The 47182-nt window shown below is 67.8% G+C and carries 40 protein-coding genes (1 of these 40 cut by a window edge); 15 read left to right on the top strand and 25 right to left on the bottom strand.

Annotated elements, in window-relative coordinates; genetic code table 11:
* A protein-coding gene (locus tag OC373_RS13375; RefSeq protein WP_261997846.1) for a hypothetical protein crosses the window boundary here: on the top strand, positions 1-54 show its final stretch. The gene continues 651 nt to the left of window position 1, outside the view; only the last 54 of its 705 coding nucleotides appear in the window; the start codon falls outside the window, past its left edge; it ends in the stop codon at positions 52-54.
* A 15-nt stretch (positions 55-69) separates the two neighbouring features.
* Here the strand turns inward: OC373_RS13375 and OC373_RS13370 are convergent, their stop codons facing one another.
* Both OC373_RS13370 and OC373_RS13365 read right to left on the bottom strand, forming a co-directional pair.
* Positions 70-2487, bottom strand: a complete 2418-nt coding sequence (locus tag OC373_RS13370; protein ID WP_070426443.1) for a DPP IV N-terminal domain-containing protein — start codon at positions 2485-2487, stop codon at positions 70-72.
* 170 nt (positions 2488-2657) lie between these two features.
* Positions 2658-3017 carry a DUF1428 domain-containing protein gene (locus tag OC373_RS13365; RefSeq protein ID WP_070426444.1) on the bottom strand — a complete coding sequence of 120 codons (360 nt, stop codon included), beginning with the start codon at positions 3015-3017 and terminating at the stop codon, positions 2658-2660.
* Between the two features lie 672 nt (positions 3018-3689).
* Between OC373_RS13365 and OC373_RS13360 the strand changes: the two genes are divergently transcribed.
* Both OC373_RS13360 and OC373_RS13355 read left to right on the top strand, forming a co-directional pair.
* Positions 3690-4262 carry an Ax21 family protein gene (locus OC373_RS13360; protein ID WP_019185563.1) on the top strand — a complete coding sequence of 191 codons (573 nt, stop codon included), beginning with the start codon at positions 3690-3692 and terminating at the stop codon, positions 4260-4262.
* A gap of 132 nt (positions 4263-4394) precedes the next feature.
* A complete protein-coding gene (locus tag OC373_RS13355) occupies positions 4395-4820 on the top strand; it encodes an NUDIX domain-containing protein (RefSeq protein WP_070426445.1) in 426 nt (141 codons plus the stop codon).
* 18 nt (positions 4821-4838) lie between these two features.
* On the opposite strand, the gene OC373_RS13350 is transcribed toward OC373_RS13355, so the two are convergent.
* The 6 genes from OC373_RS13350 to OC373_RS13325 are packed head-to-tail and all read right to left on the bottom strand — an operon-like array spanning position 4839 to position 13701.
* Positions 4839-5942, bottom strand: a complete 1104-nt coding sequence (locus OC373_RS13350; protein WP_261997845.1) for a sugar kinase — start codon at positions 5940-5942, stop codon at positions 4839-4841.
* Positions 5939-7120, bottom strand: coding sequence for a GDSL-type esterase/lipase family protein (locus OC373_RS13345; RefSeq protein WP_261997844.1), 1182 nt, complete (start codon positions 7118-7120; stop codon positions 5939-5941). Before OC373_RS13345 ends, OC373_RS13350 begins: the two co-directional genes overlap by 4 nt.
* 30 nt (positions 7121-7150) lie before the next feature.
* Complete coding sequence (locus OC373_RS13340) at positions 7151-7906, bottom strand: glucose 1-dehydrogenase (protein WP_261997843.1); 756 nt, start codon at positions 7904-7906, stop codon at positions 7151-7153.
* A 43-nt stretch (positions 7907-7949) separates the two neighbouring features.
* Positions 7950-9242, bottom strand: a complete 1293-nt coding sequence (locus OC373_RS13335; protein ID WP_261997842.1) for an MFS transporter — start codon at positions 9240-9242, stop codon at positions 7950-7952.
* The gene (locus OC373_RS13330) at positions 9239-11479 is read right to left on the bottom strand and encodes an oligoalginate lyase (protein ID WP_261997841.1); all 2241 of its coding nucleotides are present in this window, start codon (positions 11477-11479) and stop codon (positions 9239-9241) included. The genes OC373_RS13335 and OC373_RS13330 overlap by 4 nt, the downstream gene beginning before the upstream one ends.
* On the bottom strand, positions 11476-13701 hold the full coding sequence (locus OC373_RS13325; RefSeq protein WP_261997840.1) for a polysaccharide lyase 6 family protein: 2226 nt from the start codon (positions 13699-13701) through the stop codon (positions 11476-11478). The genes OC373_RS13330 and OC373_RS13325 overlap by 4 nt, the downstream gene beginning before the upstream one ends.
* 281 nt (positions 13702-13982) lie before the next feature.
* Here OC373_RS13325 and OC373_RS13320 point away from each other — a divergent pair, with 281 nt between their 5' ends.
* Positions 13983-16874, top strand: a complete 2892-nt coding sequence (locus OC373_RS13320; RefSeq protein WP_070426451.1) for a TonB-dependent receptor — start codon at positions 13983-13985, stop codon at positions 16872-16874.
* A gap of 90 nt (positions 16875-16964) precedes the next feature.
* Entirely contained in the window at positions 16965-17708 is a 744-nt protein-coding gene (locus tag OC373_RS13315) for a FadR/GntR family transcriptional regulator (RefSeq protein ID WP_070426452.1), read from the top strand.
* A gap of 21 nt (positions 17709-17729) precedes the next feature.
* On the opposite strand, the gene OC373_RS13310 is transcribed toward OC373_RS13315, so the two are convergent.
* Positions 17730-18119: a DUF6165 family protein gene (locus OC373_RS13310; RefSeq protein ID WP_070426453.1), complete on the bottom strand. Its 390-nt coding sequence runs from the start codon at positions 18117-18119 to the stop codon at positions 17730-17732.
* A gap of 235 nt (positions 18120-18354) precedes the next feature.
* Between OC373_RS13310 and OC373_RS13305 the strand changes: the two genes are divergently transcribed.
* Positions 18355-18993: a TorF family putative porin gene (locus tag OC373_RS13305; RefSeq protein WP_070427509.1), complete on the top strand. Its 639-nt coding sequence runs from the start codon at positions 18355-18357 to the stop codon at positions 18991-18993.
* 87 nt (positions 18994-19080) lie between these two features.
* Here the strand turns inward: OC373_RS13305 and OC373_RS13300 are convergent, their stop codons facing one another.
* Complete coding sequence (locus OC373_RS13300; protein ID WP_019185575.1) at positions 19081-20256, bottom strand: MFS transporter; 1176 nt, start codon at positions 20254-20256, stop codon at positions 19081-19083.
* A gap of 159 nt (positions 20257-20415) precedes the next feature.
* Positions 20416-20886 (bottom strand): DUF1456 family protein, encoded by a 471-nt coding sequence (locus OC373_RS13295; RefSeq protein WP_046274114.1) that lies wholly within the window; start codon positions 20884-20886, stop codon positions 20416-20418.
* A 190-nt stretch (positions 20887-21076) separates the two neighbouring features.
* On the opposite strand from OC373_RS13295, the gene OC373_RS13290 reads away from it, so the two are divergent.
* Positions 21077-21529, top strand: coding sequence for a hypothetical protein (locus tag OC373_RS13290; RefSeq protein WP_152663802.1), 453 nt, complete (start codon positions 21077-21079; stop codon positions 21527-21529).
* 97 nt (positions 21530-21626) lie between these two features.
* Complete coding sequence (locus OC373_RS13285) at positions 21627-22376, top strand: SDR family NAD(P)-dependent oxidoreductase (protein WP_019185578.1); 750 nt, start codon at positions 21627-21629, stop codon at positions 22374-22376.
* Between the two features lie 74 nt (positions 22377-22450).
* Here the strand turns inward: OC373_RS13285 and OC373_RS13280 are convergent, their stop codons facing one another.
* From OC373_RS13280 to radC, 4 genes are all read right to left on the bottom strand, one after another.
* Positions 22451-22807 (bottom strand): VOC family protein, encoded by a 357-nt coding sequence (locus OC373_RS13280; RefSeq protein WP_261997839.1) that lies wholly within the window; start codon positions 22805-22807, stop codon positions 22451-22453.
* Between the two features lie 115 nt (positions 22808-22922).
* Positions 22923-23783, bottom strand: a complete 861-nt coding sequence (locus OC373_RS13275) for an SPOR domain-containing protein (RefSeq protein ID WP_261997838.1) — start codon at positions 23781-23783, stop codon at positions 22923-22925.
* 18 nt (positions 23784-23801) lie between these two features.
* Entirely contained in the window at positions 23802-25490 is a 1689-nt protein-coding gene (argS, locus tag OC373_RS13270; RefSeq protein ID WP_019183971.1) for an arginine--tRNA ligase, read from the bottom strand.
* A gap of 101 nt (positions 25491-25591) precedes the next feature.
* Positions 25592-26281, bottom strand: coding sequence for a DNA repair protein RadC (gene radC / locus OC373_RS13265; RefSeq protein ID WP_261997837.1), 690 nt, complete (start codon positions 26279-26281; stop codon positions 25592-25594).
* A gap of 195 nt (positions 26282-26476) precedes the next feature.
* Between radC and coaBC the strand changes: the two genes are divergently transcribed.
* Genes coaBC through OC373_RS13250 form a run of 3 tightly spaced genes read left to right on the top strand, consistent with a single transcriptional unit; the run spans position 26477 to position 30561 of the window.
* Entirely contained in the window at positions 26477-27736 is a 1260-nt protein-coding gene (coaBC, locus tag OC373_RS13260; RefSeq protein ID WP_261997836.1) for a bifunctional phosphopantothenoylcysteine decarboxylase/phosphopantothenate--cysteine ligase CoaBC, read from the top strand.
* Positions 27733-28206, top strand: a complete 474-nt coding sequence (gene dut / locus OC373_RS13255) for a dUTP diphosphatase (RefSeq protein WP_046272982.1) — start codon at positions 27733-27735, stop codon at positions 28204-28206. Before coaBC ends, dut begins: the two co-directional genes overlap by 4 nt.
* A gap of 12 nt (positions 28207-28218) precedes the next feature.
* Positions 28219-30561 (top strand): phosphomannomutase/phosphoglucomutase, encoded by a 2343-nt coding sequence (locus tag OC373_RS13250; protein WP_083279841.1) that lies wholly within the window; start codon positions 28219-28221, stop codon positions 30559-30561.
* Between the two features lie 100 nt (positions 30562-30661).
* Here OC373_RS13250 and OC373_RS13245 read toward each other — a convergent pair whose 3' ends face one another.
* The 8 genes from OC373_RS13245 to pyrE all read right to left on the bottom strand — a co-directional run bounded on the left by OC373_RS13245 (position 30662) and on the right by pyrE (position 40162).
* A complete protein-coding gene (locus OC373_RS13245; RefSeq protein WP_019183966.1) occupies positions 30662-31381 on the bottom strand; it encodes a response regulator transcription factor in 720 nt (239 codons plus the stop codon).
* Positions 31362-34022, bottom strand: a complete 2661-nt coding sequence (locus OC373_RS13240; RefSeq protein ID WP_070426459.1) for a sensor histidine kinase KdpD — start codon at positions 34020-34022, stop codon at positions 31362-31364. Before OC373_RS13240 ends, OC373_RS13245 begins: the two co-directional genes overlap by 20 nt.
* Positions 34023-34059: 37 nt before the next feature.
* The gene (kdpC, locus tag OC373_RS13235) at positions 34060-34704 is read right to left on the bottom strand and encodes a potassium-transporting ATPase subunit KdpC (protein WP_070426460.1); all 645 of its coding nucleotides are present in this window, start codon (positions 34702-34704) and stop codon (positions 34060-34062) included.
* A complete protein-coding gene (gene kdpB, locus OC373_RS13230) occupies positions 34701-36752 on the bottom strand; it encodes a potassium-transporting ATPase subunit KdpB (protein WP_261997835.1) in 2052 nt (683 codons plus the stop codon). The genes kdpC and kdpB overlap by 4 nt, the downstream gene beginning before the upstream one ends.
* Positions 36753-36763: 11 nt before the next feature.
* Positions 36764-38482 (bottom strand): potassium-transporting ATPase subunit KdpA, encoded by a 1719-nt coding sequence (gene kdpA, locus OC373_RS13225; protein WP_070426462.1) that lies wholly within the window; start codon positions 38480-38482, stop codon positions 36764-36766.
* A 12-nt stretch (positions 38483-38494) separates the two neighbouring features.
* The gene (locus OC373_RS13220; RefSeq protein ID WP_019183961.1) at positions 38495-38587 is read right to left on the bottom strand and encodes a potassium-transporting ATPase subunit F; all 93 of its coding nucleotides are present in this window, start codon (positions 38585-38587) and stop codon (positions 38495-38497) included.
* 234 nt (positions 38588-38821) lie between these two features.
* Positions 38822-39484, bottom strand: a complete 663-nt coding sequence (locus OC373_RS13215) for a hypothetical protein (RefSeq protein ID WP_070426463.1) — start codon at positions 39482-39484, stop codon at positions 38822-38824.
* 18 nt (positions 39485-39502) lie between these two features.
* The gene (pyrE, locus tag OC373_RS13210; protein ID WP_046272987.1) at positions 39503-40162 is read right to left on the bottom strand and encodes an orotate phosphoribosyltransferase; all 660 of its coding nucleotides are present in this window, start codon (positions 40160-40162) and stop codon (positions 39503-39505) included.
* Positions 40163-40369: 207 nt separating this feature from the next.
* Between pyrE and OC373_RS13205 the strand changes: the two genes are divergently transcribed.
* The 3 genes from OC373_RS13205 (at position 40370) to OC373_RS13195 (ending at position 42771) form a co-directional block, all read left to right on the top strand.
* Positions 40370-41170 (top strand): exodeoxyribonuclease III, encoded by an 801-nt coding sequence (locus tag OC373_RS13205; protein WP_019183958.1) that lies wholly within the window; start codon positions 40370-40372, stop codon positions 41168-41170.
* Entirely contained in the window at positions 41167-42462 is a 1296-nt protein-coding gene (locus OC373_RS13200) for an MFS transporter (protein ID WP_019183957.1), read from the top strand. Before OC373_RS13205 ends, OC373_RS13200 begins: the two co-directional genes overlap by 4 nt.
* Positions 42463-42543: 81 nt before the next feature.
* Positions 42544-42771 carry a hypothetical protein gene (locus OC373_RS13195; RefSeq protein WP_070426465.1) on the top strand — a complete coding sequence of 76 codons (228 nt, stop codon included), beginning with the start codon at positions 42544-42546 and terminating at the stop codon, positions 42769-42771.
* 66 nt (positions 42772-42837) lie between these two features.
* On the opposite strand, the gene OC373_RS13190 is transcribed toward OC373_RS13195, so the two are convergent.
* Together OC373_RS13190 and OC373_RS13185 are read right to left on the bottom strand one after the other, a co-directional pair.
* The gene (locus tag OC373_RS13190; protein ID WP_070427511.1) at positions 42838-43965 is read right to left on the bottom strand and encodes an anhydro-N-acetylmuramic acid kinase; all 1128 of its coding nucleotides are present in this window, start codon (positions 43963-43965) and stop codon (positions 42838-42840) included.
* Between the two features lie 66 nt (positions 43966-44031).
* Entirely contained in the window at positions 44032-45495 is a 1464-nt protein-coding gene (locus tag OC373_RS13185) for a peptidoglycan DD-metalloendopeptidase family protein (RefSeq protein WP_261997834.1), read from the bottom strand.
* Positions 45496-45663: 168 nt separating this feature from the next.
* On the opposite strand from OC373_RS13185, the gene tyrS reads away from it, so the two are divergent.
* Positions 45664-46875, top strand: a complete 1212-nt coding sequence (tyrS, locus tag OC373_RS13180; RefSeq protein ID WP_070426466.1) for a tyrosine--tRNA ligase — start codon at positions 45664-45666, stop codon at positions 46873-46875.
* Positions 46876-47182: the final 307 nt, after the last annotated feature.

Genomic DNA, 47182 nt, shown 5'->3' with positions numbered 1-47182 from the left:
TGTTTTTTTGGCATGGGGGGCGGAACGGAGGATGCCGCCGATACCCATCGCTGAGCGAGGCGCGTCACCTCACGGCGAGGTGGCCGCCCCGATCCGGTAGGGCGGCGGCGTCGCGCCCATCAGATGCGTGACGAAGTAATCCCACATCCGGCGCATGTAGTAATCGTCGTTGCGGAACAGTTCGTGGTCCTGGTTGGGCAGGTAGAGCAGGTCGTAGTCCTTGTTGGCCAGCGTGAGGGCGCGCGCCAACTGCAGGGTCAACGCCGGCATCGCGTTCTCATCCAGGTCGCCGTAGACCAGCATCAGCCGACCCTGCAGGCGATCGGCCAGTGCATCGTTGGCCAGCGGCTGGAACAGCGCTGGCACTGCATCCGCTGCTGGGCGCACGGCGGTGCCGTCTGCATAGACCGGCTGGCCGCCGACCAGGCGGTCCATGCCGTGGATCGCGCCGCCGTACATGCCCTGGAAGCTGTGGCTGCCGGCCGAAGCCACGCCGACTTTGTAGAAGGTCGGATGACGCAGCAGCGCACGCGCCGCACTGTAGCCGCCGAAGGAATGCCCATAGATGCCGACCCGCGTCAGGTCCATGCCCGGATAACGTACGGCAAGCGCGCCGATCGCCGCGACGTGATCGTCCAGCTGCAGATCGGCCGCGCTCAGGAAGCTGGCATCGTGGAAAGCCTTTGAACGTCCGGGTGTGCCGCGCGCATCGATGCTCACCACCACGAAGCCGAGCTGGGCCAGGCTGGAGCGCGCGACGGGGTTCATCGTCGCGGTGGCGTCGACGAAGCCCACCGGGGTATTGGTGATGTGCGGTCCGCCGTACATGGCATCGATGACCGGATGCCGTCCATCCTCGCGGTAGCCAGGCGGCAGATAGACCGTGGCCTGCAGTTCGGTGCGTCCATCGGCGGCCAGGACACTCACCCGCTGTGGTGGCGTCCAGCCGGCGGCGCGCACGGCGCGGTCGTCGCCGCGCTCCAGTTCCAGCACGACCCGGCCATCGGCCGTTGAGCGCAGCACGCTGACTGGCGGCTGGTCCACCCGCGAGTAGCCATCGACAACGTACGCCGCCGAGGGCGACAACAGGTGGGAGGGACGCCCGCCCATGAGCACACCGGTTCCGCCTTCGATCGCATGATCGGCCGCTTCAGGTGTGAGGAGGACCGGCGCGCCACCATCCAGCGACACGCGGTACAGGCGTCGTTGATACGGATCACCCGGCTCGCGCCCGCCCGCAGTGAACAGCACCTGGCGACGCACCTCATCGACGCCGACCACATCGCGCACCAGCCATGCGCCCTTGGTGAGCTGGCGGACCACACGTCCATCGCGTCGATCGACCAGGTACAGATGGCCCCACCCATCGCGCTGCGAGAACCAGACGATGCCGTCGTCGTGCTGCAGGACGTGCACCGCCGGCCGGTTGTAGGGATAGCTGTTGAGCTGCACGCGGGTATCGCTGCGCTCCTCCTGCACGGTACGCACGCTGCCGGTACTGACATCCACCTCGACCAGACGCAGCCGTGCTGGGTGGTCATAGCGCGCGATCGCCGTATAGACCTTGCCGGCATCGGCCGACCAGCCCAGCACGCCGGCTTCGGTCAATGCATGCCAGCCCTCGGGAACGGGGATGCTGCGTGTGGCGCCATCCACCTCGCTGACGAACCACGCATCGCGGACCTGCTCGACGTCGCCCAGCAGGCCCAGCCGTACTTCGTGCACGACCGGGCGGAAGCCGGTGGCCGGCGCGGTGGCCAGGTAGGGATAGGGCAGGACGCGGCGTTCGTCGTAGCGCACGCCGAACAGGCGCTGGCTGTCCGGAGACCAGGTCACCGCGAACGGTGGTATCTGCATCCGGCCTTCCCGGCGCGGAATGCCGCGCAATGCAAAATCGGGCAGTACCCCATAACCGTACGAAGGCTCACCATCAAGAGTGAGCGCCCGTCGTTCGCCGTCGGCGCCGCGCCGCAGCCACAGATTGTCCTGCTCGACCCGCACGCTGTGCCGACCGTCAGGCGCAGGCAGGTCGCGCGGATCGGCGGCAGGCGATGACTGCACCTTGCACGGCATCGGCAGCGTGCATGCCGCCACCCGCTGTGCGTCCACGCGCAAGGTAATCCGTAGTCCATCGTCGCCGCTGGCGACGCGGTCCACCTGCTGCATGACGTTGCCCGGATCAGCGACCCCGGCAGCCTGCAGCGCCGTACGCATCACGTCGTCGTCAAACAGCGCCGCGCGCGTGGAGCCCACCGGATCGACCAACACGTAGCCGGTGCGGCCATCGTCCTCCTGGCGGGCATACCAGAAGCGGCCGTCCTGCAGCCAGCGCGGCGCGACGCTGGCATTGCGGACCTTGCCGCGCAGCTGCTGGTCGAGCACGCGCTCGGCGCGCTGGTACTGCACCAGGCCCGGCGCCTCGGCCCCGGCCGGTGGGCTGGTGATCGCGGTGACCGCCACGCCGAGAAAGAGCAGACAGTGAAACATCCCCGAACGTGGTGCGGCCATGCGTATCGCTCCCTGATGACGGTCGCCCGGCAGGCGGCATCGTCATCATGGCGCGCGCTCCTGCCAGCCTGGAGCACCGAGCATGCCGGTGCTCCAGCGCGCACTCAAGCGGCGCTGCGGCAGCGTGTGCGCCCCTCGGGGCCCCCCGCTTACTGTGTCAGTTCCACCACCGGCACGAAGCCACCGTAGATCATCCGCTTGCCGTCGAACGGCATCGGATTGTTCTCCGGGTTCATCCGCGGGTCCTCCATCATCTTCTGCATGCCGGCATCGCGGGTGGCTTTGTCCGGCCATTCGATCCACGAGAACAGCACGGTTTCATCGTCCTTGGCCGCCACCGCGCGATGGAAGTCGGTCTGCTTGCCATGCGGGACATCGTCGCCCCAGCACTCCACCACGCGCAGCGCGCCATGCTCGATGCAGATCGCATCGCCCATGTGCGCGTGTTCCAGGAATTTCGCTTTGTTCGCGGTCGGCACGGCAAGTACAAAACCATCGATGTAGGCCATGGCAGAGCTCCAGATGACGCGCCGGGATGGGCGTCTTCAAGACATACGACGAACCGGGGGACGGAATCTCGACACTGCGCCCGGTGGCCTTTGCGGCCAGTGAAGTTGTCCAGACGGGTCATGGAGTGAACAAATTCAGCATCCGATACGTCCTTTAGGGCTGCCTTTGGGACAAATGTCAGAAAAGTCTGAGTCATTGAGGGGAACATCCTGATAGTCCAGCTGACGCATTCAGCTCATGATGGCCTTGCCGGGCAGGACGCCCCACGGCGCCCTGCGGTCCAACGCCCCACGGCACGGACCTCGGTGCATCCAGGAGGATGGACGCGTTAGCCGATAACTCCCCAAGAGCGGCTTCCCCAGCGCGTGACGCCCCGAAAGGGCACCGTCGTGACCAGAATCCTTTCCCGCCCCGTCCACCTGCGCGCCGCGCCTTCCCCTTTGCATGACGCCCCCGCGTGATCCCCGCGGCAACGGGCGCTCACGCCGTCCTCGCCTGGAAAAAGTCACGCGCGTATGCCAGAGCGCGTCTGAACGCCGCCCCAAAATTCACTTTTGTGGACGCGGTCAACTTCAGGGCGGGTTGTGTCGAATAACGGAGAATTTACATTCCCGATGCAGTCCGGCCTCCATGCCGGGTGCAAGTAGTCCAAGACATAAAGGTGTACCCCCATGAAGACTTCGTTGATTGCTCTGGCCCTGGCCGCCGCCCTCCCGTTCACCGCTTCGGCGGCTGAAGGCCTGTCCTACAACTACGCTGAAGCCGACTACGTCAAGACCGACGCAGATGGCGGCAAGGCCGATGGTTGGGGCGTGAAGGGTTCCTACGCCTTCCACCCGAACTTCCACGCCTTCGGTGAGTACAACCAGCAGAAGACCGACATCGGCGACTTCAAGATCGACCAGTGGCGCGTGGGCGTTGGCTACAACCAGGAAATCGGTAACAGCACCGACTTCGTGGGCCGCGTCGCCTACAACAAGTTCGACCCGAAGGAAGGCCAGGACTTCAACGGCTACAGCGCTGAAGCCGGTATCCGTACCGCCTTTGGCCAGCATGCCGAAGTCTATGCCATGGCCGGCTACGAGGATTACAGCAAGAAGCACGGCGTCAATCCGGATGGCCAGTTCTACGGCCGCCTGGGTGGCCAGGTGAAGTTGAACCAGAACTGGGGCATCAACGGCGACATCAAGATGGATCGCCATGGCGACAAGGAATGGTCGGTCGGCCCGCGCTTCAGCTGGTAATCCCAGCGTGACCGCATCGCCACGCGCCTGACCGGCGTGGCAGGAAAGGCCCGGCATTGCCGGGCCTTTTTCGTGGGCGCGATCCAGGCACGGGCCCCGAGGGATAATGAAGCACCGCCATGGAGATGCCCGATGCCCCCGTCCTCTGATCTGCAGCACCCCCGCCTCGGCTGCGGTGCCGTCATCCAGCGCGCCGATGGCGCGATCCTGCTGGTCCAGCGCGGGCGTCAGCCTGAGCAGGGGCATTGGGGCCTGCCGGGCGGCAAGGTGGACTGGATGGAGAAGGTCGAAGATGCCGTGGTGCGCGAGGTGCAGGAGGAAACCGGGCTGCGTGTCGCAGTGACGCGTTTGCTGTGCGTGGTCGACCACTTCGAGCCGGCACTGGGGCAGCATTGGGTCGCCCCGGTGTATCTGGTGCGTGCGCTCGACGCCACCATCGCATCGGTGAAAGAGCCCGAGGCGTTGCTCGGGCTGGGCTGGTTCATGACGGATGCGCTGCCGGCGCCGCTCACGCTTTCTGCGCGGAAGGCCCTGGAACACCTCTCGATCGCGACTTGAGCTGCACCGTGGCGGCGCTCAGCGCCGCGCCGCCGCCCCATCGCCGCGCGCCACGGCCTCCACTTCAGCCAGGCTGGTGACAGCGCAATCGCCCGGCGTGGACATCGCCAGCGCGCCATGCGCGGCGCCCAGGTCCACCGCTGCCTGCTCGCCCTTGCCGCCGAGCAGGGCATGCACCACGCCGGCCACGAAGGCGTCGCCACCGCCGACACGGTCGAGCAGGTCTACTTCGCGTGCGGCGGAGACATACAGTTGCGACCGGGTGCGCAGCGCGCCGGCCCAGCCGTGGCGGGCGGCGTTGGCGGCGTCGCGCAGCGTGAACGCCACCGCCTGCAGCGCCGGGAACTGCGTCATCGCGCGCTCGGCGGCTGCCTCGGCCGGACCGACATCCATCGGCGTGTGGCGGCGACCGAGATCGCTCAGGTCCATGCCCAGGCATGCGGCGAACGAATACTCATCGCCGATCAGCAGATCGCATTCGGCGGCGATGGCGCAGTTGGTGTGCCGCGCGGCCTCCGGGTCCGGATGGCTGTTCCAGAGGCTGGCGCGGTAGTTGAGATCGTAGGACACCGCCACGCCGTGCCGGCGCGCAGCACGCACCGCCGCAATCGCCGTCGCCGCGCTGTGCTCGGACAGGGCGGCGAAGATCCCACCGGTATGCAGCCAGCGCACGCCGTGCTGGCCGAACAGCGCGTCCCAGTCGAAGGCCTCCGGCTGCAGTTGCGAGGCCGCCGAGTACGCGCGGTCGGAAATGCCCAGCGGCGCACGCGCCCCGAAACCACGCTCGGTGAAGTTCAGGCCCATGCGGGTGTTGCGGCCGATGCCATCGTAGTCGCGCCAGAGGATCTGGCTGGCATCCACGCCACCGGCCTGGATCAGCTGCTGGGCGAGCAGGCCGAGCTCGTTGCGCGGCAGGGCGGTGAGCACCCCGGTGCGGTGTTCGAACGTGCTGCACAGGCCGCGTGCGACGTTGTATTCGCCGCCGCCTTCCCACACGGTGAACTGGCGCGCGCTGCGGATCCTTCCCTCGCCGGGATCGAAGCGCAGCATCACCTCGCCCAGCGCCAGTGCGTCCCAGCGCTGGCCGTTGTCAGGCGCAACGACGAAGCTCTGGGCCGTCATCGCACCGGGCACCCGAGCAGGGCCAGATCGATGCCGTCGGCCATGCGCCGGTAGCCTTCATCGTTGGGATGCAGGTGATCGCGGGTGATGTCCTCGGGCAGGTTCTCCGGGTTGGCCGGATCGCGCAGGATCCGGTCGAAGTCGATCAGGCCATCGAAGCCGCTGCGGCCACCGCGCATCCAGGCGTTGAGGGTGGTGCGGGTGGCGGCCGCGATCGGCTCGTAGCGGTCCGAACCACCGAACGGCGTGATCGTGGCGGCGATCGGGCGGATGCCGTTGCTGTGCAGGCGTTCGGCGATCTGCCGGTAGCCCAGCACCATGTCCTCGGCGTTGCGGCCGGGCACGGGTGGGGTGCCGCCATCATGGCGGATGTCGTTGATGCCTTCGAACAGGATCACGCGGTCCACGTTCGGCAGCGCGATCACGTCGCGGTCCAGCCGCGCCAGCGCGCTGTGGCTGCGGCCATGGTCCATCACCTTGTTGCCGCTGATGCCGGCGTTGACCACCACCACCTGGTCCGGGCAGGCCTGCTGCAGGCGGGCGGACAGCAGTGCGGGCCAGTCGCCGTTGCTGCCGCGGGTGGCGGTGGCCCCTTCGGTGATGGAGTCGCCCAGGGCCACCACGACGATCGGCTTGCGGGTGCGTTCGGCCAGCACGGCCGAGACCACGTTCTGCCGGTAGGCGAGTTTGACCGCATCGCCGACCGTGGCCGCGCGGCCCTCGGCAATGCGCAGCGCGGTACGCCGGACGGCCGGGCGGGTGGCATCCGGGAAGTACACGGTGAGCGAGACGTCGGCCAGCGCCGGTGCGGTGATCGCGACCGGGTCGCTGAGCAGGGCGGCGCCGACCGGCACCACCACCTCGCCACGTCCATTGAACGTGACCGGCCTGGCCGCGGTGGCGGTGCCGGTGAGATGGGCCGAGGCACTGCCGATATGCAGCGGCGCCTGGCCGAGTTCATTGCTGATGCGGAAGCGCAGCGCCCTGGCCGAACTGGCCAGGCGCATGTCCTGGCGCACGGTCTGGCTCGCGAACTGCACCGGGGCCTCGGGGGTGCCATCAAGACGGTCCGGGGCCGGCGAGGCGGTCCAGGCCGGCACCCAGACCTGGGCCTGGGCGGGCAGCGCCGCAGCGCTGGTAGCGAGTGCAAGAGAGAATGCAGTGATCCAGCGCAGCATGGCGGCCCTCCCAGGCGGTCAGCGGGTCAATCAGGAGAAGTAGGTGCCGCCGTTGACGTCGACGTTGGCACCGGTGATGAAACCGGCGGCGTCGGAGGCCAGGTACACCGCGGTATCGGCGGCTTCCTGCGGACGGCCCTGGCGGCGCAGCGGCGTATTGCCGGCCACGGCAGTGCGTACTTCCGGCTTGGTGAATTCATCATGGAAGCGGGTGGCGATCATGCCGCAGCACAGCGCGTTGACGCGGATGCCGCGCGGGCCCAGTTCCTTGGCCATGGCGCGGGTGAAGGTCATCACCGCGGCCTTGGCGGTGGCGTAGATCGCCGCGCCCGGGCCACCGCCATCGCGGCCGGCCTGCGAGGCGAAGTTCACGATCGCGCCGCCTTCGGGCATGTGCGGCACCACCGCATGCGTGGTCAGGTAGACCGAGCTCATGTTGAGGTCCATCACCTTGTGGAAGAAGGCCTCGTCGATCTCGGCCAGCGGACGGCGCTGGACCATGCCACCGGCGACGTTCACCAGCACGTCGATCTGCGGGCCGAACGCGGCCTGGGTCGCGGCGACCATCGCCGCCACCGCCTTGGCATCGGTGACATCGGCGCGATGCACGATCGCGGTGCCGCCGGCGGCTTCGACCTGCTTGAGGGTCTCCTGCGCGCTGGCGTCGTCGTTGGCGTAGTTGATGCACACCTTGGCACCGGCCGCAGCCAGCTTGAGCGAGATCTCGCGGCCGATGTCACGGCCGCCACCGGTGACGATCGCCACCTTGTCCTTGAATTGGGTCATGAAACACTCCTGTGATGCGTTGGGGGAAAGGGAAGAAGGGAACTCAGCGGCGCTCGACCGGGCCGTGGATTTTTTCCACGCGACCGGTGACCAGCCACAGCGCCAGCAGGGAGGCCGGCACCAGGGCCGCCACCAGGATGAAGATCGGTGCGTAGGAGTCGTGGGTCATCGCCGGCACCAGCCAGGTGGTGATCAGCGTGCCGGCCACCGCGGCCATGCCGCCCAGGCCAGCCACCGAGCCGACCGATTTGCCGCTGAAGATGTCGCCCGGCAGGGTCTGGATGTTGCCGATCGCGATCTGGAAGCCGAGCAGCACGAAAGCGATGGTGATCACCGCCCAGACCGGATCGGTGGCCAGCACCGCACCGATCAGCGCCGGGGCCATGATCGCGCCGCCCAGGGTGATCACCACCTTGCGGGCTTTATCCACGCTCCAGCCGGCACCGATCAGACGGCCGGACAACCAGCCGCCGCCGAGGCTGCCGATCATCGCGCCCACGTAGGGCACCCAGGCGAAGATGCCGATCTGCTTGATGTCGAAACCGAAGGTATCGGCGAGGTAGATCGGCAGCCACGACACGAACAGCCACCAGATCGGGTCCAGGAAGAACCGCGAGATCAGGATGCCCCAGGTCTGGCGGTGGCCCAGCAGCTGGCGCACGTTCGGTACGTACTCGGCCACCGGCACGGCCGGCTGCTCGGTTGGCGCATCCAGGATCAGTGCACGCTCGGCCGCGCTTACCCACGGGTGCTTGTCCGGGCCGGCGCGGTAGATGATCAGCCACGGCAGCAGCCAGATGAAACCGATCGCACCGATCAGGGTGAAGGTCCCGCGCCAGCCCAGCCACAGGAACAGCATGGCGATCAGCGGCGCGGAGATGATCGCGCCGATCGAGGCGCCGGCGTTGAACACGCCCTGCGCCAGTGCGCGTTCCCGCGCCGGGAACCACTCGGCATTGGCCTTCACCGCGCCCGGCCATGCACCAGCTTCGCTGATGCCGAGCATGGCGCGCACGATGCTGAAGGACAGGATGGAGTGGGTGACCGAGTGCAGCGCGATCGAAATCGACCACACCGCGATCGAGAGCGCAAAGCCCAGGCGCGTACCGATGATGTCGAACAGGCGCCCGAACACGAACTGGCCGGCGGCGTAGAACAGCATGAACACCGTGACCAGCAGCGCGTAGTCTTCCTTGGTCGCGCCGACATCCTGCGAAATCTGCGGCCACATCACCGCCAGCGCGTTGCGGTCGATGTAGTTGATCACCGTGGCGACGGCGATCAGCGCCACGATCAGCCAACGGACATAGGTGCGGGCCTGCGTGGTGACCTTCATTTGCTGTCCTTGCCGGCGCCGGTGCCGGTATCGAAGCGCTTCCAGCCGCCGTCCCAGCGCCAGCTGTGCCCATCGCCACTCACTTCATGCGATCCGCCCTGGGTGGGGTCGTCGGCGATGCCCAGCGCCAGCCGCTTGCCGCCGGCCAGGTCGAGCACCAGCACATCCGCATCCTTGCCGCGGTAGTGGGTGAGGCGATCGATGCGGCTGTTGGCGCCGCGCACGGTCTCGGCGGTGCCGTCGTACTGGCCGTGCGGTTCGAGCACACCGTAGAACGTGGTGGCGGCCTGGCCATCCACGCGCTGCAGCAGCATCGGCTCGCGGCGCAGGTTGAACGATGGATCATTCGCGCCGCTCTCGCCGATCAGGGCGCGCGAGGGTGCGGTGCTGGCGAACCGGTAGGTGTAGAAGCGACCGTCCAGCAGCCAGGTCAGGCTGCGCGCATCGCGGGTCGGCTCGCTGGCCGCATCGACCCACACATGCTGGTAGCCGTTGGCCTTGCCCAGTACGGGACGCGCGGCGACGGCGGACTGGGTCTTGAAGCCGACGTCCATGATGTGGCCATTGAAATGCAGCGGCAGGTCATAGCGCGCGGCCTTGCTGCCGGTGACGCGCAGCAGGTCCAGCACCACCGGCTCGCCCAGCGATGGGTGCGAGAGCAGCGCCTGGGTGCGGGTGAAGCTGACCCCGTCGTAGGCGCCTTCCATCCGCGCGGAGGCGATCTGGGTATCGTCGCTGACCGCGAACAGCAGCGGCGTCGGCGCCAGCGGCTGGCCCTTCTTCCAGTCGCCACCGAAGTGGCTCTGCTCGTTCACCACCAGCGTGTTGTGCGCGATGGTCTGGCGGGCCCAGCTGTTGTTTTCCGGCAGGTAGATGCCACCGGCCTTGGCCTCGATGTTGAGGAAACGCGCGGCACCGTAATCGGTGACCACGCGCTGGCCGTTGTCGTAGAACAACCAGTTGAGCTTGTCGAAGTGGCCGTGGCCCATGCCCTGCTTGGTGTTCTTCATCACCAGCGCCTGGCCGTTCTCGCCGCCCATGCGCAGGATCGCCAGGCCGCCCTCGGTGCCATCCGGGCCATCGCGCAGCAGGGTGGGCACGAACGCAAACGGCTTGGCCTTGTTCTCCGCCAGCGCCTGGGCCACCTGCAGGCCTTCCGGCGAGAGCAGCACGCGCTTCTGCATCCTGGCCACCGACAGCAGGCGGGCATCGCCGGTCTGCGCGTAGGCGATGTCGATGCCGGCCACCAGTTCCTCGGTGTCCAGGCCTTTGTCGAGGATGGCGTCGTTGATCGGGATGAAGTAGCCGCCGTAGCTGCTCTGCACCAGCGCATCGACCGCCTTGAGCAGCACGCCGTCGCGGCGCTTGAAGATGCCGCGTTGCGGTTCGTTGCGCTCGATGGCATTGGCGAACAGGATGAACGGGGCCAGCGCATAGCGCTGGTAGTACGGGCCTTCTTCGTAATAGCCGTCCGGCGAGAACAACTGGTCGACCTGCTTGAGGAAGCCGGCGCTGCCATCGCGTTTGCTGCCCTGCAACGCCTTGTCGACGTAGCTGGCATCACGCAGCACGTAGCCGGTCATGCCCACGGCCGCCACGGCCCAGGTGGCGTGGTTGTGGATCTTGTCGAAGTTCTCCGGCGTGCCGGAGAGGAAATCGGCCATCGCGCGGAATACGTTGTCGTCGATGGTCGTGCGATCCGCGTCACTGAGCGTGTCGCGGATCGCGTCGTAGCCCTGCGCCGCGCTGACCAGCCACACCGAATCGTTGAGGGTCTGCCAGAACAGCCGGCCGGGAATCTGGCCGCGGCCCTGCGGGTGCGCGCCCAGCCCCGGATAGAGCTTGGCGTAGCCCAGCAGCAGGTCGCGGGCGAAGGTGGCGTAGGCCTTGTCGCCGGTCAGGCGGTACAGCGCGCCGGCGGCCTGGATGGCCTGGTAATTGCGCTTGTGCTGTTCGTGCGTGTAACCGCCGCCCTTGTCCTTGGGCACCGGCACGTCGATGCCGGCCTTCATCATCGCGCGCACGCGCTGTTCGGCGCGCTGCTGTTCCTTGGCGAACAGTGGCGAGCGCGCACCCTCGGCACGCATCTGCGTCCACTGCGCAGCGGTGACCAGCACCGGTGCGGTGGCGGACGCCGCGGGCGCCTGCCGGGCGGCGGGTGCGGCCTGTGCGGCGGGCAACGCAGCCCCGCCAAGCGTGGCGGCAAGCAGCAGCATCAGGGGCGGGGCGTGATTCATGGCAGGGCCTCAACAGGGGTATCGGACAGCAACGGCGCGGTGGCCGTCAGCGGGTTGTCGCCCATGCGCAGGGTCGGTTCCCCGACGCGATGGCTGAAACGGACGCGGCCGCTGCGGTCGAAGCGGTTGTCGCGGATGCTGGCGAACTGCACGCCATGCAGGCGCAGGCTGGTGTCATCGGCGACGCCCACCTGCTCGAACTGGTTGCCGTGCACCTGCAGGGCCGGGCCGAAGGTGCTCTCGTCGGTGCCACCGCGATACAGGTTCAGGACCGGCCCACCGATGCGGCGGAAGCGGGAGTTCAGCAGATCCACCTGCTCGGCGTTGTAAGTGCCCAGATCATCGGTCTCGGCGGCCGCGGCGATCACGCTGCCGGTGATGTCCTCTACCGTGACGTTCGAGAGCGCGATCCGCGCGGCCAGGCTGCCCTTGCCGGTGGCGATCACATCGAAGGCCTTGTTGGCGGTCAGCCCGTGCACGTGGCTGTCTTCCAGCAGGAGCGTGTAGTTGAACGCCTGGCTGCCCGGCGGCACGCGGATCACCGCATTGCCGGCCGCATCCGGTGCGAGCGCACCGTCGATGTCCAGTCGCGCCAGTCGCAGCGAACCGCCCGCACTGATCTCGAACAGGCTGGGCCGCGAGAACTGCACGCTGGCCTGGCCACGCGCGGGACCTGCCACGCTCAAGGGATGGTCCACCGCGAGCACCTGGCTCACGGTGTAGCGGCCACGCTGCAACTGCAGCCGGTCGCCCGGGGCGCTGGCAGCCACGGCGGCGGTGAGGGTGTCCTCGCCCGGTGCGACCGTGCGTACCGCGCCGCTGTCCAGGGCGGTGGTGGTCAGGGTCTTGGGGTACCAGTCCACGCCGACCTGGTCGCGGGCGATCGGGGCAAGATCGCGCGGGGCGCCGGCATCGAGCGCCGTAGTGGGATAAAGCAGGCCGTTGGGCGCGCGCTGCAGGGTCAGGGACTGGCCGCTGACACCGCCGGGGAAGCCGGGCGATACGGCCGGGCTCTGCACGTTGCCGGCGAACGTGATGCCGGACAGATCGCCCTGCGTGCGCAGCAGCTCGCGTTTGCCATCGCCGATGAAGAGGTTGCCGGCGATGCGGCTGTTCACCGGCATCGCGTTGCGCTCCTCATCCAGCCCCGCGCCCAGCAGCACGGTGCCGACCTGGATGAAGCTGTTGCGTTCGATCACCGCGTGATCGATCTGCTCGTAGCGGTTCAACGGCGCGTCGTGGGTACCGGCCATCACGCTCAAGGCCGCGGCGAAGTTGTCGCCGGCAATGCCTTCAAAGTAATTGTCGCGCACGGTCTGGTGGCGGTTGATCACGCGCACCCCGCCGGTATGCGCCTTGCCATGGCCGAGGAACACATTGCGTTCGACCCGATTGCCGTGGCCGTGACGCAGCACCAGCGAGCCGCGCGAGTCCTGGAAGACGTTGCCCCGGTAGATGTTGCCGCCGGACTTGTTGGAGACGATCTCCACCTCGCCATCGCACTGCTCGAACCAGTTGTTCTCCACCACGGTGCGCGAGTCCGACTGCGAATCATGGCTGGTGCCGATGCGCATCGTCTCGCCGCCGTTGGAACCGAGGTTGGGGCGCGGGCCGAACCAGTTGTGGTCGATGCGGTGCTGGTTGTCCAGGCCGCTGGTGGCGTTGCGCACCACCACCAGGGTGGTCCCTGCATTGGTCTTGCCGACCAGCTGGTTGTGGTCGAAGCGGTTGTGCTGGCCATACAGCGCCACCCAGTGATCGGACTGCTGGCGGTCCGGTTTGTTGTAGCGGTCGATCACGATCCCGGTCACCCGGCTGCGGTTGGCCCACTCATTGGCCGACCGCCGGAACGAGACCACTTCGCCACCGGGCGCCCAGCCATCGCGGAAGACCAGGTTGGACACCTCCAGATGCTCCCCGGCCAGACGCAACTGGGATTGGCCGCTGAGAATCACCTTGCCGGGGGTCTGGGCCGTCAATCTAATTGGTTGACCAATTTTCCCGGTTCCCCGGAAAAGCAGGTCCATGTCACGCCAGACGCCGTCGGCCAGGATCACCGTATCGCCGGGGGCAAGCGCGCGGGTGGCGTTGGCATAGGCAGCGGCGTCGCGCACCAGGTAATCGGCGGCCGTGGCCGGGAATACGGCCAACGACAGGCTCAACAGCAAGGCGTTGGCCATGGGACGCAGCACCATCGGTGCATGCGAGTGTTGCAAAGTCACGGGGTTACCCTCCCAGATGAACCGTGGCGACTGACGCGAACCACGATCCTAACAGGTTGCCGGGCGCGAGCGTCAACCACAATCGCATACCACTTTAGGTGCATGTGGTCTGCGGTTTGCGCATTTTTCTGCTGCGTCCGCACATTAATTCAGTGCAAAGTGGTCTGGACAGTGGTGCGGGGTAGACTTTAGTACCAATTCATTGACATTGGTTCATCAGTCGTGAATCTTCCGGATCGAATCCGTGTAATCGGACGATCCATCCTGGGAGGGAGATCACGATGTTGCATGACCGCCGTACGGCCTCGCCACGAGGCCTCCGCCACACCGCGCTGCACAGCGCGCTGTTCTATGCCCTGTGCGCCACCGCGGCCCTGCCGCTGGCCCACGCACAGGACGCCGATGCACCGGCCTCGCCGCCGGGGCAAGCCACCACGCTGGATCAGGTCCAGGTGACCGGCATCCGCGGCACCATCCAGACCTCGATCGACAAGAAGCGCGAGGAGACCGTGGTCTCCGACGTACTGGCGGCCGACGACATCGGCGACCTGCCGGCGCTGTCCATCGGTGAAGCGATCGAAACCATCACCGGCGCCTCCACCCACCGCGAAAAAGGCGGTGCGTCGGAAATTTCCATCCGCGGCCTGGGCCCGTTCCTGGGCTCGTCCACCTTCAATGGCCGCGAGGCCACCAACGGCAGCGGCGACCGCTCGGTGAACTTCAACCAGTTCCCGTCCGAGCTGATCAACACCGTGGCGATCTACAAGACCCAGCGTGCCGACTTCGTCGAAGGCGGTGTGGCCGGCACGATCAACATGGAGACGGTCAAACCGCTGGAGTACGGCAAACGCACGTTCCAGCTCGATGGTCGCGGCACCTGGCAGGATTACGACGATCGCCTCAAGGACAAGGACGGCGTCGGCTGGCGCGGTACCGCCAGTTACATCGATCAGTTCGACATGGGCAACGCCGGCAAGCTCGGTGTCTCCATCGGCGTACAGGCGCTGGAAGGCAGCAACCCGGAAGAGATGTTCTCCAGCAGCTCCACCTGGGTGGCCTGCGATGGCCGTGAAGTGGTCGGCGCGACGCGCAACTGCACCCAGGTCAACGGCAACCAGGTCGCCAATGGCGTGCCGTACTACTTGGTGCCCAGCAGCCGCATCTATCGCCAGTTCATCGAACACGACAAGCGCGATTCGCAGTTCGCCGCGCTGCAGTGGCGCCCCAGCGACCTGGTGGAAGTGAATCTGGACTACCAGCACTCCAAGCGCGATTACACCGAAGACCGCTCGGATCTGTCGCTGTCTTCGATGATGCGCAACCTCAACAACCGCGTGGTCACCGATGATGGCGCGCTGCTGCACCACACCGGCAGTACCACGGTCGATTCCACCGGCAATTTCCTGGAGCGCCAGGAGGAATACACCGGCGGCGGGCTGAACGTGATCTTCCGGCCGAGCCCGGCGTGGACGCTGTCCACCGATCTGTCCTATTCCAATACCGAGCGCGATCAGATCGAACGCAGCACCCGCCTGCGCGCCGGCCGCACCGACGTCAACGGCCGGCCGGTCGGCGGCATCAAGAACACCCGCTATGTCGATTACACCTACGATTACAGCGGCGATGTGCCGAGCATCACCCTGGATCCGGCGTTCGATGTGAACAATCCGGACAACTTCACCGACTCGGCCCTGGTGCGTCGTCGCCAGCAGCACCGCGAGCACACCATCCGTGCTGGCCGCTTCGATGCCACCTTCACCCCGGAAAGCGGCTTCTTTACCGCCATCAAGGGCGGCCTGCGCCGCTCCGAGGCGACCTACACCGATTACACCGACACGGTGGATGTGACCACCACGAACGTCGCGGCGATCCGCGCGGCCAACCTCGCCTGCCGCCAGGCGTTCCCGCAGGACGACTTCCTGGCCAATGCCAGCGGCAACACCATCGACCAGTGGGCCAGCTTCGACAGCCGCTGCCTGTTCAAGGCGTTCACCGGCGTCGACGATACCGGCCTGAGCGCGGACCTGCGCAACCCGGCCAACAACGATGTCACCGAGAAAACCAGCGCGCTGTACCTGATGGGCGACTACAGCGCCGAATGGTTCGGCCTGCCGGTGACCGGCAATATCGGCGTGCGTGGTGTGCGCACCGAAGTGCGCTCGGTCGGCCTGCGCAGCGGTCTGGATGTGATCAACAATCCCGACGGTACCGTGACCCTGGAACCCACCGGCGATTTCACCTCGCAGGTGCTCAAATCCAGCAATACCGAATGGCTGCCCAGCTTCAACGCCGCCTTCGAACTGCGCCCGGACCTGCTGCTGCGCGTCGGTGCGTATCGGGCGATGTCGCGCCCGGACCTGGCCGCTGAAGGCTTTGGCCGCACTTTCAACCTGGGTGAGGTGGATACCGAGTTCAACAGCGTGGGCGATGCGCTGCGCAGCATCACGGCCACCGGCAACCCGCGCGCCAAGCCCTTGATGTCGTGGAATGGCGATCTCTCGCTGGAGTGGTATGCCAACGAAGACACCATGTTGTCCGGTGCGCTGTACTACAAGCAGTTCAACGGCGGTTCGATGCCGGTGATCGTCAACGAAACCTTCGATATCGATGGCCAAAGCGTGACCGTGCCGGTGGAGCAGCTGGCCACCAGCGACCAGAAGAGCGATCTGTTCGGCGTGGAGTTCACCGCCTCGCACAGCTTCTCCTACCTGCCGGGGATCTTCTCCGGGCTGGGCGTGAAGGCCAGCTACAACTACGCCGATTCCAACTTCAAGACCGAAGACCTGCGCCTGGGCGAATCCACCGACCCGGCTACCGGCGTGGTGACCCCGGGCATCGTCGAGCCGGCCAACATCTTCGGCCTGTCCAAGCATGTCGCCTCGGCGCAGGTGTACTGGGGCCTGGGCAAGCTCGACCTGCAGGCGATCTACAAGTACCGCTCCGACTATTACCAGCAGTTCGTCGGCGACCCGTCGCAGAACCGCTATGTGCGGGACAATGGCTCGCTGGACTTCCGTGCCACCTACAAGGTGAACAAGCACCTGTCGCTGTCGCTGTCGGCCAGCAACCTCACCGATGAGCCGCGGGTATCGGATATGCCCATCCTCGGCAGCTTCCGCGAGTACACCACGTACGGGCGGCGGTATTATCTGGGGGTGCGCTACCGCTTCTGAGGTCAGTGGCGCGGTTTTTCCGACCGCGCCGCTCTCTGAAGGCGCGGTCGCGTGTCGGTCCCCAGCCACCTGTCAGCCAGGCCTTTGATGATGTCCGAACCCCGTCTGTACCAGTCCATTGCCGCCGAAATCGTCTCGCTGATCGAGAAGGGCGAATTCCCGCCGGGCTCGCGCCTGCCGGGCGAACGCGACCTGGCCGAACGCCTGGGCGTGAGCCGGGTGACGGTGCGCGAGGCGGAAATCGCGCTGGAAGCGCAGGGCCTGATCACCATCAAGACCGGCTCGGGCGTTTACGTGAAGGCCAAACCGTCACAGGCGCCGGGCGCACTGCCCGATGTCTCGGCGTTCGACCTGACCGCCGCCCGCGCGGTGATCGAGGCCGAGGCTGCGGCGATGGCCGCCAGCCGCATCACCGATGCCGAACTGGAGGACCTGGCCGGCCTGATCGCGGCCATGGTCGACCCCAATTCGGGCGAAGCGGCGGCCAGCGAGGCCGACCGCCAGTTCCACCTCTCGATCGCGCGGATCGCCGGCAACCCGGTGGTGGAGCACTGCGTGCAGCTGATCTGGCGGATGCGCAACGAACTGCCGCGGGTCAAGCAGGTGTATGCCAACGTCTGCCACAACGACGATGACACCCGCGACGAGGAACACACCCGGATTCTGGACGCCCTGCGCCAGCGTGATCCGGCAGCGGCACGGTTGGCCATGCGCAACCACTTCCAGCGTCTGTTCGAATCGATGCTGGAAGCCACCGAGAACGAAGCGCTGGCCGAAATCCGCCGGCGTACCCAGCAGGACCGCGAACGCTTCATGGCCGCGACCGGGCACTGAGCCCGGCGCATACCGGCGCGATTATTCGCCCTGGTACTGCTTCTCTTCGACCAGCTGCGAGCCGGCGATGCGGTTGATCTCGTTCTTCACCTTGACCCGCTCGCCATTGGTGCCATAGACGCCGCGCGCCAGCTGGATGAAGGCATCGTCGAAGACCTGCGCTGCTTCCTTGTCGCGCAGCTGGTCCTGGATCTCCCACATGCGCTCGTTGATCGCCTTGAGCTGGGTCTTCAGTGCCTCCAGCCCGGGCTGGGCGCCGACCTGCTGCTGCCACAGCGGCCACAGGCCCTCGAGTTCCTTGCGGACGTTGGCGTTCTTGCCGGCATCGGTGATGCGTTCGGCCTTGATTTCCAGGATGGTGATCTTGTCGATCAGCTCGCCAATCGATACCGGGGTCAGGATCGCGTCCACGCCATTACTCGCAACAGGTCAGAGTGGGCATGATACCGCGCACCTCCCGGCGCCACCCTGACGCAGGATTTACAGAAACGTTGCGCCGATCGGGTGGCCACGCCATGGCGGCTTTACGCCGGTCCTGAGGACACTGTCGCTCTCGACGGCGCGGCCGTCATCTGGAGCGGGACACGTGGTGGGTAACTATTCGAAACAGCGCCTGCGCTGCGGCGTGGTGCTGGTGGGGCTGGTCATGAGCGGTGCGGCCGCGGCCGCTGTGGAGGGAAACGCGACGCTGACTTCGGACTATGTCTGGCGTGGCAGTTCGCAGAGCGACGGCGATCCGGCCGTGCAGGCCGGCGTGAAGCTCAGCGCGGCCAGTGGCTGGTACGCCTCGGCCTGGGGCTCGGGGGTCTCGTTCCGGCCGGACAACGGCGCGCGCAGCGAGTTTGATCTTGTCGCCGGCTGGAGCGGGGCGGTGACGCCGGACTGGAGCGTGGACGTCAATCTGACCCGCTACGTCTATCCGTCCGCCACGGTCGATCTGGACTGGACCGAGCTCAATGGCACCGTCACCTGGCGGCAGCGCGCCTGGCTGCAGGTCGGCGTCTCCGACAACGCGTTGGCCGGCGGCCATGGCGGCACCTACGCCCAGCTCGGTGCGCGCCTGCCGCTGGGCGAGCAGTGGCGTGTCGAGGGCGCGGTAGGCCACTACTGGCTGGACAGCGCGCAGGCCGATGACTACCTGCATGGCCAGCTCAGCGCCATCTGGAAGGTGCACGGCCCGTGGGAGCTGCGCCTCACCGCGCACGACACCGATGGTGCGGCCAAACGCCTGTTCCCCGGCAACGCAGGCTCGCGCGTCGAGTTCGCGGTACAAACTGCCTTCTGACGGAGCGCCCACCCACCCCGCGCGGTAGAGCCGACCGTTGGTCGGCTGCCCCAGGCGGCGCGCAATGCAGCCGACCAACGGTCGGCTCTACCGGCGTACTACCGCCACTGTCCACACCGCGATCGCCACCATCGCGACGCCGGCACCGGTCACGCACACGCCGGTCCAGCCGAAGCGATCAAAGACCTGCGCCGAGACCAGTGAGCCCAGCGAGCCGCCGATGAAATAGCCGGTCATGTAGCCAGCATTGAGCCGGTTGCGGGCGTCCGGACGCAGCGCATAGACCACGTTCTGGTTGCTCACGTGCAGCAGCTGCGCGGCCAGGTCGAGCACGATCACGCCCAGCACCAGTGCGATCAGCGAGTGCGTGGAAAAGCCCAGCGGCAGCCACGATGCCGCCAGCAGCACCAGCGCCACGGTGGTCGCCAGCGCCGCCTTGCCCCGGTCGGCCATGCGCCCGGCCACGCCCGCGGCCAGCGTGCCGGCCGCACCGACCAGCCCGAACAGGCCGATCGTCGCATCGCTGTAGCCATACGGTTCGGCGGCGAGCAGGAACGCCAGTGGCGTCCAGAAGATCGCGAACATCGCAAAGCTCAGCGCACCCAGCACGGTGCGCAGGCGGAACACCGGTTCCTGCGCGAACAGCGTGCCGATCGAGCGCAGCAGCTGCAGATAACCCAGCCCGGCGGTCTGATGGAAGCGCGGCAGATGCCGATAGAGCATGCCCGTGGTCAGCACCAGCGCGGCCGCGGCGATCCAGTACACGGTGCGCCAGTCGCCCAGCGAGGACAGTGCCCCGGCCACGGTGCGTGCCAGCAGGATGCCGAGCAGCAGCCCGCTCATCACCGTGCCCACGACCTGGCCGCGTTCTTCGGGTCGCGCCAGCGTGGCCGCGAACGGCACCAGCACCTGCGCCACCACCGAGAACAGGCCGGTCAGCGCGGTGCCCACCAGCAGCCACACGAACTGATGGCTGAGCGCGCTCAGCACCAGCCCCGCCGCGGACAGCAGCGACATCACCACGATCAACCGGCGGCGCTCGAACAGATCGCCCAACGGCACCAGCAGGATCAGGCCCGCCGCATAGCTCAGCTGGGCCACGGTCACCACCGTGCCGGCCCGCGCGAAGGACACGCCGAACTGGCCGGCGATGGTATGCAGCAGCGGCTGCGCGTAGTAGTTGCTGGCCACGGCCACGCCGGTGGCGAAGGCCATCAACAGGACCTGCCAACGGCTGAGTGGCGAGGGCGCGTCGTTGCTCATGACGGGCTCCGGGAAAGAAGGGGCGCCAGTGTCCGCCTGATGGGTGAAAGGGGGAAATGAAACGTCTTCATCCCATGCATCTGAAATCCAGATGGCTCACCCACGCCAGGCAGTGGAGGCGCGTGGCCCCTGCATCGGAGCCACGCATCAACGACGTCTTCAGGCGCCGCGCACGCGCAGGGTCAGGCCCTTGAGGAAATTGCGCAGCATCTGGTCACCGCAGGCGCGGTAGTTCTTGTGGTCCGGCTGACGGAACAGCGCGGACAGTTCCGGCTTGGAGACCGAGAAACCCGCCGCGTCGAACACTTCGTGCATGTCCACGTCCTTCAGCTGGAAGGCGACGCGCAGCTTCTTCAGCACCAGGTTGTTGGTGATGCGCTTTTCCACCGGGCGCGCCGGCTGGCTCTCGTCGCGGCCACGGAAATGCACGATCAGGCCATCCAGGAAATGCGCCAGGGTGCGGTCGTCGCAGGGCACGAAGCCTTCTTCGTCTTCCTTGCGCAGCCAGCCGGCCACATCGGCCTTGTCGACCACGAAGGCCGGATCGGCCAGGGCACAGGTGTCGGCGATCATGCCGTCGCTGAGGTCGAGCATGTAGCGGATGCTGCGCAGTACATCGTTGTTGATCATGGGACGTCCAATACCGCCGGCGCGGCTGCGCGGCTGGCGGTCATTTTACCCCGTGCCGGGCGCGCGGCCGGCTGCGACCGGTGGTCGCTGTCATCTGGTTGCCACGAAAGTGACGCACAGTGCCGCGATCAGGCATCGACAGGCAGTGGAGCAGGCAATGCGCAGGTGGCAGGTTCTCGGGTGTGTGGGCATGTTGCTGGCGGCCCCGGCGTGGGCGCAGGCCCCCTATGTGGCGCTGGAGCAGCGGCTGGATCCGCAGGCGCTGGCCGACGTCGGGCTGACCCCGGCCCAGCTGCAGGCCCTGAACCGCCTGCTGCGCCAGGCCCAGGCCGATGCCCCCGCCCCGGTGGCCGTCGCGGCGGCACCTGCCGCAGGCCCGGGTGTGCCGACGCCGGCCCCGATGTTCCCCGGGCTGGACGACGGCCCCATCAACGCCAAGGTCACCGGCCAGGTGGACGGCTGGGCCCCCGGCACGGTGTTCACCCTGGACAACGGCCAGCAGTGGCAGGTACTCAAGGGCGAGATGAAGCTCAAGACCGCCCGCAGCAACCCCGGGATCGTCGTGGTGCCCGGCATCGCCGGGCGCTGGTTCCTGCAGGTGGATGAAGACCTGCCCAAGGCGCGGGTGTTCCGCATCCGCTGACGGGACGACCCGTGGCACCGGTCAGCCGGGTGGCGCCCGGCGCCACACCGGGCGCGCATCGGTGCGAAAATGGTCGGGATCTTCACGGAGTACCTCGATGACCCGTACCGCTCTGATTACTGGCGCCACGTCCGGCTTTGGCGCTGCCGCTGTCCACCGTTTCGCCCAGGCCGGCTGGCGCGTGATCGCCACCGGGCGCCGTGCCGAGCGCCTGCAGCCGCTGGTCGACGCCTACGGCCCCGAGCGCGTGCATGCCGCGGTGTTCGACGTGCGCGACAGCGTGGCGATGGAAGCGGCCCTGGCTGCCCTGCCGGCCGGCTTCGCCGACATCGACCTGCTGGTCAACAACGCCGGCCTGGCCCAGGGCACCGCCCCGGCCCAGAGCGCCTCGCTGGAAGACTGGCGCACCATGATCGACACCAACGTCACCGCCCTGGTGACGCTGACCCATCGCCTGTTGCCGCAGCTGGTCGCGCGCAAGGGCGCGATCATCAACATCAGCTCCGTTGCCGGCGTCTACCCGTACCCGGGCGGCAATGCCTACGGCGGCACCAAGGCCTTCGTCAGCCAGTTCTCGCTGGGCCTGCGCTCGGACCTGCACGGCAGCGGCGTGCGCGTGACCACGATCGAGCCGGGCATGGCCGAAACCGAGTTCACCGTGGTCCGCACCCATGGTGACCAGGCCGCCTCGGACAAGCTCTACACCGGTGCCAACCCGATGACCGCCGACGACATCGCCGAGCAGATCTTCTGGGTCGCCTCGCTGCCGGCGCACCTGAACATCAATCGCCTCGAAGTGATGCCGGTCAGCCAGTCGTTCGCCGGCTTCCAGGTCGCGCGCGACTGATCCAAGGGCACCGCTGGCCAACTCCTCGGCCGCACGCCCGAAACCGGTAGAGCCGACCAACGGTCGGCTCTACCTCAGGCGGCCGTCCACACCGCCAACTCATACCCATCCGGATCGCGGAAATGAAACCGCCGCCCCCCCGGAAAATCGAACGCCGCCTGGCAGATGTCCGCGCCGGCCGCTTCCAGCCGCTGCTGCGTGGCTACCAGGTCATCGGCATACAGAATCACCAACGGCCCACCGGCGCGCACTGGCGCGTCGGTGGTGAACCCACCGCGCAGGCGGCCATCGTAGAACTCGGTATAGCCCGGGCCGTAATCGGTGAACGACCAGCCGAACACGCTGCCGTAGAACGCCTTGCTGCGCGCGATGTCAGCCACGTTGAATTCAATGTTGTCGATCCGGCGATCGTTGCCGTGTGCGGTGCTCATGGAGGCGTCTCGCTGAAAGGTAGCCCCGTAGAGCCGACCGTTGGTCGGCTGCCCTGGGCGGTAAAAAAAAACGCCAGGCAATACCCGGCGTTCCTGTATATGTCGCGGCGCGCGGCTACTGCGCCTTGATCGCCATCGCCTGAAGCCCCGTCCCATCCAGCTTCTGCTTGGCTTCGGCCAGTTCACCGGCGCTGCCATACGGCCCCATGCGCACGCGGTACACCGTCTTGCCGTTGATCTGTGCAGATTCCACCCGTGCGGCCAGGCCAATCATCGCCAGTTTGGCCTTGGTCGCTTCGGCGTCGCCGGAGGCACCGAACGCACCGGCCTGCAGGATGTAGCGCACGTTACTGGCTGCCGGCTCAGCCGCCCCGGCAGCCGGCGTCGCCGTCGGCGTCGGTGCAGCCGGAGCAGCCGCCGCGGTCTGTGCCGGCGTCGTCGCCGGAGCCGTGGTCGCCGCCGGGCGCTCCGCCACCGGAGCCGGCAGCGGGGCGGTACTCACCGCCGCAGGCGAGGTGGTCGCAGCGGTGCTGGTCGGCGCCGGCGCGGGCGGCAACGGGCGGCCTTCCAGCGCGGCCTGCGCGCGCTGCGCTTCGGCCTTGGCACGGCGCTGGTCTTCGGCGCGTGCGCTGGCGGCCAGCTCCGCATCGGACATTTCCACTTCCTTGCCGGGCAGCAGGGTGTAGAAGTCGTACTGCGTCGCCGCCGGCTTGGCCGGCTCGGCCGGCTTGGCGGCACCCGGCTTGGGCAGCTCGGTGCCGACGTCGGTGTCGGCATCGCTCACCGGGGCCGGCTGGGCGTTCGGGTCCGGCTGCGGGCCGACCCGCAGGAAACCGTCACCGTCGTTCTTGAACAGGTTGGGTGCCGCCAGGAACACCACGGCCGCAATCGCCACACCCGCGACCAGCCACACCCATCCCGGGGTGCCCTGGTTGCTGTTGCGCCGTGCCTGGCTCTTGCCGCGTCGTGCTGCCATTTACTGCTTCTCCACTGCTTACATTTTTTCCGGGGCGGATACGCCCAGGATGTTCAGACCATTGGCCAGGACCTGGCGCGCGGCGCAGGCCAGCGTCAGCTTGGCGTTGCGTTCGCTTTCGTCGGCCACCAGTACCTGCGTGCCGTGATACCACGTGTGGAAGGCATGCGCCAATTCACGCAGGTACTGCGCGATCAGGTGCGGTTCCAGCGCCAGGCCGGCCGCCTCGACGACTTCCGGGAAGCGCGACATTTCCACCATCAACCATAGCGAGGCCTCATCGCCCAGCGAGGACAGCCCGGCCAGCCCTTCGGCCGGCGTGTAGCCCAGGCCCTTCTCCTGCGCCTGGCGCAGCAGGCTGCAGACGCGGGCATGCGCGTACTGCACGTAGAACACCGGGTTGTCGTTGCTCTGCTGGCGGGCCAGATCGATATCGAAGGTCAGCTGCGAATCGGGCTTGCGCGCGATCAGGAACCAGCGGGTCGCATCGCGGCCGGCTTCTTCGATCAGGTCGCGCAGGGTCAAATAGCTGCCGGCACGCTTGGAGAGCTTCACTTCCTCGCCGCCGCGCATCACCGTCACCATCTGGTGCAGCACGTATTCCGGCCAGCCCTTCGGGATGCCGACGTCCAGCGCCTGCAGGCCGGCGCGCACGCGCGCCAGCGAACCGTGGTGGTCCGCGCCCAGCTCGGTGATCGCGCGCTCGTAGCCGCGCTGCCACTTGCTCAGGTGGTAGGCCACGTCGGGCAGGAAGTAGGTGTAGGTGCCGTCGGACTTGCGCATCACGCGGTCCTTGTCGTCACCGAAGTCGGTCGAGCGCAGCCACAGCGCGCCGCCTTCCTCATAGGTGTGGCCGGCCGCATTGAGCTGGGCAACGGTCTCTTCGACCTTGCCGTCCTTGTACAGCGAGCTTTCCAGGAAGTAGATGTCGAAATCCACGCCGAACGCGGCCAGGTCCTGGTTCTGCTCGTTGCGCAGGTAGGCCACGGCGAAGCGACGGATCGCATCGAGGTTGTCCGGGTCGCGCTCGCCGACCACCGAATGGCCTTCCAGCTCCACGGTGGCGCCGGCCAGATAAGCCTTGGCCACATCCTCGATGTAATCGCCGCGGTAGCCCGCTTCCGGCCAGCCGGCGTCGTCGGGCTTGAGGCCCTTCGCACGTGCCTGGGTGGACAGCGCCAGGTTCTCGATCTGCACGCCGGCGTCGTTGTAATAGAACTCGCGCTTGGCGTTCCAGCCGTTCACTTCCAGCAGGCGCGCCAGGCAGTCACCGATCGCCGCCGCGCGGCCGTGGCCGACATGCAGCGGACCGGTCGGGTTGGCCGACACGTATTCCACGCCCACGGTGCGGCCGTTGCCGCTCAGGTTGTGGCCGTAATCGGCGCCTTCCTTGAGCACACTGGCCGCTTCGCGCTGGTAGGCGCTCGGGGCAAGGTGGAAATTGATGAAGCCCGGGCCGGCAATCTCGACGCGGGCCACGTCATCGCTCTTGGGCAGCGCATCCAGCAGCGCCTGGGCCAGGGCGCGCGGATTGCTGCGCGCCGGCTTGGCCAGCAGCATCGCGGCGTTGGTGGCGAAATCGCCGTGCTCACGGGTCTTCGGGCGTTCGACCACGAATTCCGGGGTCAGGGTATCGGCCGGCAGAGTGCCGTTGGCGCGCAAGGCTTCGATGCCTTGGCTGATCAGGGCGCGGAGGAGATTTTTCACAAGGCCTGCTTTGGGACTGGAGCGGCGGAATCGGCAATTTTAGCCCAGAAGCCACCCCGATCCATTGAACCGGGGCCGAGCGGCGGCGTTTCACGCCCGGATCAGGCCGCTGCGATGCCCATCCAGCCGCGCGCGGCCATCGATACCGGGGCGCCGTCGCCGATGACGACGTGGTCGAGCAGGCGGATGTCCACCAGGGCCAGGGCCTGCTGCAGCAGCGTGGTGATCCGGCGGTCTTCCAGCGACGGTTCGGCACTGCCGGAAGGGTGGTTGTGGCTGACGATCACCGCCGCCGCGTTGTGCAGCAGGGCGCGCCGGACCACCTCGCGCGGGTAGACCGCCGCCGCGTCCACCGTGCCGCTGAACAGTTCCTCGCAGGCCAGCGTGCGGTGCTGGTTGTCCAGGAACAGCGCGGCGAACACCTCGTTGGGACGGGACCGCAGCCGCTGCTTGAAGTAGCGCCCGGCGGCGGCGGGGTCGCGCAGGCTGTCGCCCCGGGCCAGCTCGGGGGCCAGATGCCGGTGCGCCAGTTCCAGCCCGGCCACCAGCTTGCAGCTGCGGGCCGGGCCCAGGCCGGGCAGGGCGGCCAGCGCGGTGGCCGGCAGATCAAGCAGGTTGCGCAGGGGGCCGTGGGACTGCAGCAGGTCGCGCGCGGTCTCCACCGCATCGCGCCCGCGCAGCCCCGAGCCCAGGAAGATCGCCAGCAGCTCGGCATCGGACAGGGCGCCGGCGCCCTGGGCAAGCAGCTTTTCGCGGGGACGCTCGGCACTGGGCCAGTCTCGGATCGACATGGCCTCAGTCTCCACTCCCTGCCGGCCCCGCCACCATCAGTGAACCAGGCGCCATCGTGTCGGTAAATGCAGGGAATCGTGCCAAGTCCGGCGGTTGCTTATGACGAAAACCTGCCTCCTTATGCCGCTGGCGCATCAGGCGGTCTACAGACCATCAGGTAAGCTAAACGCCTCAGTTCGACAGGAAATTCGCAGGTGGCTGACTCCCCCCAGGCTTCTCCGGCGTCCGCGCGCCCGCTGCAAGGCCAGAAGCTGTTGTTGTGCGTAGGGGGCGGCATTGCCGCCTACAAGTCGCTGGAACTGGTGCGTCGCCTGCGCGATGCCGGGGCCCAGGTGCAGGTCGCCATGACCGCCGGGGCCCAGCAGTTCGTCACCCCGCTGAGCTTCCAGGCCCTGTCCGGCCAGCCCACCCGCACCACCCTGTGGGACAGCGCCGCCGAGCAGGCCATGGGCCATATCGAGCTGGCCCGCTGGGCCGATCGCATCGTGGTGGCCCCGGCCACCGCCGACCTGCTGGCCCGGCTGGCCCACGGCAATGCCGATGACCTGGTCACCACGCTGTGCCTGGCTACCACCGCGCCGCTCACCGTGTGCCCGGCGATGAACCACCGCATGTGGCTGCACCCGGCCACCCAGGCCAACATCGGGCTGCTGCGCGAGCGCGGTGCCCAGGTGATCGGGCCGGAAGACGGTCCACTGGCCGAAGGCGAATCCGGCCCCGGCCGGCTCACCGAACCGCACGCGATCGTGGCCGCGCTGGCCGGATTGCACGCGCCAGCCGCCGCCGAGCCGCCGGTCACCAGCGAACTGAAGGGCCTGCGCGTGCTGATCAGCGCCGGTCCCACCTATGAAGACATCGACCCGGTGCGCTACGTCGGCAACCGCAGCAGCGGCAAGATGGGCTATGCCCTGGCCGCCGCCGCTGCCCGCCTCGGCGCGCAGGTGGTGCTGGTCAGTGGCCCGGTCCAGCTGGCCACGCCCGCGGGCGTGCAGCGTGTCGATGTGCGCTCGGCCGCACAGATGCGCGAAGCGGTGCTCGCTGCATTGCCGGCCGACATCTATATCGGTGCCGCCGCGGTCTCCGATTACACCCCGCGCCAGGTCGCCCCGCAGAAACTCAAGAAGACCGCCGGCACCCAGAGCCTGACCCTGGAGCTGGTGCGCACGCCGGACATCCTGGCCGAGGTCGCCGCGCAGACCAACGCACTCAAGCTGGTGGTCGGCTTCGCTGCCGAAACCCACGATGTGGAGAAGTACGCGCGCGGCAAGCTGGTGGACAAGCGCCTGGACCTGGTGATCGCCAACCAGGTCGGGATCAGCACCGGCGGTTTCGAAAGCGATGAAAACGCGGCCACGGCCTACTGGCAGGGCGGCGAACAGGTGTTCCCCGGCACCTCCAAGGCCGTGCTGGCCGAACAACTGTTGTCCCTGATTGCCCAGAGGTTGCACGCATGACCATCGATTCCTCCCTCCAGCCCCTGCAGGTCAAGCTGCTGGACCCGCGTTTCGGCGACGAATGGCCGCTGCCGGCCTATGCCACCGAACACAGCGCCGGGCTGGACCTGCGCGCGGCGCTGGAAACCGAGCTCACCCTGCAGCCGGGCGATACGGCGCTGATTCCCAGCGGTATCGCGATCCATATCGCCGATCCGAACCTGGCCGCGGTCGTGTTGCCGCGTTCGGGCCTGGGCCATCGCCACGGCATCGTGCTGGGCAACGGCACCGGCCTGATCGATGCGGATTACCAGGGGCCGCTGCTGATCAGCGCCTGGAACCGCGGGCGCGAGCCGTTCACCCTCCAGCCCGGCGATCGCATCGCCCAGCTGGTGGTGCTGCCGATTGCACGCGTGGCGCTTCAGGTAGTGGATACTTTCACCGACAGCGCCAGGGGAACGGGTGGATTCGGCCATACCGGGGTGCGCTGACAGGGGAGCTTGATGAGCAAGGCGAAGGCGGAAGGACGGCCGCGGTTCACCACAGGGCGCTCGGTGCCGCTGTTGGCCGTGCTGCTGGTGCTGTTGGCGGGCTGGTTCGGGTGGAGCGGTGTGCGCCAATGGCGCCAGGCGGCCGTCGGCGCCGAGCTTGAACAGTCGCGCGACCGCGTGGTCGAGGGGCTGCAGACGGCGGTGACGGGTCAGCTGGGCAGGTTCGGCAAGGTGCTCAAGACCGGGCCCGTTGCCAGTGCACTGGCCAGCGGCAACGCACAGGGGGCGGCCGTAGCCATCCGCGAAGGCTGGCCGGGCGTGGAAGACGTCCAGGTCCTGACCGCCGATCTCGATGCGGCCTACGCCGATCCGAAGGCCTTCGGTTACTCGCGCCTGGCGCTGCTCGAAGCCGCCATCGCAGATGACAAGCCGGTGGCCCGCGTCGTCCGCGATGCCGGTGGGCAGCGTCTCGGCCTGGCGGCCGCCGTCGATCTGGGCCCGCAGGGTGCGGCGGTCGTCTATGTGCGCCAGCCATTGCTGCGTTTGACCGGCGTGTTCGATCAGGTTGCCGTGCCCGCCGACGGTTACCTCGCACTGCGCCAGGGCAACCACAACGTCGTCGAACAGGGCAGCCGCGCGCTGTCCGGCGGCGCTGAAGCGTTGGCGCGCCCGATCGGCACCAGTGGGCTGCGCCTGTCTGCAGCGGTGCCGGACATCGAACCGGGCCCGTTGGGGCTGGGGGCGATCTCCAGTGCGATCGTGGCGCTGTTGCTGCTGCTGATCGCGGTGCTGCTGGTGCTCGGCAAAGGCAAAGTGCCCTTGCCGCGCCGCCGCGGTGCGGATGACGGCGCCGCCGACGCCGGCCCGACCCTGAGCGAAAGCCTCGCCCAGGCACCGCTTGCGGTGGAGGCCGTCGACACCAGCGACGAGGCAGCACCGCCGCCGCCGTCCGTGCCGGGCGAATCCGTTGCCCCCGATATCTTCCGCGCTTACGACATCCGCGGCGTGGTCGGCCGCGAGCTGACCCCCAAGGTCGCCGCCCTGATCGGGCAGGCGATCGGTTCGGTCCTGCAGGTGCAGGGCCTGCGCGACATCGTGGTGGGTCGCGATGGCCGCCTGTCCGGTCCCGAACTCACCGCCGGCCTGATCGAAGGCCTGCGCCGCGCCGGCTGCAACGTCACCGACATCGGCCTCGCACCGACCCCGGTGGTGTACTTCGCCAGCTACCACCTGCGCGCCGGCAGCTGCGTGGCGGTGACCGGCAGCCACAACCCGCCGGACTACAACGGCTTCAAGATCGTGGTCGGCGGCGAAACGCTGTCCGGCGATGCGATCACCGAGCTGTACCACCGCATCCGCGATGGCCAACTGCACGTGGCATCAGAACCGGGCAGCTTCCAGACCCGCGAGGTCAATGCCGATTACATCCAGCGCATTGCCGATGACGTGCAGCTGGACCGCCCGCTCAAGGTGGTGGCCGATGCGGGCAACGGCGTGGCCGGCGAACTCGCCCAGCCGCTGCTGGAGGCGATTGGCGCCGAGGTCATTCCGCTGTACTGCGATGTGGACGGCAGCTTCCCGAACCACCATCCGGACCCGAGCGATCCGCACAACCTGGAAGACCTGATCCAGACCGTGAAGCGCTTCGACGCGGATATCGGCCTGGCCTTCGATGGCGATGGCGACCGGCTTGGCGTGGTCACCCGCGAAGGAAAGATCATCTATGCCGATCGGCTGTTGATGCTGTTCGCGGCCGACGTGCTGATGCGCAACCCGGGCGCGCTGGTGATCTACGACGTGAAGTGCACCGGCAAGCTCTCCGACTACGTGCTGCGCAACGGTGGCAGCCCGCTGATGTGGAAGACCGGCCACTCGCTGATGAAGGCCAAGATGCGCGAGACCGACGCCGAGCTGGCGGGCGAGATGAGCGGCCACTTCTTCTTCAAGGAACGCTGGTTCGGCTTCGACGACGGTCTGTACGCCGCCGCGCGCCTGCTGGAGATCCTGGCCCAGCGCGATGAGACGCCGTCGGAGGTGCTCGACGAGCTGCCCGACAGCGTCTCCACCCCGGAGTTGAAGGTGCCGGTCGATGCGGGTACCCCGCACGCGCTGGTGTCCTTGTTCGTCTCCTCGGTGCAGGTGGAGGACTCGCCGTTCGCGGGCGCGCGCCTGTCCACCATCGATGGCCTGCGTGCCGATTTCCCCGATGGATGGGGCCTGGTGCGCGCATCCAATACGACGCCGGTGCTGGTGCTGCGTTTCGAAGCCGACGACGAGGCGGCACTGGAGCGCATCAAGGCACTGTTCCGCGCGCAGCTGCAACCGCTGCTGCCGGGTGTGGAACTGGGCTTCTGATCTGTGGGTACCGACCGTGGCACTACCGTGCATCGGCGCCACGCGCATGTGCATCCATGCCATGCCCATGCAGCTCCACGCCATGCGTGGATGCCGTCGATCACCCCTTGAAGCGCAGCCCCACGCCCGGCTCGGTGAACAGATAGCGCGAATCCAGCGCCGAATCGCCCAGCTTGTGGCGCAGCTTGCCGACCAGGATCCGCAGGTAGTGGGTGTCGTGCTGGTGGGTCGGCCCCCAGATCTCCTGCAGGATCTGCGGCTGGGTCACCACCCGCCCGGCGTTGCGCAGCAGCAGCGACAACAGTGCGTACTCCTTGCGGGTCAACGCCACCGGCGCGCCGTCCAGGTGCACTTCGCGCCGGACCAGATCGATATGCAGGTGGCCATCATCGAACTGAGGTAGCACGCCCTCGCTGGACACCGTGCGCGAGCGCAGCAGGGCACGCACGCGCGCCATCAGCTCCTGCGTACCGAACGGCTTGGTCACGTAGTCGTTCGCACCGGCATCCAGCGCCCGCACCTTCTCGGTCTCGCTGGCGCGCACGGTCAACATGATCACCGGCACCTGGCTCCACTGGCGCAGCTCGCCAAGTACCTCATGGCCTTCCATGTCGGGCAGGCCGATATCCAGGATCACCAGATCCGCCCCTTCGCCGACCAGTGCTTCCAGCCCGGCCTGTCCGGTCGCGGCCTGGGACACGCGGTAGCCCTGCGCGCGCAGGCTGATCTCCAGGAAGCGCCGGATCTGCGCTTCATCATCGATCACCAGCACGCGCGCCGGCGGCACGCCGTGGGAAGCCTCAGGAATCGTCGTTGTCATCGGCGGGGTGGGGATGCAGCAAGGGCAGGGTGATGCGGATCAGGGTACCGCGTCCGTCGCGGCCCGGCAGCGCCTGTACGCTGCCGCCATGCGCGCCGATCATGCCCTGGCAGATGGTCAGGCCCAGCCCGGTGCCATGCCGGCCACGGTCGCCGCGTTCCACGCTGTAGAACATGTCGAAGATGCGCGCGCGCTCCTCGTCCGGGATGCCCGGTCCGGCATCGAGCACGTCGATGCGCAATTCGCCCTCGACCAACCGTGCCTGCACCTCTACCGTCGCGCCGGGCGGGGAGAACTTGGCGGCGTTTTCCATCACATTGAACACGGCCTGTTCGACCAGCGCCGGATGCACCCAGATCGGCGCCAGCTCAGCGGGTATGTCCAGCTTCAACAGCACATCGGGCTGATAGCGCTGCAGGCGGCGCGCGGCCGAGCCGACCAGCTCGTCCACGCCGATCCAGTCGCGGTTGATCTGCAGCCCGTCATGGCCCAGCCGGGTCATGTCCAGCAGGTTCTGGATGTAGCGGTCCAGGCGCTCGCCTTCCACCAGGATGGTGTCCAGCAGGGCGCGCCGGTCGCTGGCGTCCATCGCATCGGCGTAGCTGGACAGGCTGTCGGCCGAGCCGATCATCGCTGCCAGCGGCGAGCGCAGGTCATGCGAGACCGAGGACAGCAACGCCGAGCGCAGCCGCTCGGTCTCGTTGCTCACATGCGCCTTTTCCAGGTCGGCCACCAGCTGGGTGCGCAGCGCGGCCTGCGCGATGTCGTCCACCATCGCTTCGGCCAGCTGCCGTTGTTCCGGTGTCAGCCGCGGTGCCTCGCGCGGGAAGCGCATGCCGGCCACGCCGATCGCGCGGTCGTCGCCGTCCAGCAGCGGCAGGAACCACCAGCCAGCACCGGCCAGGGTATCGGTGAAGCGTCCGCTGGGTTGGCCATGCCGGTGCGCCCAGTCGGCCGCGGCCAGATCGGTGTCGCCCGGTGCGGCGCTGCCGCTGGCACTGGTGTACTGCCCGATGCGCAGCCACGCCGGGGCGTCCATCGCCTGTTCCAGTGCCTCGCGGCCGGCCTGCGCGACCTGCTCGTTGCTCGCCGCACTGGCCAGTTGCCGGCCCAGTGCCTGGCGCGCATGCGCGTGCCGGTTGGCCGCGCGCAACGCGACCACCTGCATGCGCAGGCGCGAGGCCAACCGCCCTGCCACCAAGGCAGCGGCCAGGAACAGGAAGACCGTGATCACACCCTGGCGCGCACTGATCGCGAAGGTGAAGCGCGGCGCGATGAAGAAGAAGTTGTAGGCCAGGAAACACAGCGCGGCGGCGATCACCGCCGCACTGGTGCGGCTACGCGCAGCGACCATCACCACCGCCACGATGAACACCATCGACAGGTCGTACAGCCCGATCCAGCGCTCGGCGACCAGCGCCACCAGGCAGGCCGCCGCCGTGGCGCCGAGCGCCAGCAGCGCGTCCTTGCCGGCGCTGCGGCTGGGAATGGACAGTCCCGACCGGCGCGCCCGCGCCCGCGCCTGCGGCGTGCCGATGATCGTGATCTCGAAATGCGCGCCACGACGGATCAGCTGCTGGGTCAGCGTGCGGTTGAGCATGCGCGCCAGCGGCCGCTCGCGCGTGCGGCCCAGCACCAGCGTGGAGACCCCGTTGTGGGCGGCGTGATCGAGCAGCGCATCGGCGATGCTGGAGCCGTGCAGCAGCTCGGCCTCGCCCCCGAGGCGGCGGGCGAGGGCGAAGGCGGCATCGATCTCGCGCCGGGTCTGCTCGTCGTGCGCGCGCGCCTGCACCGTCACCACCGTCCACGGCGCATCGCGCCGCTCGGCGATGCGCCGGCCGACCCGCACCAGGTACTCGCTCTGGCCGCCGCCATCGATCGCCACCAGCACGCGGCGGCGCAGCGGCAGGTTGCCTTCGCCGCGCGCGGCACGGGTCTCGCGCAGGCTGCTGTCCACGCGGTCGGCGGCTTCCTGCATCGCCAATTCGCGCAGTGCGGTCAGGTTGGCCGGCGAGAAAAATGCCTGCAGCGCCTGCGCCGCCTGCTCCGGCACATAGACCTTGCCCTGCTGCAGGCGCTCGATCAGTTCGCGCGGCGGCAGGTCCACCAGCACGATGTCGTGCAGACGGTCGAGCACCGCATCCGGCACGGTCTCGCTGACGCGCACCCCGGTGATGCGCATGACCACGTCGTTGAGGCTTTCCAGGTGCTGGATGTTGACCGTGGTCCACACGTCGATGCCGGCATCGAGCAGTTCCATCACATCCTGCCAGCGCCGTTCATGGCGACTGCCGGGCACATTGCGATGCGCCAGTTCGTCGACCAGCACCAGGGCCGGGCGACGCGCCAGCACCGCGTCCAGGTCCATTTCTTCCAGCGCGTGCTGTTGGTACTCGCGTTGCAGTAGCGGTACCTGCGGCAGGCCCGCCAGCAGCGCCGAGGTCTCGGCGCGGCCGTGGGTTTCCACCAGCCCGATCACCACGTCCACGCCGCGGCGCAGCTGCTCATGCGCGCGGGTCAGCATGCTGAAGGTCTTGCCAACCCCCGGGGCAGCGCCCAGGAACACAGTGAGCTTGCCGCCGGCTTCGCGCTGCAGGGTGTCGACCAGGGCATCGGCCTGGCGGGTACGGGAGTCGCTCATGGGCGGGGATTGTGCGCCGGTTCGCGCGATCCCGGCATCACGGTCGGGCCTTGAGATCCTCCAGCGCCAGGTTCAACGTCATCACGTTGACCCGGGCCTGGCCGAACACGCCCCACTGCGGGCCCAGCGTGTTGGCCTGCACCAACGCGGCGACGCGCTCGGCCGGCAGCCCACGGCTGCGTGCCACGCGGGCCACCTGCACCTGCGCGGCGGCCGGGGAGATCTCCGGGTCCATGCCGGCGCCGGACTGGGTGACCAGATCGCCGGGCACCTGCGCGGCAGGCACGCCTTCGCGTGCGGCCACCGCCGTGATCGCCGCCTGCACCCGTTCCTGCAGCGCCGGATTGGTGCGCGCCATGTTGCTGCCGGCCGCGGCCATCGGGTCGTAGTTGGCCGCCGACGGCCGCGCCTGGAAGTAGCCATCGCCGACGAACGGCTGGGCGATCAGCTGCGAGCCACGCACCTGCCCGTCGCGGATCAGCAGGCTGCCATCGGCCTGCGCCGGGAACAGCAGCCGGCTCACGCTGGTCGTGGCCACTGCATAGGCCAGGCCGAGCAGCAACAGGCTGCTCAGGCCGAGCACGAGGGCCGGGCGCCAGGCGCTGTCCTGCTGCAGGTGGAGGGAGGCGGCCGCGCGACTGCGCGCCGAACGGGGAACAGAAGCAGCTAGCGAGCGGTTCATGCGCCGAACACCGAGACAAGGAAGAGGTCGATCAATTTGATGGCCGCAAACGGCAGCAGCACGCCGCCCAGGCCATACACCAGCATGTTCCGGCGGAGCAGTGCGGTGGCCGTGGCCGGGCGGAAGCGCACCCCGCGCAAGGCCAGCGGGATCAGCGCCGGGATCACCAACGCATTGAAGATCAGCGCCGCCAGCACCGCATTGCGCGGGCTGGACAGGTGCATCACGTTCAGCGCCGCCATCGCCGGCAGGGTGGAGGCGAACAGCGCCGGCAGGATCGCGAAATACTTGGAGACATCGTTGGCCAGCGAGAAGGTGGTCAGCGCACCGCGGGTGATCAGCTGCTGCTTGCCCACTTCCACCACCGCCAGCAGCTTGGCCGGGTCCGAATCCAGATCGACCATGTTGCCGGCCTCCTTGGCGGCCTGCGTGCCGGAGTTCATCGCCAGCCCGATGTCGGCCTGGGCCAGCGCCGGAGCGTCGTTGGTACCGTCGCCGACCATCGCCACCAGCCGCCCACCGGCCTGCTCGGCGCGGATGCGGGCCAGCTTGTCTTCGGGGCGGGCCTCGGCGATGTAGTCGTCCACACCGGCTTCGGCGGCGATCGCCGCGGCGGTCAGCGGGTTGTCGCCGGTGATCATCACCGTGCGGATGCCCATCGCGCGCAGCTGCGCGAACTTCTCGCGCATGCCGTGCTTGACCACGTCCGACAGCTCGATCACGCCCAGCACATGGCGGCCTTCGCACACCACCAGCGGGGTGGCACCGTTGCGCGCCACCTGTTCCACGCGGCCCGGCAGCTCCGACGGCACGGTGCCGCCCAGCTCACGCACATACGCGGTGATCGCATCGGAAGCGCCCTTGCGGATGCGGCGGCCGCCGTCCAGATCCACACCGGACATGCGGGTCTGCGCAGAGAACGCAAGATAGTCCGCACGGTCCGGCTCGGCGGTGGTGCAGCCCTGCTCACGCGCGAGACGCACGACCGATTTGCCTTCCGGCGTCGGGTCGGCCAGCGAGGACAGCAGCGCTGCTTCGCGCAGCTGCGTGGCATCAACCCCCGCCAGTGCATGGAAGTGCGTGGCCTGGCGGTCGCCATGGGTGATCGTGCCGGTCTTGTCGAGCAGCAGCACGTCCACATCGCCGGCCACTTCCACCGCCTTGCCGGACTTGGCCAGCACGTTGGCGGCCAGCGCCCGGTTCATGCCGGCAATGCCGATGGCCGGCAGCAAGCCGCCGATGGTGGTCGGAATCAAACACACCAGCAGCGCGATCAACAGCAGCGGATCGACCTGCACACCAACGAACGCACCGATCGCCGGCAGCGTCGCCACCACCACCAGGAAGGTCAGCGTCATCGCCGCCAGCAGCAGGGTCAGGGCGACCTCGTTCGGGGTCTTCTGGCGGTTCGCGCCTTCCACCAGGGCGATCATCCGGTCCAGGAAGCTGTGGCCCGGCTCGGCGGTGATGCGCACGATGATCTGGTCGGAGAGCACCTTGGTGCCGCCGATCACGCCACTGCGGTCGGTACCCGCTTCGCGCAGCACGGGGGCCGATTCGCCGGTCACCGCCGCTTCGTTGATGGTCGCCAGGCCCTGCACGATCTCGCCATCGGCCGGGATCAGTTCCCCGGCAGTGACGATCACATGGTCGCCCGGGCGCAGTTCGGCCGCCGGGACCTGGGTTTCGCTGGCCCCGGCATGCGCGGCCGCCAACCGGCGCGCACTGAGGTCCTGCCGGGCGCGTCGCAGCGAGGCGGCCTGGCCCCGGCCGCGCGCTTCGGCCACCGCCTCGGCGAAGTTGCCGAACAGCACCGTCAGCAGCAGGATCGCGGTGACCGCCAGGCCGAAGCCCAGCGGCGCATTGCCGGTCAGCGTGACCAGGGCGCTGACCACTGTGCCGACCATCACCACGGCCATCACCGGGCTGTGCAGCAGGTGCCGGGGCGAGAGCTTGATGACGGCGTCGCGCAGGGCACGGCGCCAGCCGGCGCCGTCGAGCAGGCGCTGGCGGCGATGGGAAGAAACGTTCAACGGATACGTACTCATGGAAGGCGGTCTCAGTGCAGCGTCAGCGACAGGTGATCGGCGACCGGGCCCAGCACCAGCGCCGGCATGAACTGCAATACGGTGAGGATGACGATCAGCGCGATCAGGGTCAGCGCGAAGGTCGGGGTTTCAATCTGCAGCGTGCCGGCCGATTCCGGCGCCCGCCGCTTGGCCGCCAGCTGCGCGGCCACGATCAACGGGATCACCAGCACGGGGTAGCGGCCCAGCAGCAGCACCAGGGTGCAGCTCAGGTTCCACCACACCGTGGCATCGCCGAGGCCTTCAAAGCCCGAGCCGTTGTTGGCGAACGCCGAGGTGTACTCGTAGAACACCTGGCTGATGCCGTGGAAGCCGGGATTGGAGGTGCCGGTGATCGACGGGATCGCCAGGGTCAACGCGGTGAAGCCCAGGATGGTGATCGGCTGCAGCAGCACCAGCAGCGCGAGCAGACGCACCTGCGGCGTCTCCAGCTTGCGGCCGAACAGTTCCGGGGTGCGGCCGGTCATCAGGCCGGCCAGGAACACGCCCAGCAGCAGGTACACGATGAACTGCTGCAGCCCACAGCCGATGCCGCCCCAGATCGCATTGACCAGCATGTTGACCATCGGCACGGCGCCGGCCAGCGGGCTGAGCGAGTCATGCATGCCGTTGACCGAACCGTTGGACACCTGGGTAGTGATCGCGGCCCACAAGCCCGTGCCATCGGCACCGAAGCGCACTTCCTTGCCCTCCATCAGCAGCGGGCTGGCCGCAGTGGCCGAGTGGCCTTCCAGCCACACCGTGGCGGCGATCGACACACTGGACATCGCCAGCATGCAGCCGAACACCAGCCCGGCCAGGCGCTTGCGTCCGGTGAAGGCGCCGAGCATGAAGATCACCGCGATCGGGACCAGCAGGATGCCGATCAGTTCCAGCGCGTTGGACAGTGGGGTCGGGTTCTCCAGCGGCATCGCGCTGTTGGGGCCGTACCAGCCACCGCCATTGGTGCCCAGCTGCTTGGCCGCGACCATCGCCGCGACCGGCCCGAGCGGCAGCTTCTGCGTGTCCATGCCGGCCGAGGCGTCGATCGGCGTGGCCTGCGGACCGCCGGCGAGGGTGGCGGGCACGCCCTGGCTGGTCAGCAGCACCGCCCACAGCAGGCACAGCGGCAGCATGAAGCGCACGCTCGAGCGCACCACATCGGCGTAGTAATTGCCCACATCGACGCGGCGGTCCGCACTCAGCAGCGCAGCCTGGTCGGCCGGCACATCCTCGGGGCGCGCGCCGAACAGCGCACGCAGGGTGGCCACCACCAGCGCCAGGCCCATCATCGGCGTCACCACCTGCAGCCCGGTGATCGCGGTCATCTGCGAGAAGTACGACAGCTGCGCCTGCCCGGAATAATGCTGCTGGTTGGTGTTGGTCAGGAACGACACCATGGTGTGCAGCGCCGTATCCCAGCGCATGTTGGGGATCTGGTCCGGATTGAACGGCAGCCAGGCCTGGGTCATGAAGACGGCCTGCACCAGCACCGCGATCACCACGTTGCTGAGCAGGAAGGCGCCCACGTAGCCACGCCAGGACATGCCGCGCGCCGGGTTCACTCCCAGCAGCCGGTAAAGGGGTTTTTCAACCAGCCCGAACAGCGCATCGCCACGCATCGGGCCACCGCGCATCACCCGGGCCAGGTACAGCCCAAGCAGAAAGGCCAGCACGATGCTGGCCAGCAGGATCAACAGGATCTCGGTCATGGTCGGCTCCGGTCAGAAGGTTTCGGGCCGAAGCACGACGTACAGCAGATAGGCGGCGGCAACGAGCACCAGCACGCCGCACAGCAGGGAAAGCCAGGCAGACATGGTCGTGGCCTCAAACGCGGGAAAGGGAGCGCACGGTGCGCGGGGCACCGGCAGGAAAGACAGACAGATACGGGCTCATGGGACGTCCAGGTGGAACCACTCCACGTCAGGCGCCCATGGTCTGCCTGCACGGCATAAACGCTCCACGCCCGAAACCGGCGCCCCGCGTAAAAAGTGCATAAAAAAAGGCGACCCCAAGGCCGCCTTCGTTTCAACGCCATCGCACCTCCGCCCTTACCCGCGCGGATCGCTCCCCACACCCTTGAGCAACCGATAGCGCTGCAGCGTGCTCTCGATCTCCACGTCCAGCGCCCGGCGCTGCTGCTCGAACGAGGCCTGCATGCGCCGCTGCGTCACCAGCTCGGCATGCCGCTGGCGGATGCGCTCGGCCTGCTTGTCCGGCACCGGCTGCCCATCCAGCTCGCGGTTGCCCGCACTGGCCAGCAGGGTCACCAGCGCATCACGCACGCTGGCCACGTTGTAGCTGGCGGTATGGATGTTGTTGTCCAGGATGCCGCTGCGCTCGGCGAACACCCGGCGCAGGTCGTCCTCGCTCTCGTACGTGGCCAGCATCGCCTGCTCGGTACGCTGCCGGGTCTGCTCGGCGGCCAGGTCCAGGCGCTGCTGCGCGGCCTGCGCCGCGGCATCGGCGCGTTCGTCGTCAGTCAACGCGCGCTGCACTTCCCCACTGCGCATGCCGCTGCGCAGGTTGAACTCCTCGCGCGCACTGTTCACCGCCTCCTGGGGCAGGGCATCACTGCAGATCCGCTCGCTGCCCTTGTTCCAGCAGTACAGCTTCTTCGGCGCTGCGTCGGCCGCGCGCTTCTGTGCCTGGGCAGGCAACAGCGGCACGGCCAGCAACAGGCCGACAACGGTGAACGAGGCAAACCTGGACATGGTGAAAGCCCCCTGCTCTCAACGTGTAGGACGGCTGCCGTAGCGGGAACGATAGTCCTCCAGCGGCTGCCGGTAGCCCACAAGTTCCGGATTTCCGGAGGCAAAATCAAGCAGGTCGGCCAGCGTGGCCACGGCGACCACCGGAATGCCGGCTTCTTCGGCCACGGCCTGCGCGGCCGAACGGCGGTCGGTTTCCGAGGCGATCTCCTGGCGGTCCAGGGCCACCACGATGCCGGCCGGGGTGCCACCAGCGCCCTTGATGATCGCCAGTGCTTCGCGGATCGCGGTGCCGGCGGTGATCACGTCATCGACGATCAGCACGCGCTTGCCATTCATGTCCGCGCCGATCAGGTTGCCGCCTTCGCCGTGGTCCTTGGCTTCCTTGCGGTTGAACGACAGCGGCAGGTCGCGGCCGCGCTGGGCGAATTCACAGGCGGTCGCGGTGGCCAGCGGGATGCCCTTGTAGGCCGGGCCGAACACGACGTCGAACTTCAGCCCGGTGGCCTCCACGGCATCGGCGTAGCAGGCCGCCAGCTGGGACATGCGCGCGCCGGAATCGAACCGGCCGGCGTTGAAGAAATAGGGGCTCAGACGGCCGGACTTCAGGGTGAACTGGCCGAAACGCAGGGCATCGGCGGTCAGGGCCAGTTGCAGGAAACGGTGGCGATGGTCGCTCATCAAGACTCGATTCAATTCATTTGGAGCGCAAATCCTAATGCATGCCCGCACTTTTCCGCTCGTCGAGCCCTGCGGCCCGGTGTCGCACGGGCTGGCGAGACGGCTTCGCCAGATGGCCGCGGGCGGTAATGCCGTCCGTTTCCAGCCAGCCCCTGCAAGGGCCGAAACGGTATGCTCTTGCGGGTATCGTTCCAGACCCGGGTCAGCATGCGCATCATCAGTTTCAACGCCAACGGCATCCGTTCCGCCGCCACCAAGGGCTTTCTCGAGTGGTTCCGCGCCCAGGACGCCGACGTCCTGTGCATCCAGGAAACCAAGGCCCAGGAAGACCAGCTGACCGACCCGATGTTCCGCCCGGACGGGCACCACTGCTTCTACCGCGACGCCATCACCAAAAAGGGCTACAGCGGCGTGGCGATCTACAGCAAGCGCGAGCCGGACCAGGTGATCACCTCGCTGGGCTGGGCCCCGTTCGACGATGAAGGCCGCTACATCGAAGCCCGCTACGGCAACCTCAGCGTGGTCTCCTTCTATATCCCCTCGGGCAGCTCGGGCGATCTGCGCCAGGGCTTCAAGTACGAAGTGATGGAGTGGCTGCGCCCGATCCTGGCCGGCTGGCTGGCCAGTGGCCGCGACTACGTGCTGTGCGGCGACTGGAACATCGTGCGTTCCGCGCTGGACATCAAGAACTGGAAATCCAACCAGAAGAACTCCGGCTGCCTGCCGCCCGAGCGCGACTGGCTCAACGGCCAGTGCGTGGATGCCGACCAGGCGCTGGACATCGCCGCCGGCCAGGGCTGGACCGATGCCTACCGCCTGCTGCACCCGCAGGGCGAGGACTACACCTGGTGGAGCAACCGCGGCCAGGCGCGCGCCAACAATGTCGGCTGGCGCATCGATTACCAGTTCGTCAGCCCGGGCCTGCGTGACCGCCTGCGCAGCTGCTCGGTGTACCGCGATGAACGCTTCTCCGACCATGCGCCGTTCACGGTGGACTACGCCCCATGACCGAAGCGGTCGAGCCGGTGTCCTACAAGGGGTGGGCGGGGATCAAGCGCGCCTTCGGTACGCCCTCGGCGCTGACGATGGCCTTCCTGGGCTTCGGCAGCGGCCTGCCGTTCCTGCTGATCGCCTCGCAGACGCTGTCCACCCGCCTGCGGGATGTCGGCCTGGACCTGGGCAGCATCGGGCTGATCAGCCTGGCCAGCTTCTTCTATCTGATGAAGTTCGTCTGGGCGCCGCTGATCGACCGCTACGCGTTCCCGCTGATCGGCTTCCTGGGCCGGCGCCGTTCGTGGCTGCTGGCCTCGCAGATCGGCGTCACCGGCGGGTTGTTCGCGCTGGCCTTCGTCCGGCCCGAACTCGGCGTCACCCCGCTGGTGCTTTGGGTGCTGGTGGCTTCGTTCGCCGGTGCGACCCAGGATTCGGTGGTGGACGCCTACCGCATCGAGATCGCACCGGAGAGTGCCCAGGCGGCACTCGCCGCGACCTATACGCTGGGCTATCGCATCGGCCTGATCCTGGCTGGCGCGGGCGCGCTGTACCTGGCCCAGTTCGAGAGCTGGATCGTGGCCTACCTGGCCATGGCTGCCTTGATGATCCTGCCGATCATCACCACGCTGCTGTGCCGCGAGCCGGAGCAGCCCGAGGTGCGCATCCAGCGCCGGATCGATTTCTTCGGCGCGTTCTGGCAGCCGATCGCCAGCTTCTTCAGCACCAATGGCGTGGTGCTGGCGCTGGTGCTGCTGGCCTTCGTCGGGCTCTACAAATTCCCGGACCAGGTGATCGGGGTGATGGCCGGTCCGTTCTATCTCGATTCGGGCTTCACCAAGGCCGACATCGCGACCGTCTCCAAGCTGTTCGGCGTGTGGATGGGCATCGGCGGCGCATTCCTCGGCGGCATCGCGGTGGCTGCATTCGGCTTTCGCCGCATGTTGCTGGTCGCCGCGCTGGGCGTGGCGCTGTCCAACCTGGCGTTCCTGCTGATGGCGCACAACCCGGGCCAGCTGTGGGCGTTCTATGCGGCGCTGAGCGCGGACAACCTGTTCCAGGGCTTCGCCGGCACGGTGCTGGTCGCCTTCATGTCCTCGCTGACCGACCGCAACTTCACCGCCACCCAGTACGCGCTGCTGGTCTCGCTGGCCAACCTGCCGGGCAAGTTCGTCGGCGGCGTCTCCGGTTACATCGTGGAGGCGAGCTCGTACAGCACCTTCTTCATCCTCAGCGCCACCACGGTCATCCCGACCCTGCTGCTGCTGATCTGGCTGTGGCCACGGATCCGGGACCGCAGCTCGGCCTGAGTGGTTTGCGTGCCGGCAGAGCCTGATGGATCATGCCGGCACAGTCGCTGCGGGGATGGCGGCGCGCCAACGGGGAGAACGATGGCTGATCTACTGCTGCGGGATATGGACCCGCTGTTGCTGGAACGTATCCGCCGCATCGCAGTGGCGCGTGGCTGGTCCCGCGAGGACGCCTGCGTGGCATTGCTGGAACAAGGCCTGTTCGCCAGCGAACTGGAGGTCCGCAGCGGCTTCCACGATCCCGAAGTCGATGCGCTCGCCGATGCCATCGCGGCACTGCAGGCGCTGCCGGACGCGCAGGGGCTGTAACGGCGGCACGCGCCGAGCCGCGCATCGGCGATCACCGCCGCACGCAGCGCCCGCCGCCGTGGCGCCTCAGGCCGGGTGGATCGCCCCGAGAATCCGCGGCCCCCGCGCACCACTCACGCTCGGCAGATTGCCCGGCAACCCGGCCAGGGTGCGCTGCGCCAACCACGCAAACCCCATCGCCTCCAGATAATCCGGATCCAGCCCGTGCACCGCGCTGGACTCGATCACCACGCCCGGCAGGCGTGCGCCCAGGCGCCGCAGCAGCTGCGGGTTGCGCACGCCACCGCCGCACACCAGCACCCGCTTCGCGCCCGGCAGGTGCGCCAACAGCGCATCGGCCACCGTCGCGGCGGTCAGCTCCAGCAGGGTCGCCTGCACATCCGCGCCGGAGACCTGTCCCTCGCCCAGTTGCGCCTGCGCCCAGTCCAGGTGGAACTGCTCGCGCCCGGTGCTCTTGGGCGGCGGCAGCGCAAACCACGGATCGGCCAGCCACCGCGCCAGCAGCGCCGTATCGACCTGCCCGCTGGCCGCGAATGCCCCGTCGGCGTCGAACGGTTCGCCGCGGTGGCGCTGGCACCAGGCATCCATCAGCGCATTGGCCGGGCCGGTATCGAAACCGCGCGGCGTACCCTCGCGCGGGATCAGGGTGAGATTGCCGATGCCGCCCAGGTTGAGCACGGCGCGGTCTTCGTCGCTGTCACCCAGCATCGCCAGGTGGAACGCCGGCATCAGCGGCGCGCCATGGCCGCCGGCGGCCACATCGCGGCGGCGGAAATCGGCCACGGTGGTGATGCCGGTCAATTCGGCGATGCGGTTGGCGTCGCCGATCTGCATCGTGAAGGCAGGATCGGCCAGCGGCCGATGGCGTACGGTCTGCCCGTGCGAACCGATGGCCTGCACCTGGGTGCGGTCGATGCGCGCGCTGTCCAGCAGCCGGTTGGCAGCCGCGGCGAACGTGATCCCGACCTCGGCATCGAGCCGGCCCAGCGCGTCCAGCGAGGTGATCGTGCCGCCTTCGCCCAAGGCGATCAGCTCGGCGCGGATCGCCGGATCCCACACGTGGGTCAGGCCATCGACAAAGCGGCAGCCGCCCTCGGCGGGGAACTGCACCAGCGCGGCATCGATGCCGTCGGCGCTGGTGCCGGACATCAGGCCCAGGTAGAGCGGGGTGGTGGGATCAACAGCAGAGGTCATGGCCAGGCGGTCCAACGGGTTGCATGCAGCTTCCGCGCAACCCGTTGCCGCCGTCAATCGATGCGATCAGCCGCGGTTGGATTTGACCGGCTTGCCGGCCTTTGCGGTGGCCGTATCGGCCGACGTGGCAGCCGGGGCCGGGCTGGCGTCGGCGTAGATCAGCTTCTCCATGCCCTGGATGCGCGCCAGTGCCGGCGCGGTCTGCGCACGGAAGGCGGCCAGCTCGGCACCCTGCAGCGGCTCCGGCGGCGGCATCGTCACCGACAGCGGGTTGCGGTGCACGCCGTTGACGCGGAATTCGTAATGCAGGTGCGGGCCGGTGGCCATGCCGGTCGAGCCGACGTAGCCGATCACGGTGCCCTGGGCCACGCGCTGGCCGGTCTTGATGCTGCCAAAGCGCGACATGTGCCCGTACAGCGTGGTGTGGCCACGGCCGTGGTCGAGGATCACCACGTTGCCGTAGCCGCGCTGCACGCCGGCGAACTGCACGCGGGCATCGCCGGCGGCCATGATCGGGGTGCCGGTGCGTGCGGCGTAGTCCACGCCCTTGTGCATGCGCATCTTGCCCAGCACCGGGTGCTTGCGCGCGCCGAAGCTCGAACTCAAGCGCGCGAACTGGATCGGCATGCGGATGAAGCTCTTCTTCAGGGGACGGCCGCTGGCATCGAAGTATTCGGACTTGCCGTTGCGGTCGAAGCGGAAGCCGCTGTAGGTCTTGCCACCCGAGCTGAAGGTCGCCGCGAGGATCTTGCTGGTGTCCACTTTCTCGCCTTCGCGCCAGGTTTCGTCCATCACCACGCTGAAACGGTCGCCGGGCTGCAGGTCCTTGGAGAAGTCGATGTCGTACTTGAAGATCTCGTCGGTCATCGTCGCGATCGCCGAGGGCGACAGCCCGGCCTTGCGCGCGGCGGCGTACAGCGAACTGGTGATCTCGCCACTGGCGACCACCCGGCGGGTGGAGGTCTCGCGCTTGCTCACCGTCTCGGTGATCTTGTCGCCAGCCAGGGACAGCTCGACGCGGTTGTCGGCATCACGGTCGAAGCGGATCGTGCGCAACTCACCGGACAGCGGCAGGTCGAAGGCGATCTCCGCGCCGGGGCGCAGCTTGGTCAGCGAGTCGCGCACACCGGGGTGCTCCAGCACCTGGTGCATCACCGTGGCCGGGATCCCGGCCTGGTCGAACAGATTGCTCAGGGTCTGGCCGCGCTGCACGCGCAGCACCTGCCAGCTGTCGCCGGGGGTCTGCTGCTGGCGCTCCAGCGACAGCGGCGGCAACGGCAGCGCCAGGGTCGAATGGCTGACCGAGTAGGGCGAGTCGATGGTGTGCGAGAAGCCCGGGACGATCGTGGCCACCAGGGCGCCGATGGTGGCGAACAGGCTGGCGTGCATCCAGTGGCGGCGGGTCCAGCGCTGGTTGAAGGCCGCGGGAAGATGCTGTTTGAGCTTCCGATGGAGGGCGGTGTCGTGGAGGACGTGGAGACGTTCCTTGAAGCGCTGCTTGCGCGCGCGGCCTTGATCGGAATTGAGCATCGTCGGTCTGTTCCTGGCTGGCCCGGGAGCGCGGGCCCAAACGTCGGTAACATAGACAGGTATAAATACCGCGTCAAACCCTTGTGCCTATTGGCTTTTGTGAAGCACCTGCGGTTAACTTGTACTTAACGTCATTCATATAAATAAGGCATTGCCGGGAGTTGTCACGTGTCCTCGATTGAAGAAGCCATTGCCCTGATCGGGCGAGGCGCCGATGAGATCCTCAAATCCGACGAACTGCGCCAGCGTCTGGAAAGCGGCCGTCCGCTGCGGGTCAAGGCCGGCTTCGACCCCACCGCCCCGGACCTGCACCTGGGCCACACCGTGCTGCTGAACAAGCTGCGCCAGTTCCAGGACCTTGGCCACCAGGTGATCTTCCTGATCGGCGACTTCACCGGGATGATCGGCGACCCGTCCGGCAAGAACGTCACCCGCAAGCCGCTCACCAAGGAAGATGTGCTCGCCAACGCGCGTACCTATGAGGACCAGGTCTTCAAGGTACTGGACCGCGAAAAGACCGAAGTGCGCTTCAATTCGGAGTGGTTCGGCAAGATGGCCGCCGCCGACATGATCCGCCTGGCCGGCCAGCACACCGTGGCGCGCATGCTCGAGCGCGACGATTTCGCCAAGCGCTATGCCGCCCAGCAGTCCATCGCCCTGCATGAGTTCCTGTATCCGCTGGTGCAGGGTTACGACTCGGTCGCACTGGAAGCGGACGTCGAACTGGGCGGCACCGACCAGAAGTTCAACCTGCTGATGGGCCGTGGCCTGCAGGAGCACTACGGGCAGAAGCCGCAGATCGTGCTGACCATGCCGCTGCTGGAAGGCTTGGACGGCGTGGCCAAGATGTCCAAGTCGCTCAACAACTATATTGGTATCAGCGAGCCGGCCATCGACATCGTCACCAAGACCATGAAGATCGGCGATGACCTGATGTGGCGCTGGATCGAGCTGCTCTCCTTTGATATCAGCCAGGCCGAGGCCAAGGCGCTGCGTGAGCAGGTCGAGGCGGGCGGGTTGAACCCGCGCGAGGTGAAGCTGCGCCTGGCGCGTGAGCTGACCACCCGCTTCCATGACGCCGCCGCGGCCGAGCAGGCCATCGCCGGCTGGAATGCCGCCGTGACCGGGCAGGGCGATGTGACCCTGCTGCCGCTCCAGGAGGTGGCCATTCCGGCCGAAGGCCTGCGTATTGGTGCCCTGCTGACCGCTGCCGGGCTCACCCCGAGCAACTCCGAAGCGTCCCGCAAGCTCAAAGAGCGTGCAGTGAAGGTGGACGGCGAGGTGGTGGAGGACGCCCAGCAGGTGTTCGCGCCCGGTTTTGAAGGCCTGCTGCAGGTCGGCAAGCGCACCTTCGCACGCGTGCTGCTGGTCGCGGCCTAAGTGGCACAAGGGGTCCGGGCGATCCGGCCCCCTTGAAGCATGAATGGGAGGGAGGCGACGTGAAAAAATGTCGCTTACCCCCTTCACAAACGATGCGGATAGGGACATACTTTCCCTCCCCCGACGCAGGGGCCACCGCAAGGCGGCAACCGCGAAGGATCAGGACTTCAACTTCTTCGAAAGAAGGTGTTGACGGAAACGAAAAGCCTGACATAATAGGCGGCTCGCTTCGACGAAAAGACCTCCGGGTCACACGACGAAGCAGCATCGGCAACAACGTTTCACTTCGGTGAAACGGCCTTGAAAA

It is taken from the genome of Stenotrophomonas sp. Ste96 (assembly GCF_024519495.1).
Lineage (GTDB): Bacteria > Pseudomonadota > Gammaproteobacteria > Xanthomonadales > Xanthomonadaceae > Stenotrophomonas > Stenotrophomonas bentonitica_A.
Note: the sequence above shows the minus strand (reverse complement) of the source record. Positions and strands in the feature narration are given on the sequence as shown.

What these genes read in the sequence shown, in the direction of transcription:
- radC (WP_261997837.1), bottom strand. Translation starts at nt 26,281, where the DNA reads ATGTCGATCCGAGACTGGCCCAGTGCCGAGCGTCCCCGCGAAAAGCTG.
- OC373_RS13320 (WP_070426451.1), top strand. Translation starts at nt 13,983, where the DNA reads ATGTTGCATGACCGCCGTACGGCCTCGCCACGAGGCCTCCGCCACACC.
- OC373_RS13335 (WP_261997842.1), bottom strand. Translation starts at nt 9,242, where the DNA reads ATGAAGGTCACCACGCAGGCCCGCACCTATGTCCGTTGGCTGATCGTG.
- OC373_RS13240 (WP_070426459.1), bottom strand. Translation starts at nt 34,022, where the DNA reads ATGAGCGACTCCCGTACCCGCCAGGCCGATGCCCTGGTCGACACCCTG.
- OC373_RS13340 (WP_261997843.1), bottom strand. Translation starts at nt 7,906, where the DNA reads ATGACCCAATTCAAGGACAAGGTGGCGATCGTCACCGGTGGCGGCCGT.
- OC373_RS13300 (WP_019185575.1), bottom strand. Translation starts at nt 20,256, where the DNA reads ATGAGCAACGACGCGCCCTCGCCACTCAGCCGTTGGCAGGTCCTGTTG.
- OC373_RS13360 (WP_019185563.1), top strand. Translation starts at nt 3,690, where the DNA reads ATGAAGACTTCGTTGATTGCTCTGGCCCTGGCCGCCGCCCTCCCGTTC.
- OC373_RS13200 (WP_019183957.1), top strand. Translation starts at nt 41,167, where the DNA reads ATGACCGAAGCGGTCGAGCCGGTGTCCTACAAGGGGTGGGCGGGGATC.
- OC373_RS13185 (WP_261997834.1), bottom strand. Translation starts at nt 45,495, where the DNA reads ATGCTCAATTCCGATCAAGGCCGCGCGCGCAAGCAGCGCTTCAAGGAA.
- OC373_RS13365 (WP_070426444.1), bottom strand. Translation starts at nt 3,017, where the DNA reads ATGGCCTACATCGATGGTTTTGTACTTGCCGTGCCGACCGCGAACAAA.
- OC373_RS13205 (WP_019183958.1), top strand. Translation starts at nt 40,370, where the DNA reads ATGCGCATCATCAGTTTCAACGCCAACGGCATCCGTTCCGCCGCCACC.
- OC373_RS13290 (WP_152663802.1), top strand. Translation starts at nt 21,077, where the DNA reads ATGTTGCTGGCGGCCCCGGCGTGGGCGCAGGCCCCCTATGTGGCGCTG.
- kdpC (WP_070426460.1), bottom strand. Translation starts at nt 34,704, where the DNA reads ATGAACCGCTCGCTAGCTGCTTCTGTTCCCCGTTCGGCGCGCAGTCGC.
- OC373_RS13295 (WP_046274114.1), bottom strand. Translation starts at nt 20,886, where the DNA reads ATGATCAACAACGATGTACTGCGCAGCATCCGCTACATGCTCGACCTC.
- OC373_RS13355 (WP_070426445.1), top strand. Translation starts at nt 4,395, where the DNA reads ATGCCCCCGTCCTCTGATCTGCAGCACCCCCGCCTCGGCTGCGGTGCC.
- kdpB (WP_261997835.1), bottom strand. Translation starts at nt 36,752, where the DNA reads ATGAGTACGTATCCGTTGAACGTTTCTTCCCATCGCCGCCAGCGCCTG.
- OC373_RS13350 (WP_261997845.1), bottom strand. Translation starts at nt 5,942, where the DNA reads ATGACGGCCCAGAGCTTCGTCGTTGCGCCTGACAACGGCCAGCGCTGG.
- OC373_RS13275 (WP_261997838.1), bottom strand. Translation starts at nt 23,783, where the DNA reads ATGGCAGCACGACGCGGCAAGAGCCAGGCACGGCGCAACAGCAACCAG.
- OC373_RS13215 (WP_070426463.1), bottom strand. Translation starts at nt 39,484, where the DNA reads ATGTCCAGGTTTGCCTCGTTCACCGTTGTCGGCCTGTTGCTGGCCGTG.
- OC373_RS13245 (WP_019183966.1), bottom strand. Translation starts at nt 31,381, where the DNA reads ATGACAACGACGATTCCTGAGGCTTCCCACGGCGTGCCGCCGGCGCGC.
- OC373_RS13195 (WP_070426465.1), top strand. Translation starts at nt 42,544, where the DNA reads ATGGCTGATCTACTGCTGCGGGATATGGACCCGCTGTTGCTGGAACGT.
- OC373_RS13250 (WP_083279841.1), top strand. Translation starts at nt 28,219, where the DNA reads ATGAGCAAGGCGAAGGCGGAAGGACGGCCGCGGTTCACCACAGGGCGC.
- OC373_RS13280 (WP_261997839.1), bottom strand. Translation starts at nt 22,807, where the DNA reads ATGAGCACCGCACACGGCAACGATCGCCGGATCGACAACATTGAATTC.
- OC373_RS13305 (WP_070427509.1), top strand. Translation starts at nt 18,355, where the DNA reads ATGAGCGGTGCGGCCGCGGCCGCTGTGGAGGGAAACGCGACGCTGACT.
- OC373_RS13345 (WP_261997844.1), bottom strand. Translation starts at nt 7,120, where the DNA reads ATGCTGCGCTGGATCACTGCATTCTCTCTTGCACTCGCTACCAGCGCT.
- kdpA (WP_070426462.1), bottom strand. Translation starts at nt 38,482, where the DNA reads ATGACCGAGATCCTGTTGATCCTGCTGGCCAGCATCGTGCTGGCCTTT.
- pyrE (WP_046272987.1), bottom strand. Translation starts at nt 40,162, where the DNA reads ATGAGCGACCATCGCCACCGTTTCCTGCAACTGGCCCTGACCGCCGAT.
- OC373_RS13315 (WP_070426452.1), top strand. Translation starts at nt 16,965, where the DNA reads ATGTCCGAACCCCGTCTGTACCAGTCCATTGCCGCCGAAATCGTCTCG.
- OC373_RS13285 (WP_019185578.1), top strand. Translation starts at nt 21,627, where the DNA reads ATGACCCGTACCGCTCTGATTACTGGCGCCACGTCCGGCTTTGGCGCT.
- OC373_RS13370 (WP_070426443.1), bottom strand. Translation starts at nt 2,487, where the DNA reads ATGTTTCACTGTCTGCTCTTTCTCGGCGTGGCGGTCACCGCGATCACC.
- OC373_RS13220 (WP_019183961.1), bottom strand. Translation starts at nt 38,587, where the DNA reads ATGTCTGCCTGGCTTTCCCTGCTGTGCGGCGTGCTGGTGCTCGTTGCC.
- OC373_RS13190 (WP_070427511.1), bottom strand. Translation starts at nt 43,965, where the DNA reads ATGACCTCTGCTGTTGATCCCACCACCCCGCTCTACCTGGGCCTGATG.
- OC373_RS13330 (WP_261997841.1), bottom strand. Translation starts at nt 11,479, where the DNA reads ATGAATCACGCCCCGCCCCTGATGCTGCTGCTTGCCGCCACGCTTGGC.
- dut (WP_046272982.1), top strand. Translation starts at nt 27,733, where the DNA reads ATGACCATCGATTCCTCCCTCCAGCCCCTGCAGGTCAAGCTGCTGGAC.